Annotated in this window: 59 protein-coding genes (2 of these 59 running past the window's edge); 26 read left to right on the forward strand and 33 right to left on the reverse strand. The window is 67.2% G+C overall.

Annotated features, from left to right (window positions below; translation table 11 throughout):
• On the forward strand, nt 1–266 hold the final stretch of the coding sequence (locus J2Y54_RS11435; RefSeq protein ID WP_310039727.1) for a TonB-dependent receptor domain-containing protein. It extends 2,737 nt beyond the left edge of the window; the window shows 266 of its 3,003 coding nt (coding positions 2,738–3,003); its start codon lies beyond the left edge, outside the window; the stop codon is at nt 264–266.
• A gap of 103 nt (nt 267–369) precedes the next feature.
• Here J2Y54_RS11435 and J2Y54_RS11440 read toward each other — a convergent pair whose 3' ends face one another.
• Nucleotides 370–1,389 (reverse strand): hypothetical protein, encoded by a 1,020-nt coding sequence (locus J2Y54_RS11440; RefSeq protein WP_310039729.1) that lies wholly within the window; start codon nt 1,387–1,389, stop codon nt 370–372.
• A 129-nt stretch (nt 1,390–1,518) separates the two neighbouring features.
• Here J2Y54_RS11440 and J2Y54_RS11445 point away from each other — a divergent pair, with 129 nt between their 5' ends.
• On the forward strand, nt 1,519–2,676 hold the full coding sequence (locus J2Y54_RS11445; protein ID WP_310039730.1) for an aspartyl/asparaginyl beta-hydroxylase domain-containing protein: 1,158 nt from the start codon (nt 1,519–1,521) through the stop codon (nt 2,674–2,676).
• Nucleotides 2,677–2,744: 68 nt separating this feature from the next.
• Nucleotides 2,745–2,981, forward strand: a complete 237-nt coding sequence (locus tag J2Y54_RS11450; RefSeq protein ID WP_310039731.1) for a hypothetical protein — start codon at nt 2,745–2,747, stop codon at nt 2,979–2,981.
• 124 nt (nt 2,982–3,105) lie between these two features.
• Here the strand turns inward: J2Y54_RS11450 and clpB are convergent, their stop codons facing one another.
• Nucleotides 3,106–5,685 (reverse strand): ATP-dependent chaperone ClpB, encoded by a 2,580-nt coding sequence (gene clpB, locus J2Y54_RS11455; protein WP_310039733.1) that lies wholly within the window; start codon nt 5,683–5,685, stop codon nt 3,106–3,108.
• Nucleotides 5,686–5,885: 200 nt separating this feature from the next.
• Between clpB and J2Y54_RS11460 the strand changes: the two genes are divergently transcribed.
• From J2Y54_RS11460 to J2Y54_RS11470, 3 genes are all read left to right on the forward strand, one after another.
• The gene (locus J2Y54_RS11460; protein ID WP_310039735.1) at nt 5,886–8,723 is read left to right on the forward strand and encodes a pitrilysin family protein; all 2,838 of its coding nucleotides are present in this window, start codon (nt 5,886–5,888) and stop codon (nt 8,721–8,723) included.
• A 29-nt stretch (nt 8,724–8,752) separates the two neighbouring features.
• Complete coding sequence (locus J2Y54_RS11465; RefSeq protein WP_310039737.1) at nt 8,753–9,052, forward strand: hypothetical protein; 300 nt, start codon at nt 8,753–8,755, stop codon at nt 9,050–9,052.
• Nucleotides 9,053–9,170: 118 nt separating this feature from the next.
• Nucleotides 9,171–9,344 carry a DUF1328 domain-containing protein gene (locus J2Y54_RS11470; RefSeq protein WP_082737790.1) on the forward strand — a complete coding sequence of 58 codons (174 nt, stop codon included), beginning with the start codon at nt 9,171–9,173 and terminating at the stop codon, nt 9,342–9,344.
• Between the two features lie 6 nt (nt 9,345–9,350).
• Here the strand turns inward: J2Y54_RS11470 and J2Y54_RS11475 are convergent, their stop codons facing one another.
• Both J2Y54_RS11475 and purE read right to left on the reverse strand, forming a co-directional pair.
• Entirely contained in the window at nt 9,351–10,418 is a 1,068-nt protein-coding gene (locus tag J2Y54_RS11475) for a 5-(carboxyamino)imidazole ribonucleotide synthase (RefSeq protein ID WP_310039739.1), read from the reverse strand.
• Complete coding sequence (gene purE / locus J2Y54_RS11480) at nt 10,415–10,900, reverse strand: 5-(carboxyamino)imidazole ribonucleotide mutase (protein ID WP_310039741.1); 486 nt, start codon at nt 10,898–10,900, stop codon at nt 10,415–10,417. The genes J2Y54_RS11475 and purE overlap by 4 nt, the downstream gene beginning before the upstream one ends.
• Nucleotides 10,901–11,003: 103 nt before the next feature.
• Here purE and ada point away from each other — a divergent pair, with 103 nt between their 5' ends.
• Nucleotides 11,004–12,044 (forward strand): bifunctional DNA-binding transcriptional regulator/O6-methylguanine-DNA methyltransferase Ada, encoded by a 1,041-nt coding sequence (gene ada, locus J2Y54_RS11485; protein ID WP_310039744.1) that lies wholly within the window; start codon nt 11,004–11,006, stop codon nt 12,042–12,044.
• On the opposite strand, the gene J2Y54_RS11490 is transcribed toward ada, so the two are convergent.
• The 4 genes from J2Y54_RS11490 to J2Y54_RS11505 all read right to left on the reverse strand — a co-directional run bounded on the left by J2Y54_RS11490 (nt 12,041) and on the right by J2Y54_RS11505 (nt 17,003).
• Nucleotides 12,041–12,496 (reverse strand): GNAT family N-acetyltransferase, encoded by a 456-nt coding sequence (locus J2Y54_RS11490; RefSeq protein ID WP_310039746.1) that lies wholly within the window; start codon nt 12,494–12,496, stop codon nt 12,041–12,043. The genes ada and J2Y54_RS11490 overlap by 4 nt on opposite strands.
• A 16-nt stretch (nt 12,497–12,512) precedes the next feature.
• On the reverse strand, nt 12,513–14,045 hold the full coding sequence (locus J2Y54_RS11495) for a trypsin-like peptidase domain-containing protein (RefSeq protein ID WP_310039748.1): 1,533 nt from the start codon (nt 14,043–14,045) through the stop codon (nt 12,513–12,515).
• Between the two features lie 73 nt (nt 14,046–14,118).
• A complete protein-coding gene (locus tag J2Y54_RS11500) occupies nt 14,119–16,284 on the reverse strand; it encodes a primosomal protein N' (protein WP_310039750.1) in 2,166 nt (721 codons plus the stop codon).
• Between the two features lie 50 nt (nt 16,285–16,334).
• Complete coding sequence (locus J2Y54_RS11505) at nt 16,335–17,003, reverse strand: DUF2490 domain-containing protein (RefSeq protein ID WP_310039752.1); 669 nt, start codon at nt 17,001–17,003, stop codon at nt 16,335–16,337.
• A 120-nt stretch (nt 17,004–17,123) separates the two neighbouring features.
• Between J2Y54_RS11505 and fsa the strand changes: the two genes are divergently transcribed.
• The gene (fsa, locus tag J2Y54_RS11510; RefSeq protein ID WP_310039754.1) at nt 17,124–17,777 is read left to right on the forward strand and encodes a fructose-6-phosphate aldolase; all 654 of its coding nucleotides are present in this window, start codon (nt 17,124–17,126) and stop codon (nt 17,775–17,777) included.
• Between the two features lie 64 nt (nt 17,778–17,841).
• Here the strand turns inward: fsa and J2Y54_RS11515 are convergent, their stop codons facing one another.
• The 4 genes from J2Y54_RS11515 to murC all read right to left on the reverse strand — a co-directional run bounded on the left by J2Y54_RS11515 (nt 17,842) and on the right by murC (nt 20,830).
• Nucleotides 17,842–18,738 carry an alpha/beta hydrolase gene (locus tag J2Y54_RS11515; protein WP_310039756.1) on the reverse strand — a complete coding sequence of 299 codons (897 nt, stop codon included), beginning with the start codon at nt 18,736–18,738 and terminating at the stop codon, nt 17,842–17,844.
• Between the two features lie 3 nt (nt 18,739–18,741).
• On the reverse strand, nt 18,742–18,945 hold the full coding sequence (locus tag J2Y54_RS11520) for a helix-turn-helix transcriptional regulator (RefSeq protein ID WP_310039758.1): 204 nt from the start codon (nt 18,943–18,945) through the stop codon (nt 18,742–18,744).
• Nucleotides 18,942–19,352 (reverse strand): hypothetical protein, encoded by a 411-nt coding sequence (locus J2Y54_RS11525; RefSeq protein ID WP_310039760.1) that lies wholly within the window; start codon nt 19,350–19,352, stop codon nt 18,942–18,944. The genes J2Y54_RS11520 and J2Y54_RS11525 overlap by 4 nt, the downstream gene beginning before the upstream one ends.
• Before the next feature lie 83 nt (nt 19,353–19,435).
• Nucleotides 19,436–20,830 (reverse strand): glutamate ligase domain-containing protein, encoded by a 1,395-nt coding sequence (gene murC, locus J2Y54_RS11530; RefSeq protein ID WP_310039763.1) that lies wholly within the window; start codon nt 20,828–20,830, stop codon nt 19,436–19,438.
• A gap of 155 nt (nt 20,831–20,985) precedes the next feature.
• On the opposite strand from murC, the gene J2Y54_RS11535 reads away from it, so the two are divergent.
• Nucleotides 20,986–21,801 carry an LD-carboxypeptidase gene (locus J2Y54_RS11535; protein WP_310039765.1) on the forward strand — a complete coding sequence of 272 codons (816 nt, stop codon included), beginning with the start codon at nt 20,986–20,988 and terminating at the stop codon, nt 21,799–21,801.
• A gap of 209 nt (nt 21,802–22,010) precedes the next feature.
• A complete protein-coding gene (locus J2Y54_RS11540; protein ID WP_310039766.1) occupies nt 22,011–22,580 on the forward strand; it encodes a hypothetical protein in 570 nt (189 codons plus the stop codon).
• 4 nt (nt 22,581–22,584) lie between these two features.
• Here the strand turns inward: J2Y54_RS11540 and J2Y54_RS11545 are convergent, their stop codons facing one another.
• From J2Y54_RS11545 to J2Y54_RS11555, 3 genes are all read right to left on the reverse strand, one after another.
• Nucleotides 22,585–22,947, reverse strand: a complete 363-nt coding sequence (locus tag J2Y54_RS11545; RefSeq protein ID WP_310039767.1) for a hypothetical protein — start codon at nt 22,945–22,947, stop codon at nt 22,585–22,587.
• Between the two features lie 138 nt (nt 22,948–23,085).
• Nucleotides 23,086–23,607: a hypothetical protein gene (locus tag J2Y54_RS11550; RefSeq protein ID WP_310039768.1), complete on the reverse strand. Its 522-nt coding sequence runs from the start codon at nt 23,605–23,607 to the stop codon at nt 23,086–23,088.
• Entirely contained in the window at nt 23,604–23,954 is a 351-nt protein-coding gene (locus J2Y54_RS11555; RefSeq protein ID WP_310039770.1) for a VOC family protein, read from the reverse strand. The genes J2Y54_RS11550 and J2Y54_RS11555 overlap by 4 nt, the downstream gene beginning before the upstream one ends.
• Before the next feature lie 409 nt (nt 23,955–24,363).
• Here J2Y54_RS11555 and thrS point away from each other — a divergent pair, with 409 nt between their 5' ends.
• The 4 genes from thrS to J2Y54_RS11575 all read left to right on the forward strand — a co-directional run bounded on the left by thrS (nt 24,364) and on the right by J2Y54_RS11575 (nt 28,310).
• Nucleotides 24,364–26,364: a threonine--tRNA ligase gene (gene thrS / locus J2Y54_RS11560; protein ID WP_310039773.1), complete on the forward strand. Its 2,001-nt coding sequence runs from the start codon at nt 24,364–24,366 to the stop codon at nt 26,362–26,364.
• Between the two features lie 122 nt (nt 26,365–26,486).
• Nucleotides 26,487–27,020 carry a translation initiation factor IF-3 gene (gene infC, locus J2Y54_RS11565; RefSeq protein WP_310039775.1) on the forward strand — a complete coding sequence of 178 codons (534 nt, stop codon included), beginning with the start codon at nt 26,487–26,489 and terminating at the stop codon, nt 27,018–27,020.
• Entirely contained in the window at nt 27,017–27,868 is an 852-nt protein-coding gene (locus J2Y54_RS11570) for a glycoside hydrolase family 16 protein (protein ID WP_310039777.1), read from the forward strand. Before infC ends, J2Y54_RS11570 begins: the two co-directional genes overlap by 4 nt.
• 145 nt (nt 27,869–28,013) lie before the next feature.
• Nucleotides 28,014–28,310, forward strand: a complete 297-nt coding sequence (locus J2Y54_RS11575) for a hypothetical protein (protein WP_310039780.1) — start codon at nt 28,014–28,016, stop codon at nt 28,308–28,310.
• Between the two features lie 274 nt (nt 28,311–28,584).
• On the opposite strand, the gene J2Y54_RS11580 is transcribed toward J2Y54_RS11575, so the two are convergent.
• The 6 genes from J2Y54_RS11580 to J2Y54_RS11605 all read right to left on the reverse strand — a co-directional run bounded on the left by J2Y54_RS11580 (nt 28,585) and on the right by J2Y54_RS11605 (nt 34,525).
• Complete coding sequence (locus tag J2Y54_RS11580; protein WP_310039782.1) at nt 28,585–28,791, reverse strand: hypothetical protein; 207 nt, start codon at nt 28,789–28,791, stop codon at nt 28,585–28,587.
• On the reverse strand, nt 28,788–29,171 hold the full coding sequence (locus tag J2Y54_RS11585; RefSeq protein WP_310039785.1) for a VOC family protein: 384 nt from the start codon (nt 29,169–29,171) through the stop codon (nt 28,788–28,790). Before J2Y54_RS11585 ends, J2Y54_RS11580 begins: the two co-directional genes overlap by 4 nt.
• A 296-nt stretch (nt 29,172–29,467) precedes the next feature.
• On the reverse strand, nt 29,468–32,209 hold the full coding sequence (locus tag J2Y54_RS11590) for a [protein-PII] uridylyltransferase (protein ID WP_310039786.1): 2,742 nt from the start codon (nt 32,207–32,209) through the stop codon (nt 29,468–29,470).
• A 161-nt stretch (nt 32,210–32,370) separates the two neighbouring features.
• A complete protein-coding gene (gene grpE / locus J2Y54_RS11595; protein WP_310039787.1) occupies nt 32,371–32,919 on the reverse strand; it encodes a nucleotide exchange factor GrpE in 549 nt (182 codons plus the stop codon).
• 24 nt (nt 32,920–32,943) lie between these two features.
• A complete protein-coding gene (hrcA, locus tag J2Y54_RS11600) occupies nt 32,944–33,987 on the reverse strand; it encodes a heat-inducible transcriptional repressor HrcA (RefSeq protein WP_310039788.1) in 1,044 nt (347 codons plus the stop codon).
• A gap of 31 nt (nt 33,988–34,018) precedes the next feature.
• A complete protein-coding gene (locus J2Y54_RS11605; RefSeq protein ID WP_310039789.1) occupies nt 34,019–34,525 on the reverse strand; it encodes a DUF6438 domain-containing protein in 507 nt (168 codons plus the stop codon).
• 91 nt (nt 34,526–34,616) lie between these two features.
• On the opposite strand from J2Y54_RS11605, the gene rph reads away from it, so the two are divergent.
• Both rph and rdgB read left to right on the forward strand, forming a co-directional pair.
• A complete protein-coding gene (rph, locus tag J2Y54_RS11610) occupies nt 34,617–35,333 on the forward strand; it encodes a ribonuclease PH (protein WP_310039791.1) in 717 nt (238 codons plus the stop codon).
• A complete protein-coding gene (gene rdgB / locus J2Y54_RS11615; RefSeq protein ID WP_310039793.1) occupies nt 35,330–35,998 on the forward strand; it encodes an RdgB/HAM1 family non-canonical purine NTP pyrophosphatase in 669 nt (222 codons plus the stop codon). Before rph ends, rdgB begins: the two co-directional genes overlap by 4 nt.
• A gap of 47 nt (nt 35,999–36,045) precedes the next feature.
• On the opposite strand, the gene J2Y54_RS11620 is transcribed toward rdgB, so the two are convergent.
• Nucleotides 36,046–36,534, reverse strand: coding sequence for a DUF892 family protein (locus J2Y54_RS11620; RefSeq protein ID WP_310039794.1), 489 nt, complete (start codon nt 36,532–36,534; stop codon nt 36,046–36,048).
• Between the two features lie 88 nt (nt 36,535–36,622).
• On the opposite strand from J2Y54_RS11620, the gene J2Y54_RS11625 reads away from it, so the two are divergent.
• On the forward strand, nt 36,623–37,288 hold the full coding sequence (locus J2Y54_RS11625; protein WP_310039795.1) for a hypothetical protein: 666 nt from the start codon (nt 36,623–36,625) through the stop codon (nt 37,286–37,288).
• A gap of 95 nt (nt 37,289–37,383) precedes the next feature.
• Here the strand turns inward: J2Y54_RS11625 and J2Y54_RS11630 are convergent, their stop codons facing one another.
• Nucleotides 37,384–37,932, reverse strand: a complete 549-nt coding sequence (locus tag J2Y54_RS11630) for a CAP domain-containing protein (RefSeq protein WP_310039797.1) — start codon at nt 37,930–37,932, stop codon at nt 37,384–37,386.
• Nucleotides 37,933–37,971: 39 nt separating this feature from the next.
• Between J2Y54_RS11630 and hemW the strand changes: the two genes are divergently transcribed.
• Nucleotides 37,972–39,111, forward strand: a complete 1,140-nt coding sequence (gene hemW / locus J2Y54_RS11635; RefSeq protein ID WP_310039799.1) for a radical SAM family heme chaperone HemW — start codon at nt 37,972–37,974, stop codon at nt 39,109–39,111.
• Between the two features lie 36 nt (nt 39,112–39,147).
• Here the strand turns inward: hemW and J2Y54_RS11640 are convergent, their stop codons facing one another.
• On the reverse strand, nt 39,148–40,311 hold the full coding sequence (locus J2Y54_RS11640) for a penicillin-binding protein activator (protein WP_310039803.1): 1,164 nt from the start codon (nt 40,309–40,311) through the stop codon (nt 39,148–39,150).
• A gap of 45 nt (nt 40,312–40,356) precedes the next feature.
• On the opposite strand from J2Y54_RS11640, the gene rsmI reads away from it, so the two are divergent.
• From rsmI to J2Y54_RS11660, 4 genes are all read left to right on the forward strand, one after another.
• A complete protein-coding gene (rsmI, locus tag J2Y54_RS11645) occupies nt 40,357–41,190 on the forward strand; it encodes a 16S rRNA (cytidine(1402)-2'-O)-methyltransferase (RefSeq protein WP_310039805.1) in 834 nt (277 codons plus the stop codon).
• Nucleotides 41,187–41,540 (forward strand): YraN family protein, encoded by a 354-nt coding sequence (locus J2Y54_RS11650; protein WP_310039807.1) that lies wholly within the window; start codon nt 41,187–41,189, stop codon nt 41,538–41,540. Before rsmI ends, J2Y54_RS11650 begins: the two co-directional genes overlap by 4 nt.
• 107 nt (nt 41,541–41,647) lie before the next feature.
• On the forward strand, nt 41,648–42,604 hold the full coding sequence (gene gshB, locus J2Y54_RS11655) for a glutathione synthase (RefSeq protein WP_310039808.1): 957 nt from the start codon (nt 41,648–41,650) through the stop codon (nt 42,602–42,604).
• 33 nt (nt 42,605–42,637) lie between these two features.
• Nucleotides 42,638–43,240: a DedA family protein gene (locus J2Y54_RS11660; RefSeq protein ID WP_310039811.1), complete on the forward strand. Its 603-nt coding sequence runs from the start codon at nt 42,638–42,640 to the stop codon at nt 43,238–43,240.
• Here J2Y54_RS11660 and gloB read toward each other — a convergent pair.
• Genes gloB through J2Y54_RS11680 form a run of 4 tightly spaced genes read right to left on the reverse strand, consistent with a single transcriptional unit; the run spans nt 43,237 to nt 45,960 of the window.
• Entirely contained in the window at nt 43,237–43,968 is a 732-nt protein-coding gene (gene gloB / locus J2Y54_RS11665) for a hydroxyacylglutathione hydrolase (protein ID WP_310039814.1), read from the reverse strand. The genes J2Y54_RS11660 and gloB overlap by 4 nt on opposite strands.
• Entirely contained in the window at nt 43,968–44,432 is a 465-nt protein-coding gene (locus J2Y54_RS11670) for a VOC family protein (RefSeq protein ID WP_310039817.1), read from the reverse strand. The genes gloB and J2Y54_RS11670 overlap by 1 nt, the downstream gene beginning before the upstream one ends.
• A 53-nt stretch (nt 44,433–44,485) precedes the next feature.
• The gene (locus tag J2Y54_RS11675; RefSeq protein WP_310039819.1) at nt 44,486–45,241 is read right to left on the reverse strand and encodes a tetratricopeptide repeat protein; all 756 of its coding nucleotides are present in this window, start codon (nt 45,239–45,241) and stop codon (nt 44,486–44,488) included.
• On the reverse strand, nt 45,238–45,960 hold the full coding sequence (locus tag J2Y54_RS11680; RefSeq protein ID WP_310039821.1) for an alpha/beta hydrolase: 723 nt from the start codon (nt 45,958–45,960) through the stop codon (nt 45,238–45,240). Before J2Y54_RS11680 ends, J2Y54_RS11675 begins: the two co-directional genes overlap by 4 nt.
• Before the next feature lie 73 nt (nt 45,961–46,033).
• On the opposite strand from J2Y54_RS11680, the gene J2Y54_RS11685 reads away from it, so the two are divergent.
• Complete coding sequence (locus tag J2Y54_RS11685; protein WP_310039822.1) at nt 46,034–46,927, forward strand: tyrosine recombinase XerC; 894 nt, start codon at nt 46,034–46,036, stop codon at nt 46,925–46,927.
• Between the two features lie 61 nt (nt 46,928–46,988).
• Nucleotides 46,989–47,504: a superoxide dismutase family protein gene (locus J2Y54_RS11690; RefSeq protein ID WP_310039823.1), complete on the forward strand. Its 516-nt coding sequence runs from the start codon at nt 46,989–46,991 to the stop codon at nt 47,502–47,504.
• Nucleotides 47,505–47,510: 6 nt separating this feature from the next.
• On the opposite strand, the gene thpR is transcribed toward J2Y54_RS11690, so the two are convergent.
• Nucleotides 47,511–48,050 carry an RNA 2',3'-cyclic phosphodiesterase gene (gene thpR / locus J2Y54_RS11695; protein WP_310039825.1) on the reverse strand — a complete coding sequence of 180 codons (540 nt, stop codon included), beginning with the start codon at nt 48,048–48,050 and terminating at the stop codon, nt 47,511–47,513.
• Nucleotides 48,051–48,179: 129 nt separating this feature from the next.
• On the opposite strand from thpR, the gene J2Y54_RS11700 reads away from it, so the two are divergent.
• Both J2Y54_RS11700 and J2Y54_RS11705 read left to right on the forward strand, forming a co-directional pair.
• On the forward strand, nt 48,180–48,926 hold the full coding sequence (locus J2Y54_RS11700) for a Bax inhibitor-1/YccA family protein (protein WP_310039826.1): 747 nt from the start codon (nt 48,180–48,182) through the stop codon (nt 48,924–48,926).
• Between the two features lie 125 nt (nt 48,927–49,051).
• Complete coding sequence (locus J2Y54_RS11705; RefSeq protein ID WP_310039828.1) at nt 49,052–49,288, forward strand: hypothetical protein; 237 nt, start codon at nt 49,052–49,054, stop codon at nt 49,286–49,288.
• A 150-nt stretch (nt 49,289–49,438) separates the two neighbouring features.
• Here J2Y54_RS11705 and J2Y54_RS11710 read toward each other — a convergent pair whose 3' ends face one another.
• The 4 genes in view from J2Y54_RS11710 to J2Y54_RS11725 are tightly spaced (at most 46 nt apart) and all read right to left on the reverse strand, a layout consistent with a single transcriptional unit that may run on beyond the window.
• Nucleotides 49,439–50,752: an amidohydrolase gene (locus J2Y54_RS11710; protein ID WP_310039830.1), complete on the reverse strand. Its 1,314-nt coding sequence runs from the start codon at nt 50,750–50,752 to the stop codon at nt 49,439–49,441.
• Nucleotides 50,753–50,798: 46 nt separating this feature from the next.
• Nucleotides 50,799–51,422 carry a DUF4893 domain-containing protein gene (locus tag J2Y54_RS11715; RefSeq protein ID WP_310039832.1) on the reverse strand — a complete coding sequence of 208 codons (624 nt, stop codon included), beginning with the start codon at nt 51,420–51,422 and terminating at the stop codon, nt 50,799–50,801.
• The gene (locus J2Y54_RS11720; protein ID WP_310039834.1) at nt 51,419–52,204 is read right to left on the reverse strand and encodes a 3-hydroxybutyrate dehydrogenase; all 786 of its coding nucleotides are present in this window, start codon (nt 52,202–52,204) and stop codon (nt 51,419–51,421) included. Before J2Y54_RS11720 ends, J2Y54_RS11715 begins: the two co-directional genes overlap by 4 nt.
• A gap of 13 nt (nt 52,205–52,217) precedes the next feature.
• On the reverse strand, nt 52,218–52,949 hold the 3' portion of the coding sequence (locus tag J2Y54_RS11725; protein ID WP_310039836.1) for a patatin-like phospholipase family protein. It continues 417 nt past the right edge of the window; 732 of the gene's 1,149 nt are visible here — the last part of the coding sequence; the start codon falls outside the window, past its right edge — the gene reads right to left on this strand; the stop codon is at nt 52,218–52,220.

The raw sequence follows: 52,949 nt of genomic DNA on the forward strand, positions 1-52,949 counted from the left end.
CGCTGCCGGCAAGCGCCGGCACGCTGGCCGGGACCCAGGCGAACTTCAACCGCATCTCGGCGGCTGATTATTTCGACCTGACCACGCGGGTGAATGTGAGCGACAACCTGACCTTCACGGTCGGCGTCCAGAACCTGTTCGACAAGAAGCCGCCGCTGGTCGGTGGTGAAGCGGGTTCGACCTCGTTCAACAGCGGCAACACCTTCCCGTCGACCTATGACGCGGTTGGCCGTCGCTACGTCGCTGCGGCCAAAATCCGGTTCTGATCCGGACAGCACGTCAAAATTCGGGGGTGGGCAGCAATGCCCGCCCCCTTTTTTTGTACGCCGAAGTCAGTGCCGCACGGCCGGGCGAACCTTTGGCAAGTGGTCAGATGAGGGGGGCGGGGAGGTCGAAGGAGACGCCCACCCGCTCGGCGACCGCCCGGGCCCAGTCATGGACCTTTGCGATTTCGTCGCCATGCGCGGCATCGGCCCGGGCGCGCTCGCGTTCGCGCTCCTCTGGCGAAAAGGCGGTGCCGGACTTGCTGTGCCGGCCCAAGGCGCCATTCGCCGCGACTGCGTCGGCAAGTCCCGATGTCGCCGGTACGAAGCCGGCTTCTCCCAGTGCCTGCACCGTTCGCGCAGGATCGGCCATCAACCGTTCCGCCGAAAGGGTGAATAGCCGGCCGGGATGGCTGGCCGCGAGGGCTGCGAAGACGCGATGCTGTGCCAGCCACCCGACCGCCGCGACCTGCAGGTCGCTCATCCGGAAATAGTCCGCTGCATCGAAGCCCAGGTCGACCAGCCCGTCGCGCAGGAACCCTTCCAGCAGCTCGCGGACCCAGAGCCGGCACCACAGGCCCTTGCGCGCGACCGACGCCAGAAAATCCGGCAGCGGCGCATAAAGCAGCAGCGCCCGTGCCTCCGGCCTCAGCGCCAGCATTGGCGCCATTAACCCGGTGAGGATGTTGGACGGCTTGATCACGACCGTCTCGCCTGGTCCCCAGCGCCGCGCGAGCAGCAGCATGGCGTCGTCCAGCAACCGGGCGATTTCCGGCCCCGGCATTTCGCCGCGCCGCCGGATCCCGGTGACGTCGTTGAGCAGGACCGGCTCGGACAAGGCCATGGCGCGACCCGGCAGGTGCAGCGCGCGGGCGAGCATCGTGGACCCGCAAAAGGCCGAATGGAACAGGAAGTGGACGGGTGCGGCAACGGCACGCGCGCCAGCGACCGCGACCGCGCGGGGCACGATCTGTTGCGGTTGCGCGCCGACCAGTTCGTCGGTCAGGAATGGCCCGGCCGCGTGCAGGCTGCGCGGCACATGGCGGTACAGGATACGGTCGCTCGACCGGTCGTAGCGATGGGCTAGCCAAATGGGATCGGCTGGGTCGAACGAGGTGCTGGACATGATCGCCAGACTAGGGCCGAATCGTTCCCAGCGCGAGCTGTTGCCGATGCGAACGCCGGAAAATCGAATGCGTCAATTCGGGCAATCCCGTCGCTTTCAACGTTCGATCCTACCCATTACGGTTTCGCAATGGAATCGCCCTCTCAACAGGCCAATGCACAGGGACTGGCCGCGCTTCGCGCGGGCAATGCGGCGCTCGCCGCCACCCATTTCACCGCTGCGATCAACGCGGACCCCGGTGCGGGCAGCCTGCATCGCAACCTGGCACATGCCCATCGGTTGTGCGGTGACGATGCCGGGGAGCGTGCCGCGCTCGAAGGGGCGCTGACCTGTGATCAGCGCGACATGCAGGCGCTGATCCGACTTGCCCAGCTTCACGAGCGCCGGAACGAGCGACGCGATGCGCTGCATCGGTGGAGTGCGGTGGTGCAACTGGGTGCACAGATTGCCGCGCCGTCGCCCGATCTGGTCGCGTTGCTTGACCATGCCGCTGCCTATTGCGCGGCGCAGACCGAGGGCCTGGCGCGCCAGGTTGCGGCTGACATTCGGCCGGAGCTGGACAAGGTCGATCCGACCTCCCGCCGACGGGCCACCGCATTTCTGGACCATGCGCTGGGGCGTCGCGCGATCTATCGCAATGAATGTGCGGGCATCCATTATCCGTTCTTGCCGGCGGACGAGTTTTTCGACGCGCATCACTTCCCGTGGTTCGCGGCGCTTGCGGCGGAAACCGATGCGATCCGCGCCGAACTGCGCGCATTGCTTGCAGATCCCGGGGATGCGTTGCGCCCCTATGTCCGGATGGAGGATGGTACCCCGGAAAGCCGGTGGGACTCGCTCAATCACAATCTGGCATGGGGGGCGTGTTTTCTGTGGGAATATGGTGCGCCGAACCAACCGGTGCTGGACCGGTGCCCGCGTACTGCAGCCGCGTTGTCGGCGTTGCCGGGCGCGCGTATTCCCGGGCGGGCACCGAGCGCTTTCTTCTCGATCCTGCGACCACGGACGCGGATACCGCCGCATACCGGCGTCACCAACAGCCGGGCGATCATCCATCTTCCGTTGATCGTCCCGCCGGGATGCGGGTTCCGAGTCGGCGGCGAAACGCGCGCGTGGGTCGAGGGCGAGCCGTTCGCGTTTGACGACACGATCGAGCATGAGGCCTGGAACGACAGCGACGCACTGCGCGCGATCCTCATCTTCGATGTATGGAACCCACACCTGACCGATGCGGAGCGCGCAGTCATTGCGGACTATTGTGCGATCGCCGACCGCGCGATCGACTGATGCTGCACTGCACCCTTGCCAGTCATTTCGGGTATGCTAGCATCCTGCTGAATTGAAAGGGAGTTACCATGTCGATTGCTTTGTTGATTGCAGCAGCGTTCCAGGCAACGACGCCGGCGCCGTCGACCGCTGCACCGGATCCCAATGAAAAGCTGTGCAAGCGTATCGACGTGACCGGGTCGCTCGCGCGCAAGGAGCGGGTGTGCAAGACGCGCGCGGAATGGACCCGGCTTGCCGACGCCGGCAATTCGGTTGCCCGCGCGATCGTGGAGCATGGCACCGGGCGGCCCGCCGGCGGCCCGTAATTGCGCCGCGACTGGCCTGACACGCCGCGCTCTCGGCGCGCGGCGACCAGTGCAAGTCTTTGCGGTTGCTCAGACGTGAGGGCCGCCATGCCGGACGCGCCGACATGGCGGAACCCACGCTTGCTCAGGCCGCGCTCAGCACCAAGCCCCCATCGCCTTCACTCACCCGCACCGTGGCGCCGTCCTTGACCTCGCCGCGCAGGATTGCGTCGGCAAGCGGGTCCTGCAGGTAGCGCTGCACCGCGCGCTTGAGCGGGCGCGCACCATAGACCGGGTCATAGCCGACCCGCCCCAGCCAGTCGCGCGCTTCGGGCGTCAGGTCGAGCGTGATTTTGCGATCCTTGAGCAGCTTGCCGAGCCGCGCGACCTGAATGTCGACGATCGGCGCCATCTCGCTGCGGCCGAGCCGGTGGAACAGCACGATCTCGTCGAGCCGGTTGAGGAATTCCGGGCGGAAATGACCGCGGACGATCTCCATCACCTGTGGCTCGACGGCGGACACGTCCTGTCCGTCCTCGAGTTGCGTCAGGAACTGGCTGCCGAGGTTCGAGGTCAGCACGATGATCGTGTTGGTGAAGTCGACCGTGCGGCCCTGTCCGTCGGTCAGGCGACCATCGTCGAGCACTTGGAGCAGGATGTTGAACACGTCGCCGTGCGCCTTCTCCACCTCGTCGAACAGCACGACCTGGTACGGGCGGCGGCGGACGGCTTCGGTCAGCACGCCGCCTTCCTCATAGCCGACATAGCCGGGAGGGGCGCCGATCAGGCGCGCGACCGAGTGCTTCTCCATGAACTCGCTCATGTCGATGCGCACCATCGCGCTCGAATCGTCGAACAGGAACTCGGCGAGCGCCTTGGTCAGCTCGGTCTTGCCGACGCCGGTCGGGCCGAGGAACAGAAACGAGCCGAGCGGGCGGTTCGGGTCCTGCAGCCCGGCGCGGCTGCGGCGGACGGCGGTGGACACGGCCTTGACCGCCGCCGCCTGCCCGATCACGCGCTTGCCGAGCTGCTCCTCCATCGCGAGCAGCTTCTCGCGCTCGCCCTCCAGCATGCGGTCGATGGGGATGCCGGTCCAGCGGCTGACGACGCCGGCGATGTCGTCGGCGGTCACTTCCTCGCGCAGCATCGCGACGCCGGTGGTGGCCTGCGCCTCTTCCAGCTGCTTGGTCAGCGCGGGGATCGTGCCGTAGTTGAGCTCGGCCATCTTGGCGAGGTCGCCGGCGCGCTGGGCCTGTTCGAGTTCGAGCCGGGCGGCGTCGAGCTGCTCCTTGATCTTCGCCTCGCCCGCAATCTTGTCTTTCTCGGCCTGCCAGCGGCCGGTCAGCTCGGCTGATTGCTGTTCGAGATTGGCGAGTTCGTGGCGCAGATTGCCCAGCCGGTCCTGCGACGCGGCGTCGGTCTCCTTGGCCAGCGCCATTTCTTCGATCTTGAGCTGGACGATGCGGCGGTCGAGAGTCTCGATCTCTTCGGGCTTGCTCTCCACCTCCATGCGGATTCGGCTCGCGGCTTCGTCCATCAGGTCGATCGCCTTGTCGGGCAGGAAGCGGTCGGAGATGTAGCGGTTGCTCAGCGTCGCCGCCGCGACGATTGCCGCGTCGGTGATCCGCACGCCGTGGTGAAGCTCGTATTTCTCCTTGAGACCGCGCAGGATCGAGATCGTGTCCTCGACCGTCGGTTCACCGATGAAGACGGGCTGGAAGCGGCGCTGGAGCGCGGGGTCCTTCTCGACATATTTGCGATATTCGTCGAGTGTGGTCGCGCCGATGCAGTGCAGCTCGCCGCGCGCCAGCGCAGGCTTGAGCAGATTGCCAGCATCCATCGCGCCTTCGGATTTGCCCGCGCCGATCAGCGTGTGCATCTCGTCGATGAACAGGATGATGTCGCCCTCGGCGGCTTTCACCTCGTCAAGCACGCCCTTCAGCCGCTCCTCGAACTCGCCACGATATTTCGCGCCGGCGATCAGGCTGCCCATGTCGAGCGCCATGAGCTTGCGGTTCTTGAGCGTGTCGGGGACGTCGCCATTGGCGATGCGCAGCGCCATCCCTTCCGCGATCGCGGTCTTGCCGACGCCGGGATCGCCGATCAGTACGGGATTGTTCTTGGTGCGGCGGGCGAGGATCTGGATGGTGCGGCGAATTTCCTCGTCCCGTCCGATGACGGGGTCGAGCTTGCCGTCCTTTGCCGCCTGAGTCAGGTCGCGCGCGAATTTCTTGAGCGCGTCATAGCGATCCTCGGCCCCGGCGCTGTCGGCGGTGCGGCCGCCACGCAGCTGGTCGATCGCCGCGTTGAGCGCTTCGGGTTTGAGGCCTGCGGCGGCGAGTGCGCGCCCGGCATTAGTGGTCGAGGCGAGCGAGAGTGCGAGCAGCAACCGCTCAACCGTGACGAAGCTATCGCCAGCCTTGCCGGCAATCTGTTCGGCCTGATCGAGCACACGAACGGCGTCATTGTCGAGGCCAGGAGCCTGTTGCGCGCCGCTGCCGGTGACGGCCGGCACGCGCGCGAGCGCGGCATCGGTTTCGGCCACCGCGCGCTTCGCGTCGCCACCCGCCGCCTGGATCAGGCCGGCGGCCATGCCCTGCTCGTCCTCGAGTAGCGCCTTGAGCAGGTGCTCGGGGCTGATCCGCTGATGGTTCATGCGGATGGCAACGGTTTGCGCCGATTGGAGGAAACCCTTGGCGCGGTCGGTAAACTTTTCGAGGTTCATGATCGTCTGGTCCCTTTCGCTGCCCGAGATGGTGTTGCAGATTTGCAACACAAGTCCCGCGCAACACTATTTCGCGCATCGCGATGCTGGCGATCGCAGCGACGCCCGACAAGTGCGGAAAACAACGCAGGCTTGCGCGGATGCGGTGGGCCGGTATGTTGTTGCGGTTGTAACCTTTCAGTGCGGGAACCAATCTCACCATGAATTCAGCTATCGTCAGCCTGACTGCGATTGCAGTCGTGCTCAGCGCGCCTGCCTATGCCCAGCAGGCGCCGGCGCCTGCCGTTGCGGCGGTCCCCGTTGCCGATCTGGTGAAGCGGGTGGACATTCCGTACGAACAGTTCGTTCTGGCCAATGGCCTGCGCGTCATCGTGCATACCGACCGCAAGGCGCCGATCGTCGGCGTTGCCGTATGGTATAATGTCGGTTCGAAGCATGAGCCCAAGGGCAAGACCGGCTTTGCGCACCTGTTCGAACATCTGATGTTCAACGGGTCGGAAAACTCCCCCGGCGAGTTTTTCGAGCCGCTGAAGGAAGTCGGCGCGACCGATTATAACGGCACGACCAATGCAGACCGCACCAACTATTTCCAGACGGTGCCGCGCGCCGCGCTGGATCGCGCGCTGTTCCTTGAGAGCGACCGCATGGGCTATCTGCTCGGAGCCGTGACGCAGGGGAAGCTCGACGAGCAGCGCGGCGTGGTCCAGAATGAAAAGCGCCAGGGCGACAACCAGCCCTATGGCCTGCTGCGGTACAAGATCACCGAAGGGCTGTTTCCCGAGGGGCATCCCTACCGCCATTCGACGATCGGTTCGATGGCCGACCTCGACGCCGCCAGCCTTGACGATGTGAAGAACTGGTTCCGCCAATATTATGGCCCGAACAATGCCGTGCTCGTGCTGGCCGGCGATATCGACGCGAAAACGGCCAAGCCGCTGGTCGAAAAGTATTTCGGCAAGATCGCGCGCGGCCCGTCGGTTGCGGATCCGAAGGTGACGGTACCGACGCTCGACGCCGCGAAGAGCGAGGTGATGAAGGACCGCGTGGCGGTGACCCGCATCTATCGCATGTGGGCGGTTCCGGGCATGCGCGAAGCGGATTCGACGGTGCTCGATGCGTCGATCGGCGTGCTTGGCGGCCTCGCCAGCTCGCGGCTCGACAACATTCTCGTCAAGCAGGAGAAGCTGGCTGTCGGGGTTGGCGCGTTCAACCAGGCGCTGGCCCAGGCCGGCATGGTGCTGATCTCGGCCGACGTCCGTCCAGGCGTGGATGCAGCGAAGGTCGGCGAGCGGCTGGATGCGATCATCGCCGATTACCTGAAGAACGGTCCGACCGCCGAGGAGCTGGAGCGGTACAAGACCCGCACGGCATCGGCGCGCATTCGCGGCCTCGAGTCGGTGGGCGGCTTTGGCGGCAAGGCGGTGACGCTGGCGTCGGGCGCGCTCTACATGAACGACCCGGGCTATTATAAGACCCAGCTTGCACAGCTTGCTGGAGTGACGCCGGAACAGGCGCGCGCGGTGACCGCCAAGTGGCTGTCGCGCCCGGCCTATTCGCTGACGATCGAACCGGGCGCGCGCGAGGCCTATGCCGAGGCGGCGACCGCACCGAAGGCCAAGCCCGCAGCGGCCGCCGACGAAGTCGTGAAGGGCACCCGCGGCGCGCTTCCCGATGTCGCCGAGGTGAAGGACATCGACTTCCCGGCGATCAGCCGTGCCAAGCTGTCGAACGGGATCGAACTGGTTTACGCCCAGCGCGATGCCGTGCCGGTCACGCAGGCCGTGATCAGCTTTGACGCCGGCGTCTCCTCCGACGTCCCGACGGCGCTGGGGACCGAGCGAATGGCGCTCGCGCTGCTCGAAGAGGGGACCAAGACCCGCAATTCGATCCAGATCGCGGAGGCGCAGGAGCGTCTGGGTGCCGGTATCGGCGCCGACAGCAGCGCCGACCGTGCGAGCATTTCGATGTTCACGCCGAGCCCCAACCTTGCCGGTTCGCTGGAACTGATGGCGGATATCGCCCGCAATCCGGCCTTCCCGCAGGCTGAGATCGAGCGGGTGCGTAACCAGACGCTCGCCCAGATCGCGCAGATCCGGTCCAACCCGGCCGGTCTGGCGCAGATGGCGATGCCGACGCTGATCTACGGCAAGGATTCGCCTTACGCGAAGACTGCGGCGCTGGCCGGTGACCCCGCTGCCGTGCGCACGCTGACCCGCGACGATCTGGTCAATTACTACAAGGCGTGGATCCGCCCCGAAAAGGCGAAGATCTTTGTCGTTTCGGACCGTCCGCTGGCCGAAGTGCAGGCAGCGTTCGAAGCGAAGTTCGGCGACTGGAAGGGCGAGGGTGCGCCGGGGACGAAGGATTTCTCCGCCAAGCCGCAACAGGCTGCGCCGAAGATCCTGCTGATCGACCGGCCCGATTCGCCGCAGTCGCTGATCCTTGCCGGACAGATGACTCCGGTCGATCCGTTCGGCGATCCGATCGCGCTGGGTACCGCGACCGAAGTGCTCGGCGGCGACTTCCTCTCGCGCATCAACATGAACCTGCGCGAGGACAAGGCTTGGTCCTATGGCGCGCGGGGCGGCATCAGCCGGCTTGAGCATGCGGTGCCGTTCGTCGTCTCGGCCCCGGTCCAGGCGGACAAGACCGGCCCGGCAATCGCCGAGATCCAGAAGGAACTGCGCGCCTATCTGGGTGACAAGGGGATCACCAAGGTCGAGTTCGATCGCTCTGTCATCAGCGCGATTCGGCGCATGGCCGGCCAGTATGAAACCGCCGGCGCCGTGCTCGGTGCGATGCAGTCGAACGACTTCATGCGCCGCGGCGACGATTATCAGGAGCAGCTGGCGAAAAAATATCGTGCGCTCACGATTCCGCAGGTTGACGCTGCGGCGCGCGCGGCTCTCGACCCCAGCAAGCTGGTCTGGGTCGTCGTTGGCGACGCGGCGAAGGTGCGCGGACAGCTTGACAGCCTCGGCCTGCCTGTCGAGGTGGTGAAGCCCGAAGCCGTCGGCCCTGGTGCAGGCGGAAACTGAGGCGAAACCGGATTACAGGAGAGACGAACATGGCGAATGTCGATGGCACCTGGGATACCGTTACCCACTCGCCGATGGGCGATCAGAAGGCGACCCTGACCGTCACCAGCGCGGGTGACAGCTTCACCGGCACCTATGCCGGCGCGATGGGTTCGACCGAAATCACTGACGGCAAGGTCAATGGCGACACGCTGAGCTGGTCGCTCAACATCACCGTGCCGATGCCGATGACGCTGACCTGCGAAGCCACGGTCGACGGCGACGCGATCAAGGGCACGGTTACTGCCGGCGCCTTCGGTAGCTTCCCGATGGAAGGCACGCGCGCCTGATCGAATGATCGGCTGCGTTGAAATGGCCCGCTGCCCGTCAGGGTGGCGGGCTTTTTCATGGCCGCAGGACAACTCGCGCCGCTTCGGGCGTTCTCGTCGCGACAAAGGGAGACTTCGCATGCTGCGTGCCGCCTTCATCTTCGCGATCATCGCACTTGTGCTTGGCCTGCTGGGCTTTGGCGGGATCGCCGGGTTCGCCTGGGACATCGCCAAGATTCTGTTCTTCATCGCGCTGGCGGTCGCCGCGCTGTTCCTGATCCTGGGCGTGACGATCTACAAGAAGGTTACCTGACCGGGTTCAGCGCCGCACGCGGGTGACATGGCCCATCTTGCGGCCTGGCCGTGCTTCGTGCTTGCCATAGAGGTGCAGGTGCGCGCCGGGCTCGGCGAGCAGGTCGTGCCAAGCATCGGCGGCGTCGCCGATCAGGTTGCGCATTTCGACTGCGCTGCCGGTCAAACCGACCGGGCCGAGTGGCAGACCGAGGACCGCGCGAACATGGTTTTCGAACTGCGAGGTTTCCGCACCCTCGATGGTCCAGTGCCCGCTATTGTGGACGCGCGGGGCCATTTCGTTGAACACGGGGCCATCGGGCGTGGCGAAGAATTCGCAGGTCAGCACGCCGATATGGTCGAGCCGGTCGGCAAGCTGTGTCGCGAGCGCGATCGCGGCCGGAGCCTGCTGAAGAATTGCGGGCGGCGCGGGCGCGGTCGAGCGGTCGAGGATCCCGCCGACATGCTCGTTATGCGGCGTCGGATAGGCGATGCTGGCGCCGTCGGCGCCGCGTACCAGCAGCACTGAGAATTCATGGGTAAAGGCGACCAGCCCTTCAAGCACGCAGTCGCGTTCGCCCAGCGTCGCCCAGGCGGCCTCGGCATCTGCGGCAGACGCAAGCCGGACCTGGCCCTTGCCGTCATAGCCCTCGGTCGCGGTCTTGAGGATCGCGGGGGTGCCGATCGTGGCGAGTGCGGCGTCGAGATCGGCGCGCGACGCGACCGGATGCCACGGGGCGGGGCGGCCGCCGCATTCCTCGGCGAGGCGCTTCTCGTTCCAGCGGTGCGCCGCCGTTTCGAGTGAAGCGTAGCCGGGGCGGACCGGTGCGTGTGCCGAGATCGTCGCAACGGCAAGCGCGTCGACATTTTCGAACTCATAGGTGACGACGGCGCAGTCACGGGCAAAGGCGGTGAGCGCCTCAGCGTCGTCATAAGCCGCGCAGGTGAAGGCGGCGGCGACGTCGCATGCCGGGCCGCTTTCGGGCGCATAAATGTGGCAGCGGTAGCCGAGCTGCGCGGCCGCGACCGCGATCATCCGGCCGAGCTGGCCGCTGCCAAGAATGCCAAGAGTGCTGCCGGGCGGAACTGCGGTCATTCGGGATCCGTTGCCACGCTTTCGGTCTGGCGCGCGCGCCATGCCTTGAGCCGCTCCGCGAGATCGGCGTCGCTGGTAGCCAGGATCGCGGCGGCGAGCAGGGCCGCGTTGATCGCGCCGGCCTTGCCGATCGCCAGCGTGCCGACGGGGATGCCGCCGGGCATCTGAACGATCGAAAGCAGGCTATCCATGCCCTTCAGCGCCTTCGATTCGACCGGGACCCCAAGCACGGGGAGATGGGTCATCGATGCCGCCATGCCGGGCAGATGCGCCGCGCCGCCCGCACCTGCGATCACCACTTTCAACCCGCGGTCGGCGGCGCCGTTCGCATAGTCGTAGAGCCGCTGCGGGGTGCGATGGGCGGAGACGACCTTGGTCTCGTGCGGCACGCCGAGCGCGGCGAGCGTCTCGGCTGCGTGGCGCATCGTCTCCCAGTCGGAGGTGCTGCCCATGATGATGCCGACCAGTGGTGTGTCCGCCATTCGCCTGCCCTGAAAGCTGCGGGAAAGCGTCCCCCTAAAGGCGTCGCGCTTTGGACGCAATGCGCGGGAAGCACCGCGTGCAAGATCGGTTATATTGGGCGACATGACCGACGCGATGCTCTCCGACGATGAAGCCTGGGACGCCTTTCAGCGCCGCGACCGCGCCTATGACGGGCGGGTGATCGCCGGGGTGTTGACCACCGGCATCTATTGCAAGCCGAGCTGCCCGGCGCGGCATCCGTTGCGCACCAATGTGCGCTTCTTTCCCGATGCGGCGAGTGCGCGTGCAAGCGGGCTGCGCGCGTGTCTGCGCTGCAAGCCCGACGAGATCGGGCGCGAGCGGGTGGCGGTGGCAGCGGCTGTAGCGCTGCTGGAAGGCGCGGAAGAGGCGATCGGGCTTGAAGCACTGGCCGAGCAGGTCGGCTATGCGCCGCATCATTTCCAGCGCCTGTTCAAGCGCGCGACCGGGGTCACCCCGGCTGCCTATGCCCGGGGGGTGCGCGCGCGGCGCGCGGCTTCCGCACTCGATACGGAGGGAAGCGTGACCGCGGCGATCTATGAGGCAGGCTATTCGGCGCCCAGCCGCTTTTACGAAACCGCCGCCGACCGGTTGGGCATGACGCCGAGCGCGTGGCGCAATGGCGGGGCAGGCGTCACGATCCGCTGGACCGTCGCGGCGACGAGCCTTGGGCCCCTGCTGATCGCTGCGACCGACAAGGGGCTGTGCCGGGTCGCGTTCGACGAGGACAGCCTGGCACTCGCCGCCCGCTTCCCGTGCGCTGAGATTGTCGCGGGCGGCGCTGCGTTGGCCGATCTGGCAGCACGGGTGGTGGGCGAAGTCGAGCAGCCCGGGCGGCACACCGACCTGCCGCTCGACGTGCGCGGAACTGCGTTTCAGGAAGCGGTATGGCAGGCGCTGCGAGCGATCCCGCCTGGCGAGACGCGCAGCTACACCCAGCTGGCGATTGCCGCCGGGCGGCCCGGCGCGGTGCGGGCGGCAGGGACGGCGTGCGGAGCAAATAACATTGCCGTTGTCATTCCATGCCACCGGGCGCAGCGTAGCGACGGCAGCATGGGCGGCTATGCCTATGGGATCGCGCGCAAGCAGGTGCTGCGCGCGCGGGAGGGCGTGCAGGACACCTAGCCGACGGCGCGCCGCATCCGGAAGGTGCCGGGTCCGTAGCCGCCCGCCTCCACGATCGCGAAGCCCTGGCTCGCCCAGAACGCCTCGGCGCCATTGACCGCGACCAATGTGACATCGCTGAAGCCGGCCTGTCGCGCGCAGGCGATGACCAGCGCCGTCGCGGCGCTGCCCGCACCCTGCCCGCGTGTTTCGGGAAGGAGCGCGATGTCGTGGAGGTAAAAGCTGTCCGCGTCCGCCGGGATCGCGCCGAGCAGTGCGCCCAGCGCGGGCGACGTCGCGCGGTGCCATGGATGGGCGACGAGCAGGCCCGCAATCACATCGCCACGCTGCCAGACAAAGCATCCGGTCGGCCATAGCGCGAGGCGTTCGGCATAGACCGCGTGCGACTCGGCATAGCATCCATGAACCTTTGCCGAAATCTCGGCGACCGCCGGCAGATCGGCGACGGCCATCGCCCGCCAGCCCATCTCAGCCTGCCGATTTGCAGCTATAGACCAGACGTTCGTTGAAGATCTGGGGCAGGGCGGTGCGGATCGACTGTTGCCGTGCGGCAAGGTCGGCACGCGCCGCCGGATCGGACGAACAGGCCTTGACCTTCACATCGGCGCGACGTGCGCGCGCGGTCTCCATCTGTGCGGCAGAGAGCAGGTAGCGGGTCGTCGAGTAGGTTCGCGTCGTCGGGGCATATTCGAGCACCGAGACCGTCGCTTCCTCGTCCGGCACCAGAATGCGCTGCCAATTCTGTCCGGCCTCGGCATATTGGGTGCGGCCATTGACGCAGCCATCGGGATTGATGTCGATCGCGACGTCCTTGGTATCCGACACGGTCACGCGTGAGCGGGGTAGGTCGATGGTGCAGACCATCTTGCCCAGGCCGCCGGGCTCGGCCACCGGCGGGGGAACTGCGACGCGGGCGCCCCCGTCGATCGCTGCGGGATCGAAGGCAGGGCGCAGCACGAAGGTGGCGACCGACGCGATGATCAGGGCACCGCCGCCCAGCGCGGTCAGCACGGCCTCGCGCTTCTGCTCGCGGATCAACAGCAGCCCGCCGACGCCCAGGGCAAAGGCGCCCATGACGAGCAGCAGCGTAGCCCCGGCCATGTAGTTTTCACGGGTCACGATATTCGCGCTGCGCGCTGTCTGGATCGCATCCTCGCGGTCGGCGGCGGCCTTGGCGGCGGCCTCGCGGGCGCGCAGTTCGTCGGCCTCGCGCGCCTGCTCGGCGGCAGTGCGGTCCTGTGCCAGCCGCTCGGCGATGCTGGTACAGGCAACGCCATTGGCGGGCATCGGCTGCTGCGCCTCACGCAGAAAGGCGGCCACCTCCTCGTTGGCAATTGCAAAGCCGAAGCTGGCGTCCCCGTCGTCCGCGCGGGTCAGCGCGGCATTGACGCCGAGCACGCGCCCGCACGGGTCGAGCAGCGGCCCGCCGGAATTTCCCCGCGCGATCCCCGCAGTGTGGAGCAGGACCTTCACCCCCTGCAGGTCGCGGCGTCCTGAAAAAACGCCCTGCGAGCGGATCGGAGTGAGCGGAGTGATGAAGTCGGCGGCGGTACGCGCAGTGGCCAGGTCGACATTGCCGGGATAGCCAAGCGCGATCATCGAATCGCCTTCGCTGACCGGGCCCGAGTAAAAGGTCAGCGCGGGAAGGCGGATGCCGGTGAATTCGATCAGCGCTAGGTCGCGGTCGCTGTCGATTGCGATCAGCCGACCCTGGAATGACTTGTCGCCCTCTGACGGAACGACACCGATCAGGACATTGCCCGGGTAGCGTTCCGCCGCCTCGACGACATGCGCATTGGTCACGACCCGGTTGGGGGCGACGGCGAAGCCGCTGCCATGGCCGAAGCCGACGACCTCGCCCTCGACGGTCGCGATGGTGACGATTCGCACCACTCCGCGTCCCGCCGCGGAAATGTCGTCGGCGCGGGCGGGCGCGGCGCACAGGCCCACGGCCAGCGCAAGGGCCAGCAGCAGGCGGTGGAGCAAGGTCGGGCTGCGCATGGTTCGCTTTCCTGCGCGAAAGCGGGCGATGCGCGCAAGTCTGCTGTTTCGCGAGAACGGTCGGCCTTGGCCGTCAGAGGAAATTATACGGATCCACATCGACCACCACGCGGACCTTGGGCGACCAGTCGAGCGCGTTCAGCCAGTCGCGGATGACCGTCTGGACGTCGAGCGTCCGACGCGCGTGAACCAGCAGGCGGAACCGATGACGCCCCCGCAGCATCGCGAGCGGGGCGGGGGCTGGGCCAAACACCTGCATCGCCTCCACCTGTGGCGCGCTGCGGCCGATCGCGCGGGCGGTGTCGAGTGCGGCATCCTTGTCCTCGCTCGACACGATGATCGCGGCATAGCGGCCAAAGGGCGGGGCGCCGGCCTCGCGCCGCGCCTCGGTCTCGGCGGCGTAGAAGCCCTCGGCATCGCCGCTGACCAGCGCGCGCATGACCGGTGCCTTGGGACTGTGCGTCTGGATGAGGACGGTCCCGGGCTTTTCGCCGCGCCCGGCGCGCCCGGCGACCTGACAGATCTGCTGAAAGCTGCGCTCAGCCGCGCGCAGGTCGCCGCCTTCGAGGCCAAGATCCGCATCGACCACGCCGACGAGCGTCAGGTTGGGGAAGTGATAGCCCTTGGTCACCAACTGCGTCCCGACGACAATATCGATGTCCCCCGCTTCCATCCGCGCAACGAACTCCGCCGCCTTGGCCGGGGACCAGATCGTGTCTGAGGTGACGATGGCGGTCTTGGCATCGGGAAAAAGCGCCGCCACTTCGTCCGCGATGCGCTCGACTCCCGGGCCGCATGCGACCAGGCTGTCCTCGGCGTCGCATTCGGGGCAGGCGCGTGGGGTCGGGATGGTGTGCCCGCAATGGTGGCAGGCAAGACGGTTGATCAGCCGGTGCTCGACCATCCATGCCGTGCAATTCGGGCATTGGAAGCGGTGCCCGCAGGTGCGGCACAAGGTCAGCGGGGCATAACCGCGGCGATTGAGAAACAGCAGCACCTGTTCCTTGCGTTCCAGCGTCGCCTCGATCGCGCGCACCAGCTTCGGCGCGAGCCAGCGCCCGCGCATCGGCGGATCGGCGAGCAGGTCGATTGCAGCGATCGCGGGCATCTCCGCCACGCCATAGCGGCCGGGCAGCTTGAGTTCGGTGTAGCGGCCGAGCGCGACCTGGTGCCGCGTCTCGATCGCCGGGGTCGCGCTGGCGAGGATCACCGGGCAGGAATCGAAATGGGCGCGCATCACCGCGACGTCGCGGGCATGGTAATGGACGCCTTCTTCCTGCTTGAAGCTGGTTTCATGTGCCTCATCGACCACGATCAGCCCGAGATTGGGGTAGGGCAGGAACAGCGATGAGCGCGCGCCAACGGTGACCAGCGCCTCGCCCGTCGCGATGGCCCGCCAGGCGCGGCGGCGCTGCGACTGACGCAGGCCGGAATGCCAGGCGACCGGCTCGACGCCGAAACGGGCATGGAAGCGCTTGAGAAAGGGTTCGGTCAGCGCGATTTCGGGGAGCATCACCAACGTCTGGCGGCCCGCGCGGATTGCCTCGGCGACGGCCTCGAAATAGACTTCGGTCTTGCCCGATCCGGTCACTCCGTCGAGCAGGAAGGCATGGAAGCTGCGCGCGGCAACCGCCTCGCGCAGCGTGGTCGCTACCCGCGCCTGCGCGTCCGACAGTGCCGGTGCGCCAAACCCCGGGTCGGGCAGGGGGTAGGGGGTGTCGAGCGCCACCGTCACCCCTTCGATCGCGCCGCTCTTCACCAGTCCGCGGATCACGCCGTCGGAGACATCGGCAATCGTCGCCAGTTCGCGGATCAACCCCTGCCGGTCGCCGATCCGCTCCAGCGCCTGTTCGCGCTGCGCGGTCATGCGTGGGGGCACTTCGCCCGTCGCCCGATACTCGACAATGGTCTTGCCGCCCTCCAGCGCCGAGGTGGAGCTGAGCGCCATGCGCAGCACCGAGGCGAGCGGCGCGAGATAATAGTCGGCGGTCCATTCGATCAGACGGCGGAGCGGCGCAGGGATCGGCGGCGCGTCAGCAACGGCGAGCAGGTTGCGCAGGCGATTGTCGCCGATCTCCTCGGTCGGCAGCCGCTCCGCCTCCCACACCACGCCGATCAGCTGCCGGGGGCCAAGCGGTGCGACAACGATCGACCCCGGCGCGACCGCCATCCCATGCGGGACACGGTAATCGAGCGGGCCGAGCGCTGAGTTGAGGACGATGACGCGGGCGCGGGACATGAAGCGCCCATATCGGCGCTATCGACGGCGCTGGAAAGGCTTTGCGTCAATCAGAAGGTTGCAGTGAGACCAACCGTCAGGGCATGCTCCATCCGGTCCGGAGCGGTGCGGTTGAAGCGATACTGGTTGAGGTAACCGACTGCCGCGTCGATCTTGCCGGTCACCGGAAAACCGATCTCGACAAAATTGCGCATGCGCTCATGCCCCGTGCGCTGGCCGAAATCGGTGTTGTTGAGGTTGAAATAGCTTTCATGCCCCAGCTCCAGATCGACGGTGTCGCTTAATGGCAGCGTGTAGCTGATCTCGGGACGGACGCGGTGGCCGACATTGTCGCCATCGCTGCGAAACCGTTGTTCCAGCCGGATGCGGCCGCTGACGGCACCCGTTCCGATCGCAAGGTCGGGGAAGCCTAGTTCCTGGCGCGGGCGCCATTCGGTATTGTCGACGCTGCCATCTGCGACCGCGATGACGCGGTTGAGGCCGCCGGTGAGCGTGAAGCCACCGCCAATGTCGACGCCGATCGTGGCGACATACTGGCTCTCGTAAATGCCGCCCTCGGCATCTCCCAGGCGCTGATTGGTTTCAAGTTCAAGCGAGATCGACTCGGACAGGCTGGTCTGCGCCGACAGCTTCGCCCAAAGCTGTGCGTCCTCGCTCTGAGCATGCGCGGCGGCGGGGGCGACTGCTGCAAACAGGAGCGCACAGACGATCAATCGCACAGGTTCAATCTCCAGAGGGTGCCGCTTTCGCCGACGGCGCGTATAAGCGCCCCGATTCGAAGTGCCGGCGCTGTAACACAAGCGTCACCAAAACGTCACATCCGTGCAAAGGGATCCCTAATGAAGTTCTTCGCCGACACCGCTGACACCCAGGATATCCGCGATCTTGCCGATGCGGGCCTGCTGGACGGGGTCACCACCAATCCATCGCTGATTCACAAGTCGGGCCGCAATTTCCTTGAGGTTGTCGCCGAAATCTGTGGCATCGTCGATGGTCCGGTGTCGGCCGAAGTGGTCGCGCTGGACTATGACGGAATGATGCGCGAGGCCGAGGTGGTCCGGAAGATTGCGGACAATGTCGCGGTCAAGCTGCCGATGACGATCGACGGGCTCAAGGCCTGCAAGACGCTGACCAGCGACGGGACGATGGTCAATGTCACGCTCTGCTTCTCCGCGACGCAGGCGCTGTTGGCGGCAAAGGCCGGGGCAACCTTCATTTCGCCGTTCGTCGGGCGGCACGACGATCTCGGCTTTGACGGGATGCAGCTGATCAGCGACATCCGCCTGATCTATGACAACTACGCGTTCGAGACCGAGATCCTGGTCGCCAGTGTCCGCCATCCGGTCCATATTCTCGAAGCGGCGAAAATGGGGGCGGACGTGATGACCGCGCCGCCGGCGGTGATCCGTCAACTGGTCAAGCATCCGCTGACGGACAAGGGGATTGAGGGCTTCCTGTCCGACTGGGCGAAGACCGGGCAGACCATCGCCTGATTGGACATGGGCGAATTGCAGAAGGGCCGTCCCGGGATGCCGGGGCGGCCCTTCTTCGTCGGGGTCACTCGGCGAGGAATGCCTTGACCTCTGCCGCGAAGCGCTGCGGCTGATCGAGCATGATGAAATGATAGCTGTCGGGGACCGCGACTAGCCTGGCCGGGGTGCCGGCATAGGCGGGTTCCCACATCGCCTTCGCCCGGGCCTCGCCGACACCGGCGGCGTAGAGGATGGTAAAGGGCTTGGCGGTGACCTTGCCCAGTTCCGGGCCGATATCGGTGACGATATCCTCGTACAGCGCCTGGGCGACGGCCCGCTGATCAGCCTTGAGACCCCAATTGGCGACCTTGATCCGACCTTCGGGGGTGTTCGACCAGATGCCGCCGGGGTCGCTTGTGACAGTGGGCATCGCCCTCATGCGATCGGCCCCGGCAATGGTCATGGCACGAAGCTGTTCGGCGCGCGGCGCGATGCTGGCGGGGGTGGCGGCGGGGTCGAACAGCTTGCCGAAGAAGGGCAGGGTATCGACGACCAGCAAGCGGCCGACCCGGTCGGGGTGACGGGCAGCGAGCATCATGCCGATGAGGCCGCCATAGCTGTGGCCGATCATCGCGGGCCGCTTGGCACCGCGCTTGGCAGCATCGGCGAGGAGGTCGGCGATGATGCCGTCGGTCATGCCGGGCTTGCCATTCTCGCCCAGTGCGTCGCCGCCAAATCCGTTGACCTGGACCAGCAGGACCTGCTGGTCCTTGGCGAGATCGGGGGCGATGCCGTCCCAGACGTCACGGGGGCTGGACAGGCCGGGGATGAGGTAGACCGGCTCGCGGCCGGGCTTGGCTTCACCGAGGGCAACGATCGAGATGTGTGGCATCCGCTGTTCGGCGGTGGCGGTCTGGGCGTGACTTGCCGGAGGGGCGAGCGGTGTTGTGGCGAGGGCCAGTAGGGCGATCAGGCGGAACATGGCTCAGGCCTCCTTTGCGGGGTTGGTGAAAATGTCTTCGATCGTCAGGCCGAACAGATCGGCGATCTTGAAGGCCAGCGGCAGCGAGGGGTCGTAGCGGCCGGTTTCGATCGCATTGACGCTCTGCCGGGAGACCTCGAGCCGTTCGGCCAGGTCCTGCTGGCTCCATTCGCGCTCGGCGCGGAGAACGCGGAGGCGATTTTTCATGCCGCTTCCTCCGCCCGCTTGTCGCGCCAGCTGAGCCAGGACTGGGCGATGCCCCAGATGCCGCACCAGAGCGGGAAGGCGAGGAAAACGGGGACCTCACCGACCAGCTGCTCGAACTGCAGCATCCCGATGACGCTCGTTGCCGAGAGTAGAATTCCGATGGCGATCAGCATCGAGCGGATGATGCGATCGCGGAGGAATTCGTCGCTCTCCTCTTCGAGGTACAGGCCGAGGGTAGCGAGCATCCCGGCGATGGGCAGCGCGGATATCACCGCCATCGCGGCCGATATGGCGGCCGGCGGGGCGAAGAGATGGGTGAGCGCGGTGTTGGCGCCGATCAGCACGACATAGGCGGTCGAGACGAGGACCATGCGGCGCTGGTAGCGCTTGGCGGCGGCAGTGCGCATTGGAAAGCTCCCTTGTTCAAATGACAAGTGAGCTTTACGGCGAGTCGTCGGATTATGTCAACCTGACTTTACAAAAAGATTGCCTAGCTTTCCAAATCGTCGAGGATGCTTTGCGCGAGCTGGCTGAGCGTGTCGTCGCGCGCGCCCATGATCACGATGCGGTCGCCGGACTGGGCGATGGCGGCGAGGTGGGCGGCGGCGGCGGCGCGGTCGGGAATGTGGCGCGCGTCGCGGCCGGTGGCGGCGATGTCGGCGACGATGTCGGCGCTGGTCACTTCGCGCGCGACGGTGCCGCCCTGATAGACCGGGTCGGGGAGGATCAGCTGGTCGTCGGCGCTGAGCTTTTCGGCGAACATCGCGACGAGTTCGCGGCGCATCACCTTGAGCGGGCCATAGCCGTGCGGCTGGAACAGCGCAAGGATGCGGCCGGGGAAGGCGTGCAGCGTGTCGAGCGTCGCGCCGATCTTGTCGGGATTGTGCCCGAAATCATCGATCACCGCGACGCCATTGGCGGTACCGACCAGCTCGAAGCGGCGGCGCAGGCCGGTGAAGCCCTGAACCGCTTCGCACACGGCGTCGGGGTCGAGACCGGCGGCGATGCAGGCGCCGATTGCTGCGAGGGCATTGGCGACATTGTGCGCGCCGGGGACCGACAGGCGGATGCGGCGAGTGACTCCGTCCATCGCCAGATCGAAGCCAATGGCGAAGGGCTCGGGCGAAAGGTTGCGGGCGGACAGGTCGGCGTCGCGCTCGACCGCGAAGGTCCGCGTGCGGGTCGGATCGAGCGCTTTGGCCAGTTCCGCGCTTTCGGGGTCGCCGATGTTGACGATGGTCGTCCGCGCTTTCCCGGCGAAATCGCCGAACAGGCTGCGCAGCTCTTCGAGGCTCTTGTGATCGAGGCTGACATTATTGAGCACCGCGACGTGCGGATTGTAGAGCGCGATCGATCCGTCGCTTTCGTCGACTTCGCTGACATAGAGGTCGCCGCCGCCGACCAACGCGCTGGCAAAGGGCGCTTCGGGCCGGACGAAATTCTTCATCACCGCGCCGTTCATCACCGTCGGATCGCGGTCGAGGCGGTGCAGGATCCACGCGATCATGCCGGTGACGGTCGACTTGCCGCTGGTCCCGGCGACGCCGATCGACAGCGGGGCGGCGTTGAACAGTTTCGCGTTGAGTTCTGCGCGGGTCATGCGGGGGCAGCCGAGCGCCGCCGCCTGAACCATGTCGGGGACGCTGCCCTCGACCGCGGCGGAGGCGATTACGACCTGATCGGGGGAGGTGATGCCGCTGCCGTCCTGCGGGAACAGGTCGATGCCGAGGGCGCGCAGCGCGTCGAACTTGGCGGGGAGGCGGCCGGAATCGAGGCTGCGGTCCGAGCCGGCGACCTGTGCGCCTTGCCCGGCAAGGATCATCGCGAGCGGCATCATGCCGCTGCCGCCGATCCCGACGAAGAAATGGGGTTTGCCGTTGTGCATTGTCACAGGCTATCGCGGGTTCGGAGACAGGGGGCAAGCATGTCCCACTTCCGTTCGCCCTGAGATTGTCGAAGGGCCGTTCTTCTTCGCCGGGTCGCGCAGAAAGAACGGTGCTTCGACAAGCTCAGCATGAGCGGGACAAGCGAAGGGAAGCTATGCGGATCGGGGTCGTCGCACCGGCACGGACAGTCAGCGCGGAATCGGCGGCGCGGATGCAGGCGTTCATGGCGCTGTACTGGCCCGCGCACGAGATCGTGTTCCACCCGCAATGCTTCATGACCGAGGGGCATTTCGCCGGACCCGACGAGGTTCGCGCGGCGGCGTTTCTGGAATTCGCCAATGACGCAGGCTTCGACGCGATCTGGTTCGCGCGCGGCGGCTATGGCTCCAACCGCATCCTTGATGTCGCGATGCCGCAGCTCGGGGCGGCGGCGCGGAACAAGACCTATGTCGGCTATTCCGACATGGGGTTCATGCTGGGTGCGCTCTATGCGCGGCGGATCGGGCGGCAGGCGCATGGGTCGATGGCGAGTGCCATGGGCGTCAATGACAAGGGCACCGATGCCGGATGGGTGCTGAGCTGGCTGATCGACGGCAAGCGTGACGGGCTGGAGCCGACTCTCGACGGTCGGCCGGCGGCGGCGTTCAACCTGTCGATCCTGGCGGCGATGATCGGCACGCCGTGGCTGCCCGACCTGACCGACCATGTCCTGCATATCGAGGAGGTCGGCGAGCCGATGTACCGGATCGACCGGATGCTGTTCCAGATGGCGCATGCCACCCAGCTGCAGGGCATTGCCGGGGTGCGGCTGGGCGCGGTGACCGACATGGTCGACAATGACGTGCCGTTCGGCGAATCGCTGGAACAGGTCATCATCCGTTGGTGCCGCGAGATGGGCGTGCCGTATCTCGGCCGATCGGGGATCGGGCATATCGCGCTCAACCGGGTGGTACCGTTCGGGGTGATGTGAGGTCGGGGCTGACGGCTGCCGGACGAAACTGACAAAAACACGCGTGTACGGGGCGGGGGCGACCGGAACCGGTTGCGCGCGTGCGACGCGTGTCTGGCAGAGCGAGTCGGACGGAGGGCGCATCGATCAGCCTATGCGCTTTTCGGGGAGATGTAGGAAAGCCGGTTTTCAGGGGTGGTGCGGCACGGTTTCGGTGTTACGCAAAGCGGATGAACGCTGATCTTCGCCAGCAGCTCCAACCGCACCTCCTTCCCCATGAACGGATTCTGTGGTCGGGCCAGCCGCAACAGGGCCTGACACTGAGCGGGATGGATGCGCTGCTTATCCCGTTCAGCCTGATGTGGGGCGGGTTTGCGATCTTCTGGAACGCGATGGTGTGGTTCGGACCGTTCGGCGGTGTGGATGATGGCGGGGCGGACTGGTTCTTCAAGCTGTGGGGGCTGCCGTTTCTCGTCATCGGTCTGTACCTGATCGCGGGCCGGTTCGTTCACGATGCCTGGCTGCGCAGACGCATCTTCTACGCCGTCACCGACCAGCGCGTCATCGTGCTGCGGGGAGGGTCGGTCAGTTCGCTCGACATCCGCCGCCTGCCCCGGCTGGACCTTGCGCAGCATCGCGACGGCACCGGAACGCTGGCGTTCGAGCCGGGGACTAGCGGCTGGATGGCCGCGAACGGGCTGAATTGGTGGCTTCCGGCACTGGCCAGCCCGACGCGGTTTTTTCGCATTCAGGACCCGCGCAGGGTGTATGAACTGATCCACCGGAACGCCCACCCCTGATCCGTCACCTTGCCGCAAGCGAACCCCGTCCCGCGAAGCGGAACAGCATGGCGCTTGCGAGCCAGAACAGCATGAACACGGCGTGGAAGGCGAAGGCCTTAGGGGCGCCGCTGTCCAGCGTTGCGGTGATCGGGGCGGTGGCGGTGAGCAGGCCGAGGATGAGCTGCATCGTCGCGACGCCGGCCATCGCGCGAGCGAGGCCGGCGGCATCGAAGCGGACGGCATAGCCGCCGACAACCGCGGCGAGGATGATCATGAAATTGCCAGCTCCGCTGCCGTCGTCGCGGACGATAGTCGTCCAGACGATCAGGAACGCGGTAAGGCCGAAAAGCGCGAGGCCGCTGCGATAGGCGGTGGTGGAGGACATGGGTGGCTCCTGCTGGTTGCAGGGCAAGGAAATGGCTCGATTTGGGTGCGGGGTAATGAGGCGGGAGTGAGGAATCTGTGAGGTGTTGGCAGAAGAAGACCCTCCCCAACCCCTCCCGCAAGCGGGAGGGGCTAGAGATTAGTCGCAGAGTATGTCCGTTGGCTCGCCCAGCGCTGCGACCAGCGCCTTCAATTGCCGGTAGTCCGCGTTGAGGGTTGCACTGTCCGGTGGTTCGAGCGCCTTCGATCCAGACGCCTCGACGCCATCGCAGCAGAAGCAGACCGAAACCGTGCCGATCTCTTGGCCGCGCGCATCATAATAGCGGAAGAAATGGTGCGGGATGAAGCACATCATATCGTATTCCGGCGCGGCGGTGATCTTCAGGCTATCCTCGAACGCCTTGCGTTGCGCCGCGTTGAGCCGAACGCCGTTGCGCTTGCTGAGGATCGGCTTGTCGTCCTTGGTGTAGCTGACCTCGACGAACAGACGGACTTCGGTTGCGCCGGGGAACGGGTTGGTGACGCGGCGATCCTTGAACGGTTGAACGATCGACGCGGTCGTATTTGCCTGTTCCGGTTGGGCAAGCGTGTCGACCTTGTGCTCGCAGCCGGTGACGATGATCGCGACGGCTGCGATTGCCACGCGGCGCGACACTTTCATGCCTCCCGCCCCACGCGCACCAGGACGCCGTCGGGGTCGCTGACGGCGAACTCATACATGCCCCATGGCTTGAGATGCGGTGCGCCGGGTTCGATGATCGCGTCGCGGACGCGGGCAGCGATGGCGTCCACGTCTTCGGCGTAGAGGTAGAGGCCGAAGGGGTTGTCGGGGGCCTGGGGCGTGGTGGGTTCGTGGCGCAGGTGGAGGTGCCAGCCATTGCCGTCGCTGAGGATGCAGTAATCGCCCCAGTCGCTGTCGAGGGTGAGGCCGAGGCGCTGGTAGAATGCGGTGCTGGCCTGCAGGTCGCGGCAGGGGAGGATGGCGGCGATGCGGTGGTCGGCGGGCATGGCCGGAGGGTAGCTTTAGGCAGGGTGAAGAAGAAGCTTTGATTCACGCGAGGGCGCGAAGACGGGCGGCCGTTCCCTCCCTCGTCGCCCCGGACCTGACCCGGGGCCTGGCTCCTTCTTACGTCGCCGAAGAAAAGCCCTGTCCCGGCTCAAGGCCGGGACGACGAGGGGGTGGACGGGGGCGCTGGCGTTGACGGGCGGGTGTAGCTATACCCTGCGCATGGCCGTTCGCTTTGCCAGCACTACCACCACACCTCCCGCCGCGGCGGGAGGGTTTGGCGTGCGCGGCTGAAGCCCGGCGCTGGCCCTCTTGCCCGGGATCGGGTGAGATGGCGCTGCTCCTCCCGATCCTGCCTCTTTTCCTACGGCGCTGCCCCGTGCATAGGCACGTCAAACATGCAGGATTGATATGGCCGACCTTCTTTCGATCACGCTTCCAGATGGCTCTGTGCGACAGGTCGCGCCGGGGACCACGCCGGGCGACATTGCGGCCGCGATCGGGCCCGGCCTCGCCAAGGCGGCGATTGCCGCGCGGGTCGATGGCGAATTGCGCGACATCAACCGGCCGCTGGAGAAGGACTCCGCGCTGGCGCTGGTGACGGCGCGCGACGAGGCGGATGCGCTGGAGCTGGCGCGGCACGATTTTGCGCATATCCTGGCCGAGGCGGTGCAGGCGCTGTTTCCCGGCACGCAGATCACCTTTGGCCCGGCGACCGATGACGGCTTTTACTATGATGTGATGGCCCCGGCTTCGCGTGCGCCCTTCTCGATGGAGGATCTGCCCGCGATCGAGGAGAAGATGCGCGAGATCATCCGCGCCGACAAGCCGCTGCGCCGCGAGGTGTGGAGCCGGCAGGCGCTGATCGACCGCTGGACCGCCGAGGGCGAGAGCTTCAAGGCCGAATGGGCCAAGGAACTGCCCGAGGGCGAGGAGCTGACGGTATACTGGTCGGGCGACGACTGGCTCGACATGTGCCGCGGGCCGCATCTGGCCTCCACGGGCAAGCTCGATCCGCAGGCGTTCAAGCTGATGCGGGTCGCGGGGGCCTATTGGCGCGGCGACCAGAAGAATGCCCAGCTGACGCGCATCTACGGCACCGGTTGGCTGAACAAGAAGCAGCTCGACGCGCATCTCCACAAGCTCGAGGAAGCGGCGAAGCGCGACCATCGCAAGCTGGGCGCGGAGATGGACCTGTTCCACCTGCAGCAGGAAGCGCATGGCAGCGTGTTCTGGCACCCCAAGGGCTATATGGTGTGGCGCCAGCTCGAGGCGTATATGCGCCGCGCGATCGACGGTGCGGGCTATCGCGAGGTCAAGACGCCGCAGGTGATGGACGCGCGCCAGTGGGAGCAGTCGGGCCATTGGGGCAAGTATCGCGAGAACATGTTCGTGATCCCCGACGAGGTGCCGAACACCGAGGATGAAGGCCCAGTGATCAGCGGCGAGGCCGACTGGATGGCGCTGAAGCCGATGAACTGCCCGGCGCATGTGCTGATCTTTCGCCAGGGGCTGAAGAGCTATCGCGAGCTGCCGCTGCGGCTCTACGAAAATGGCTGCTGCCACCGCAACGAGCCGCATGGCGCGCTGCACGGGTTGATGCGCGTGCGCCAGTTCACGCAGGACGACGCGCATATCTTTTGCCGCGAGGATCAGATCGTCGCCGAGGTGCAGGCGTTCTGCGAGCTGGCGGATCGGGTGTATCGCGATTTCGGCTTTAGCTATTCGATCAAGCTGGCGCTGCGGCCCGAGAAGCGCTTTGGCTCCGACGCCGACTGGGACAAGGCGGAGAATGAGCTGCGCGACGCGGTGGTGCGCGCGGGGCTGGCGACCGAAGAATATGGCTGGGAAGAGCTGCCGGGTGAGGGGGCATTCTATGCGCCCAAGCTGGAATGGCACCTGACCGACGCGATCGGGCGGACGTGGCAGGTCGGCACGATCCAGTCGGACCGCGTGCTGCCCGAGCGGCTGGATGCGAGCTATGTCGGCGAGGATGGCGAGCGGCACCGGCCGGTGATGCTGCACCGTGCGATCTTTGGGTCGTATGAGCGGTTCATCGGCATCCTGATCGAGCATTTCGCGGGCCGCCTGCCGGTGTGGCTGGCGCCGGTGCAGGCAGTGGTGGCGACGATCGTGTCGGACGCCGACGATTATGCGAAGGACGCGGTTGCGAAGCTGAAGGCGGCGGGGATCCGGGTCGAGAGCGACCTGCGCAACGAGAAGATCAACTACAAGGTGCGCGAGCATAGCCTTGCCAAGGTTCCGCATCTGCTGGTGGTCGGCAAGCGCGAGGCCGAGGAGGGGACGGTCGCCGTCCGTACGCTGGGCAGCGAGGGGCAGAAGGTCATGTCGCTCGACGACGCCATCGCGATGCTTGCAGATGCGGCGACGCCACCCGATATGAAGGCGTAACCCGCGCGCCACAGCGTGTGGCTTTTTCGTCAGGGCCGCGCGGCGGGGCTACCCGTTCGCGCGTTTCTGCGTTATCGTAAGTCGTCGAAATTATAACAGGAGCTGTTCCTATACGTCCTCCCATGTCCCGGCGCGGTTTCGCGCCCCCGGTGCCCACCGGCCCGCGCTATAACGAATTCATCCAGTCGCCCAAGGTTCGCGTGATCGACCATGAAGGCGAGAATCTGGGCGTGATGTACACGCGCGAAGCGATGGAGCAGGCGCAGGAGCTGGGCCTCGACCTGGTCGAAGTGTCGCCCAATGCCGATCCGCCCGTCGCCAAGTTCCTGGACGTCGGCAAGTACAAGTACGAGGCCCAGAAAAAGGCCAATGCCGCCCGCAAGACCCAGAAGACGCAGGAGATCAAGGAGATCAAGATGCGTCCGAACATCGACGATCATGATTATGATACGAAGATGAAGGCGGTGCTGAAGTTCATCGGCGAGGGCGACAAGGTCAAGATCACGCTGCGTTTCCGCGGACGCGAGCTGAGCCATGGGCAGCTGGGCATGAACCTGCTCAAGCGCGTGCAGGAGGACAGCGCCGAAGTGGCGAAGGTCGAGAGCTATCCGCGCATGGAAGGCCGCCAGATGCTGATGGTGCTGTCGCCCAAATGAGGGCGGTGGTGCTTGCGCTGGCCGCGCCGCTTCCTGCGGCCGCGCAGCTGGTGCACAGCCCAGCGATCACCGCCGGGACGGACGAGCCGCTCGTCCGTCCGGCGGATGCCAGGCTGGTCTGGTCGGACGAGTTCGATGTCGACGGCCTGCCCGATCCCAAGCGCTGGGCCTATGATACCCACCGCAACAAGCTCGGCTGGCACAACGAAGAAAAGCAATATTATGCCGCCGCGCGCCCGCAGAATGTGCGCGTCGAAGGTGGCCGGCTGATCATCACGGCGACGCAGGAGCGGTTGTCCGACAAGCCCGATCATGGCGGGCAGGATTATGCGTCGGGCAAGATCTTCACCAAGGGGATCGCCGACTGGCGCTACGGCTTTTTCGAGATTCGCGCCAAGCTGCCGTGCGGGCGCGGCATCTGGCCGGCGATCTGGATGCTGGCATCGGACGACAGCAAGGGCTGGCCCGCAATGGGCGAGATCGACATCATGGAGCATGTCGGCTGGGACAATGGCCGCGTCCATGGCACGGTGCACACCGGCGCGTACAACCATGTCGCGCAGACGCAAAAGGGCGCGCATGTCGTGCAGCGCGACGTGTGCGAGACGTTCCACACCTATCAGCTCGACTGGAACGAAGACCGCATCCTGATCGGGATGAACGGGCGCGCCTATATGCGGTTCGAGAATGACAAGAAGGGTGATCCGCAGACCTGGCCGTTCGGGACGCCCGAATATCTGATCCTCAACGTCGCGGTCGGCGGCTGGGGCGGGCAGAAGGGGATCGACCCCAAGGCCTTCCCGGCAGCGATGGAAGTCGATTATGTGCGGGTGTACCAGCGGGATTGAGAGGGGCTGTTTGAGGCTGACCGCAATCCACGCCAACCGTCATCTCTTTGAGGGACAGCCGAGCGGCACGCCGATCCGGCTATTGCTGCGCTTCGCAGACAGCCGCTCGCTCCGGATCGGGGTTGCCGGAGACGGGTTCCGGGCGATGGTCGATCGGCTGCCGCTCGATCGGCCGTTCGACGTGGCGGAATATGGGCAAGTCGATGTTGCCGATGTCACCGATATGATCGCGGCGCATTTGCGAGGCGCCGGGGTGACGTTGCTTCACGCGTTGACCCGTGATGGCCACGATGTCGGCGTTCGGTTGGGGTTCGATGCCAACATGACACTGAATATCTGGGTCGATGGCGATGAATTGCATTGGGGCGATGCTGAGGCGTTTGCTGCACATGACTGGCTTGGTGCTGAATTGCCTGTCGCGGGGTCGCCGATCGGGTTGTAGTTCCCCGTCGCCCCGGGCTTGACCCGGAGCTGGGCTTTTCTTGCAGCGTTGGATGAAGAAGCCTTGGCCCGGCTCAGGGCCGGGCTGACGATGGGGGCATATTCCTCCACCAGCTTGCTGGGGGAGGGGGACCGCCCGCGTAGCGGGTGGTGGAGGGGCGCTGCGCGTAGACGCAGCGGGTCGCTTGCGGCACGCTTTCCGCGCCTTTGGCGCGGCCCCTCCACCATGCTGCGCATGGTCCCCCTCCCCTGAGCAAGCTCAGGGGAGGAACGGGTCAGTCTCCGCCGCCGCCGCCGTCTCCGCCGCTATCCCCGCCCGAGTCGCTGTCGGTGCGGTCGCGGTCGCCGGTGTCGCTGGCGTAGCTGGTGCCGCCGTCGCCGCCATCCTTTCGGCGCTTTGCCGTCTTCGCCGCGTTGAGCGAGATGGCAACGGTGACCAGCGAAATGGCCACTGCGCCGAGTGCGATCCAGACGGCGGTCATGCGGGTGGCTCCCATAATTCGATGGCGTTGCCCTCGGGATCGTGGATGCGGGCGAATTTGCCAACCTCCGGCGAATCCCATTCATCCTTGGTGATGATGTCGATTCCCGCCGCGTTGAGCTGTTCGAGCATGCCTTCAAGGTCGCGGACGCGCAGGTTGATCATGAACTGCTTGTCGGCGGGGAAATAGTCGGTGGTCGCCTTGAACGGGGCGAACACCATCGGGCCGCCCTGGGTGTGCCAGGTCCATTCATTGACCTCGCCCCCGCTATCCTCGGCGACGCAGCCCGCGCCGATGCCGAGATGCTCGCGATACCATGTGTTGAGCGCGTCCGGGTCCTTGGCCCGGAAGAATAGTCCGCCCATGCCGAGTACACCCATTGTTCGGTCCTCCCGTGGTGATGGGGGAGAGTAGGGAAACAGGCGGGCAAATCCATCCTTATCATCGCCCCCGGCTCGACCCGGGGCCGGGCTGTCTTTGGCCGGTGCTGAAGAAGAGGCCCGGGCCCGGCTCAAGGCCGGGCCGACGATGGAGCTTTAATCCTCCCCCGCCAGGGGGAGGTGTCAGCGCAGCTGACGGAGGGGGAGGAAGCGCGACGGCAAGAGGCTCTAGCGCACAGCCGTCCTCCCCCTCCGTCACCTTCGGCGCCACCTCCCCCTGGCGGGGGAGGATAAGGTCAGGCTGCCGACGCGAATTCGCCCAGCCCGGTCGCGGCATCCAGCAATCGGCGTTCGAGCGACTTCAGGCGCAGCACGGCGGTGATCTTGTCGCCGGTCAGGTCGGTTACGTAGAAGGTGTCGACCGCGCGCTCGCCATAGGTGGCGACATGCGCGCTATGGATCGTCACCTTGGATTGGAACAGCGCATAGGCAAGGTGATGGAGCAGCGCCGGGCGGTCGCGCGCCTGCACCTCGATCACGGTGAAGCGGTTCGACGCCTTGTTGTCGATCAGCACATTGGGTTCGATGTCGAACGCGTCGGCGCGCAGGCGCGGCAAGGGCTTGGCGGCGAGCTTTTCGGTGAGCTTGGCGCGGTTGGCGAGCGCCTCGGCGATCGCCGTCTCGATCCGCGCGAGCTGGCCAGGATCGTCGAACAGGCGGCCGAGCGGATCCTGAACCAGGAAATTGTCGAGCGCCATGCCGTCGCGCGTCGTGTGGATGCGCGCGTCGATGATGTTGCCGCCGGCAGCATGGATCGCGCCGGCGATGCGATAGAACAGGCCGGCATGATCGGCGGCATAGACGGTGACGAGCGTCGCGCCGCGATCGGGATAGACCGTCGCCTCGACCGACAGCTGCGCCCCGCCGACCCGGCCGACAAAACGCGCATTGCGTTCGATCACGTCCTCGGGCTCGGCGATCCAATAGGCGTCGGGCAGACGGCGGACAAAGTCGCCGACATCGGCGCCGACCGCAGCGGCCAGCACCGCCTGTTTCGCGGCGATCCGCTCGCCGCGCCCCTTTTGCTTGTGGCCGAGGCGCAGCACTTCCTCGGCACTGTCGAACAAATTGGTGAGCAGCTGGCGCTTCCACCCGTTCCACACGCCGGGACCGACCGCGCGGATATCGACCACGGTCAGGATCAGCAGCATCATCAGCCGCTGGGGCGATTGCACCACGGCGGTGAAGTCGAGGATCGTCTTGAAGTCGCTGAGGTCGCGCTTGAACGCGGTGGCGGACATCAGCAGGTGATAGCGGACCAGCCACGACACCGTCTCGGTCTCTGCCGCAGTCAGGCCGAAGCGCGGGCCGAGCTTGAGCGCGATCTCCGCCCCGATCACGCTGTGGTCGCCGCCGCGGCCCTTGGCGATATCGTGCAGCAGCACCGCGACATAGAGCGCGCGGCGCGAGGCGATCTGGCCGAAAATGCCGCTGGCGAGCGGGTGATCGTCCCTGAGCTCGCCGCGCTCGATCCGGTTGAGCAGCCCGACCGCGCGGATCGTGTGCTCGTCCACCGTGAAATGGTGGTACATGTCGAACTGCATCTGCGCGACGACGCGGCCAAAGTCCGGCACGAAGGCGCCGAATACCCCGGCTTCATTCATCCAGCGCAGCACGGTTTCCGGGTCGCGCGGGCTGGTCAGCACGTCCATGAACAGCGCGTTGGCGCGGCGGTCGTCGCGCCAGTCGGCGATCAGCTTAGCATCGCGATTGGCGGCGCGCATCGCCAGCGGATGGACTTCAAGGCCATGCAGGTCGGCGAGCTGGAACAGTTCGAGCAGCCGGACCGGGTCCTCGCGGAAGAAATCGTCGCGCGGCAAGGCAAGCCGGCCGCGGTCGAGGACGAAACCCTTGAGCTTGCGCGGGGAGCGGCGGATGCGGGGCAGGCCGAAGCGGCTGCCACGCGCGGCGAATTTCTCGTCCAGATGCGCGAGGAAGACGCCGGTCAGGTCGCCGACCATCTTCGCCTGAAGGAAGTAGAAGTGCATGAAGCGCTCGACCTTCGACTTGCCCGGCCGGTCGGCGTAGCGCATCCGCTCGGCGATCTCGCGCTGATAGTCGAAGGTCAGCCGGTCCTCGCCGCGCCGGGCGAGCGTGTGGAGGTGGCAGCGCACCGCCCACAGGAAATTCTCGGCGCGGCGGAACTGGCGATATTCGAGTTTGGTGAGCAGCCCGACTTCGACCAGGTCGGCGGGTTCACGCACGCCATGCGCGAACTTGCCGATCCAGAACAACGTGTGGAGGTCGCGCAGGCCGCCCTTGCCCTCCTTTACATTGGGTTCGACGACATAGCGGCTGTCGCCCATCTTGCGGTGGCGCTCGTCGCGCTCGGCGAGCTTCTGCGCGATGAAACCGCGCGCCCCGCCGCCCTGGATCTCGGCCTTGAAGCGCGCCGCCGCCTCGTCATAGAGCGCGGTATCGCCCCACACATAGCGTGCCTCGACCAGCGCGGTGCAGACGGTGACGTCGGCCTTTGCCTCGCGCACCATTTCGTCGAGCGAGCGCGAGCTGTGGCCGACCTTCAGCCCCATGTCCCATAGCGAGTAGAGGATCGATTCGATCACCTGCTCGCTCCACCCGGTCTGCTTCCACGGGGTGATGAAGCCGATATCGACATCGCTGTGCGGCGCCATCTCGCCGCGCCCATAGCCGCCGACCGCGATCAGCGTCATGCGTTCGGCCGCGGTCGGGTTGCTGTTGGGATAAAGGCGCGTGAGGGTGAAGTCCCACAGCGTGCGCAGCAGCTGATCCATCAGGAACGCGCCGCTCGCCGCGCTTTCATGCCCCTTGGCCGGGTGGTCGATCAGGCGGCGGGCGATCTCGGCGCGGCCATCCTCCAAGGCTCGCTTGAGGCGAAGTGCGGCGGCCTGGCGCAGCCGCATCGTGTCGGGCGCGTCAAGCGCGGCGAGGTCGTCCGCCAGCGCCCGCCGGTCGACGATCGCGCGGCGGTGAGGGATGGAGTCAAAGCGGCCGGACATGAGGGGGAGATAGGGGAGGTCGCGCGATCGCGCTACCCGCCTCTTAGCCCCTCCCCTTCAGGGGAGGGGTTGGGGTGGGGGCTATCCTCTTGGCAACCGGTCTCGGTGAGACTTCGCGGCCCTACCCCCATCCCCTCCCCTGAAGGGGAGGGGCGAAAGATTTAGTCCGGCGTCTTCGCCACACCCACCAGCGCCGGGCGGAGCAGGCGGTCGCGGATCATGTAGCCGGACTGGATTTCCTGCACGATCGTGCCGGGTTCGGCGTCGGCGCTGGGCATTTCCATCATCGCCTGGTGGCGATTGGGGTCGAGCGCCTCGCCGAGCGCGGTGATCTTCGAGATGCCGTGGCGGGCGAAGACGCTGTCGAGTTCGCGCCCGGTCGCTTCGAGGCCGGTGATCAGCCCCTTCATCTTGTCGTCCTCGCGCAATTCCTCGGGGATCGCGGCGAGTGCGCGGCCGAGATTGTCGGCGACCGACAGGATGTCGCGGGCAAAGCCGGTCGCGGCGTAATTGCGCGCGTCCTCGGCTTCCTTCTGCGCGCGGCGCAGCAGGTTCTGCGCCTCGGCGCGGGCGTAAAGCGTTGCGGACTTGGCTTCGGCGAGTTCCGCCTCAAGCGCGGCGACGCGGTCCTGTTCGGCCACTTCGGGGGCCCCCTCTGCGGTTTCCTGACGGAGGTCGTCGGTCGCTTCGGTCTTGGGTTCTTCGGTCATGGTTCCTGCGTGTTTTCTTATGGTTCAGGCCAGCAATCTGGCCAGGGTCGATGCCGTGAAGTCCACCATGGGCACGACGCGCGCATAGTTCAACCGGGTCGGGCCGATAACACCCACCACGCCGACCACGCGGCCGTCCATCGCGCGCACCGGCTTGGCGATGACGGAGGAGCCGGACAAGGCGAACAGCTTGTTCTCTGACCCGATGAAGATGCGCGCGGCGTCGGCCTCGCGCGCGCTGTCGAGCAGGCGGGCGATTTCCTCCTTGCCCTCCAGCTCGTCGAGCAGGCGGGTGACGCGGTCGAGATCCTCGGCCAGCGCGGATTCGAGCAACCGGCCCTGACCGCGCACGATCAGCACCGGGCGATCGTCGCCATCCTGCGACCAGACGGCGAGGCCGCGCTCGACCAGGGTGCGGGCGGCATCGTCGAGCGCGGCGCGTTCGCTCGCGATCTGGGTCGCGATGCGGGCACGCGCTTGCGACAGCGTAAGGCCGCCGAGCGTGGCGGTGAGGTAATTGGCGGCCTGCTCCAGCGTCGCCGGGGGCAGGCCGGGGGGCAGTTCGACCACGCGGTTCTCGACCGAGCCGTCTTCGCCCACCAGCACGGCCAGCGCACGGTCATTGCCCAAGGGCACGAAGCCGAACTGGCGCAACACGCGCTCTGCCTTGGGCACCAGCACCATGCCGGCGCAGGCGGAGAGGCCCGAGAGCGCGGCGGTGGTGGCGGCGAGCGCCTCCTCGACCGGGCCGCGCGCGTCGGCGCGTGCCTCGATCGCGGCGCGCTCCTCAGCCGAGGGTTCGTTGGCCTGCATCATGCCATCGACGAATAGGCGCAGGCCAAGCTCGGTCGGCATCCGCCCCGCGCTGGTATGCGGCGCGGCGAGCAGGCCGAGCTCCTCCAGATCCTGCATGACGTTGCGGATCGAGGCGGGGGAGAGGTTGAGGCCGGGCGCGCGCGAGATGGTGCGCGAGCCGACCGGCTGACCCGCGTCGAGATATGATTCGACCACGACGCGAAAGATGTCGCGGGCGCGGTCGGTCAGCTCGGTGATCGGCGGGGTGGTCACGAATGCGAATGTAGCGTGTTGGCGGCTGCTCTCAAGGCCGCTCGCCGATCAGCGGGGTTAGTGCGGGGATCAGGTCGGGGGCGTTGCCGATGGCGTCGGCCATGGCGCGGTTGGCGTCCATGTCGCAGCCGAAATAGTAGGAGAGGCTGCTCTTGCCCGCGGGGCCGGTCCAGCTGATTTCGGCGCTGGGCATGTCGGTCGCGGCGCGTTCGCAGCCTTTTTCGCCATGCGCGTAGCGTCGGCTGGTGCCGGGCTTGGGGCGGTAGGGGGCGAGTGCGGCGGCGAAACTGTCGAACTGGGCGCGCGTGAGCTTGAAGGACTTGGTGCCGCCGGTCTGGGTGAAACGCTTGCCTTCGAAGCTGCCGTTGCCATTGGCCTGAACCGTGAAAGCATAGACCGGGCAGGCGCCGAAACAGGGGCCGGTGCTGTAGCTGATCTGGGTCACGGCGGCGGCGGGGGGCGGGACCTCTGGCGCGGGCGTGCGCGCGCAGCCTGCGATCGCCAGTCCCAGCACCACGATCAACCCAAGCCGTTTCATGCCATTTCTCCGACGGAGCGAAGCGCAAGACTGGCGCGTTCGTTCCCGTGCGTCTAGGTCCGCAGCGAAACGAACCTTGGAGAATATTTTTATGCGCCCCAGCGGCCGCGCCCCCGATCAGATGCGTGCGATCAGCATCGAACCGAACTTCACCATCCATGCCGAAGGATCGGTGCTGGTGAGTTTCGGCAATACCAAGGTGCTGGTGACCGCGAGTGTCGAGGAGCGGGTGCCGCCGTTCCTGCGCGGCAAGGGCGAGGGCTGGGTCACGGCCGAGTACGGTATGCTCCCGCGCGCGACGCATACCCGTGGCAGCCGCGAGGCGGCGAAGGGCAAGCAGTCGGGGCGGACGCAGGAGATCCAGCGGCTGATCGGGCGCAGCTTGCGCGCGGTCACCGACCTCAAGGCGCTGGGCGAGCGCCAGATCACGCTGGATTGCGACGTGATTCAGGCCGATGGCGGCACGCGCACGGCGGCGATCAGCGGCGCGTGGGTCGCGTTGCGTCTGGCAGTCGACAAGCTGATGGCCGAGGGCAAGCTGACCGGCGATCCGATCATGCAGCAGGTCGCGGCGGTGTCGTGCGGCATCTATCAGGGTACGCCGGTGCTCGACCTCGATTATGACGAGGACAGCGCGGCGGATGCGGATGCGAACTTCGTGCTGCTGGCCGATGGCAAGATCGCCGAGGCGCAGGCGACCGCCGAGGGCGCGACCTATGACGAGGAAGGGCTGCTGCGGCTGCTCCGCCTCGCGCGGATCGGGTGCGGCGAGATTTTCGCGGCGCAGCTGAAGGCAGCGGGACGGTGAGCGGCGAGGGCGACGCCCCGCAGGCGATCCGCAAGCTCCAGCCGGGCAAGCTGGTCATCGCCAGCCATAATGAGGGCAAGGTGCGCGAGATTCGCGACCTGCTCGCCCCCTATGGTATCGAGCCGATCAGCGCGGCGTCGCTCGACCTGCCCGAACCGGAAGAGACCGGCACGACCTTCGTCGCCAATGCCGAGTTGAAGGCGATGCAGGCGGCGGACCTGTCGGGGCTGCCCGCACTGGCCGATGACAGCGGGCTGTGCGTCGACGCGCTGGGCGGCGATCCGGGGATCTTCTCCGCGCGTTGGGGCCTGGCCGATCCAGGGATTGCCGGGCTGGAGCCGGTGACCGGCGAAGGGCGCGATTTCGACCTGGCGATGCGGCGGGTGAACTACAAGCTGGAGGCGCTGCCCGAGGGCACGTCGCGCGCGGCGCATTTCGTGTGCGCGCTGGCGCTGGCGTGGCCCGACGGGCATGTCGAATGGTTCGAGGGGCGCGTCGACGGGACGCTGGTCTGGCCGCCGCGCGGGGACAAGGGCTTCGGCTATGACCCGATGTTCGTGCCCGAGGGGCATGCGCGCAGCTTTGGCGAAATGAACCCAGCCGCGAAGCACGCGATGAGCCATCGCGCCGACGCGTTCGCCCAGCTTGTTGCGGCGGTGTTCTAGGGTCTTTCTGTGTGGCCGGGGCCGGTTCCGCTTTGCTGGACCCGACCCTACACCACCAGGTCGCGCAGGATCGCGTCGAGCAGGATGACGAGCGCGGCATCGGTACGCGCTTCCTCATCGCGCGAGATGGTCAGCGTGCGCACCAGCGCGTCGCGGTTCATGCGCCGCGCAAGGCCGATCGCGGTCTCGTAGCTGACCCGTTCGGCCTGTTTGCCCTTGCGAAATGCGCCGACCAGCGCGGTGTCGCGCAGCGGCCCGGGCGCGATGGTATCGGCGTCGCGTGCGGCATCGTCGAGAATGGCGCGCAGCCAGATATTGCGCGGCCCCTGGACGTCACCGTCCAGCGCCGCGATCGCCGACTTCAGCCGCTCCGCCTGTGCCTGCGCGGCGCGTGCCTCTTCGGCGAGATAGGTTCCGGTCCGGTAGGACGCGTTGCGTTGCAGATCAGCCGAGCGCTCGATCCACGCCAGTTCGGCATCGTGCAAATCCTGAAGTGCGACAATCAGCAGAGCGTGGGGGGTAAGGGTGTCGGCCATCGACGCAGAACGCGTGGCTCTGCGCTACGCTCCCTGACAAAATCGGTCCTGTGGTGGTCGGAGCGATCTGCGCGCGATAGGGGGGGGCATGGCAACATTCGTCCACCTGACCAGCCACCGCAACCTGCCCGGGATCCGGCGCGGCGGGATCGGCTTTGTCAAAAAGGACGGATGGCGGCCCGACCGTATCTATGCCCTGCCGGTAACGCGCGAGTTCAACATCGCGCATCAATGGCTGCGCGAGTTGCGGCGGACCGGGAGCGGGACGATCGCGGGGGTCTATTTCCGTATTCCCGATGACGAGATCGTCGCGGTGTCGCACTATAACGGCGCGCCGGTCGAGATGCGCGCGGCCGAGGCGGTGGCGCTGATGCTGGCAGCCGAGCAGCGCGATCCGGCGACAGCGCGCGTGGCGGACAAGGCGTCGAATGCGGTGCAGCGGGGGCGGGCGCTGCCATCCTCGCCCGAGGGATTTCAGGTAGCGATCGCGCGGCCGATCGCGAAGTCGGAGATTCTGCGCTTCAAGATGCTGCCGCAAGTGACCGGGTGGCGCTATATGCCCGGCGCGAATGGCAATGCGCCGTGCGGCTGCATCTGCTGCGAGAAGGGCAATTGGGGCATCCGCAAGCTGGAGCGCCGGCTGGAGGCCGATGAGGCGGCGGGGCGGACGCCGAAATTCCAGCTGTTCGGGCGGAATGAGGCGTCGTTCGCGCGGGTGGAGCGGATGAAGGGGCGGCTGGCAAAACAGCCGTGAACAGCTCGGCAAAATTCCGCCCTCTGCGGGGGCGGCCCCTCCGTCAGCGCTGCGCGCTGCCACCTCCCCTGAGCAAGCTCAGGGGAGGAATGAGCTCAGGGCAACGCTACCTGACCCATGACGTTGCCGGCCGGGGAGTAGCGGCAGACCAGCACGTCCTCGCGCGCGTTGCTTGCCAGCGCGCAGCCGACGCGGGTGGTGCGCGACCAGACGATCTGGGCGTAATGGCCGGCATCGACGAAACGTCCGGTGCGGCTGATGTTGGGGATCGGGCGGTTCAGATAGTCGCGGCGTTCGGCGACCCAATGGCCCGCCATTTCTTCGTAGCGATAGGCGCTGCGCGTACCCTTCCACAGATTTTCGCCTTGCGCTGCCGGACCGCGCGGCTGGCGTGAATGTTCGAACGCGCCGCGTCGGGCAAGGTCGCGGGCATAGGCGGCGGCGTCGCGGGCAAGGGCATCGTCCCAGGTCAGCGGCGCTACGTTGACGGCGGCGCGGGCGGCATTGTGCGCGGCGAGCATCGCGCTGCGCAGGCGTTCGGCACCGCCCGGGGCAGGAGCCATCGACTCGCGGCGCTCGACGAACTCCTTGGGCGCTTCGTTCTGGGGCGAGCAGGCGGCAAGGAACAGGAACGGCAGCAGCATCTTTCGGAAACTCCCGATCCGGCGCATAGCGCGCGCAACATGAATGGTTCCGAACCGACCGCTGCGGCCCCGCTGGCGCTTTACGTCCACTGGCCGTTCTGCGTGTCCAAATGCCCCTATTGCGATTTCAACAGCCATGTCCGCGAGGTGGTGGATCAGGATGCGTGGCGCAAGGCGCTGCTCGCCGACCTGGCGCATGAGGCAGCGCTGCTGCCCGGGCGGCGGCTGGGGTCGATCTTTTTCGGGGGCGGCACCCCGTCGCTGATGCCGCCCGAGACGGTGGCGGCGGTGATCGATGCGGCGGTAGCGGCATGGGCGCCGCAGGGCGATCTGGAAGTAACGCTGGAGGCCAATCCGTCATCGGTCGAGGCGGCGCGGTTCGCCGATCTCGCCGCCGCCGGGGTCAATCGCGTGTCGCTGGGGCTGCAGGCGCTGGACGATGATGCGCTGGCGTTTCTGGGGCGGGCGCATGGCGTGGCCGAAGGGCTGGGCGCGCTGGAAACGGCGCAGCGGCATTTCGGGCGGGTGAGTTTCGATCTGATCTATGCGCGACCGGGGCAGTCGGTGGCGGACTGGGAGGCGGAGCTGGCGCGGGCGCTGAGTTTCGGGACCGAGCATCTGTCGCTGTACCAGCTGACGATCGAGCCGGGGACGCGCTTTGCAACGCTGGCGGCGAAGGGCGATCTGGTGATCCCGGATGCCGATGCGGCGGCGGACCTGTGGGATGTGACGCAGGCGCTGACCGGGGCGGCGGGCCTGCCGCTGTACGAAGTGTCGAACCATGCGCGGCCGGGGGCGAAGAGCCGGCATAACCTCAGCTACTGGCGCTACACCGATTATGCCGGGGTCGGGCCGGGTGCGCATGGGCGGCGGACCGGGCACGCGACGACGCGGCACAAGAAGCCGGAAAACTGGCTGAATGCCGTCGCGCGCAACGGGCATGGGCTGCAGGAGGAGATCGCGCTGTCGCCGGGCGAGCGCGCGACCGAGGCGCTGGTGATGGGGCTGAGACTGGCCGAGGGCGTCGATCTGGCGCGGATCGGGGCGGATTATGTCGACCTGGCGGCGGTGGAACGGCTGGCGGCGCACGGGTTGATCGTGCGCGCAGGCGATCGGCTGCGGGTGACCGGTGCGGGGATGCCGGTGCTCGAAGGAATATTGCGGGAGGTGGTTCGTTAGGGTCCTCCCCCGGCAAGCCGGGGGAGGATTGATCGGCTACCGCCCGAAGCCCTGCGGCGCGGGAGAGACGGTGACCGTGGTGCCGCCGCGCAGCTCCTGCACCTCGAGCGCGCGTTCGGCGACGCCGTCGCGACCGAAGCGGAACGCGCCGTCGATCCCGCCAAAGCCGTCGCGATCGACCAGCCGGTCGGCGGGGAAACGGTCGCCGGGGCGCCAGTCGCGGGCGATGCGCACGGTGAGCAGCACAGCGTCATAGCCAAGCGTCGAGAGGCGATAGGGCGCAGCGCCGAAGCGCGCGCGATACTTGTTGGCATAGGTGCGGTAGAGCGTGTCCGAGACGCTGGCGAACCAGCTGCCGTTGAGCGCGGTCATCCCGCCAACGGCTGAATCGCTGTTCCACAATTCGGTGCCGAGGATGCGCGCAGTGGCGCTGGCGCGGCGGATGCCGGGGACCGCAGTGACGGCGCCGGTGGCGCTGTCGGCGATCAGCACCGCCTGAAACGGCGAGCGGGTGAGGCGGGCGATCGCGGCATTCATCGCGGGGGCGCCGCGATTATAGGTCTCGAGCGCGGTGACCTTGCCGCCGGCACCCTCGACCGCGCGGAGAAAGGCGGTGCTGGCGCGTTCGCCATAGAGGCCGCTGGGGATCAGCCCGGCAAACTCGGTGATACCGCTGCGCCGGGCGTAATCGACCACCCGCTCGATAGACTGGGCGGGGGTGAAGCCGAGCACATAGGTGCCGTTTCCGGCGACCCCGACATCGTTCGAGAAGCTGAGCACCGGAACCCCGGCGCGACGCGCCAGCGGCGCCACCGCGCGGACATCCTCCGACAGCAGCGGGCCGAGGATGAGGGTATTGCCATCGGCCAGCGCGCGGGTCGCTGCGGCAGCGGCGCCCGGGGCGGTGTCATAGGTGGTGATGCGGACATTGTCCGCCTTGGTGTCGAGAATCGCGAGCTGGGTCGCATTGGCGATGCTGCGCCCGATCCCGGCATTGGGGCCGGAGGTGGGGACGAGCAGCGCGACGCGGTGGCGGGCCACATCCTCTTCGGGCAGGCCGGGGCGGACCGGGCCGGGGGCGGGGCGGACCGGCTGAACCGGTTCGGGGCGTACCGGCTCCGGCGGCGGGGCGGAGGGGCGGACGCAGGCGGACAGCGCCAGCGCGGCGCCGATGACCAGTCCCCGCAAGAGTGTTGCCATGCCCGGTTGGCGTTTCGCTGCTACCTCTGTCATGACGACTCCCCGATGACCTCTGTTCTTGCGCCCGGCCTCTACATCGTCGCGACCCCGATCGGCAATCTCGGCGATCTATCTCCACGCGCGGCTGAAATACTCCTGAACGCCGATGTGGTTGCGGTGGAGGACTCGCGGGTGACAGCGGGACTGTTCCGGCATCTGGGGGCCAAGCGCCCGATGACGCCCTATCACGACCATAATGCCGAGGCGGTACGGCCCGGGCTGGTGGCGCGGATGGCAAGCCAGGCGGTAGCGCTGGTGTCGGACGCGGGCACGCCGCTGATCTCCGATCCCGGATACAAGCTGGTGCGCGATGCGCGGGCGGCGGGGCATGCGGTGACGACGATCCCCGGCCCGTGCGCGGGGATTGCAGCGCTCACGCTGGCCGGGCTGCCGACCGACCGGTTCCTGTTCATGGGGTTCCTGCCGAGCAAGCAGCAGGCGCGTGCCGAGGCGATTGCCGAAGTCGCCGGGGTGCGCGCCACATTGGTGTTTTACGAGAGCGGGCCACGGCTGTCGGCGGCGCTCGCGGCGCTGGCGCAGGGGCTGGGGGACCGCGAGGCGGCGGTGGCGCGCGAGATCACCAAGAAATTCGAGGAATGCGTGACGGGCACGCTGACCGAACTCTCGGCGCGCTATGCCGAGGGCGGGCCGAAGGGCGAGATCGTCGTGGTGGTCGCCCCGCCGGGTGAGGCGGCGCCGGCAAGCGCGGAGGACGCCGATGCGGCGCTGGCCGAAGCGCTGACGCGGCTGCCGGCGTCCAAGGCGGCGGGCGAGGTGGCCAAACGACTGGGGCTGGATCGCAAGGCGCTGTACGCGCGGGCGATGGAGCTGAAGGGGTGAGAGACCGCCGCGCTGCCGAGCAATCGGGCCGCGACGGGGAGACGCGGGCGGCGTGGTATTTGCGGTTGCGCGGGTGGCGGATTCTCGACCGGCGCGTGCGGACCCCGGCGGGAGAGGTCGATCTGGTCGCCAGGCGGGGCAGACTGGTCGCGTTTGTCGAGGTCAAGGCGCGCAAGACTGCGGCCGAGCTGGACTTTGCGATCGATGAGCGGCGGCTGGCGCGGGTGGCGGCGGCGGCGGAATATCTGATGCCGCGTTTTGCCGCGAATGGCGAGGATATCCGGGTCGACGTGCTGCTGCTCGCGCCCGGAGTGCGGCCGCGGCATATCGAGAATGCGTGGATCGGGTGACAATCGGCTTCCGGCACCCTACTTCGCCGTCACCCGGCGAAAGCTGGGCTCTCAAGCCGCATGAGACCCCAGCTTTCGCTGGGGTGACGGACTTGGAAGGAGTCTCGATGCCCCTCACCGTCGTTGTCCAGATGGATCCGCTCGATTCGATCAATGTCGCGGGGGACTCGACCTTTGCGCTGATGCTGTCGGCGCAAGCGCGCGGGCATCGGCTGTTTCACTACGTGCCCGAGGCGCTGAACTATGCCGATGGGCGGGTATGGGCGAAGGCGCATCCGGTGACGGTGCAGCGCGTGGCGGGCAATCATTTCGAGTTCGGCGATCCCGTCAGTCTCGATCTGGGCGAGGACGCCGATGTCGTGCTGATGCGGCAGGATCCGCCGTTCGACCTGGGCTATATCACCGCGACGCATCTGCTCGAGCGGATCGCCGACCGGACGCTGGTGGTCAATGATCCCGCCAGCGTGCGCAATGCGCCGGAGAAGCTGTGGGTGCTCGACTTTGCGCGCTTCATGCCGCCGACGCTGATCACGCGCGACTATGACGAGGCGAAGGCGTTCCTCGCCAAGCATGGTGCGATCGTGGTCAAGCCGCTGCACGGCAATGGCGGCAAGGCGATCTTCAAGATCGACCGCGACGGCGCGAACCTGTCGTCGCTGATCGAGGTGTTCAACACCGCCTATCGCGAGCCGCATATGGTGCAGGCGTTCCTTCCCAATGTGGCCAAGGGCGACAAGCGCATCGTGCTGGTCGATGGCGAGGTGGCGGGGGCGGTCAACCGCGTGCCGGGCGCGGGCGAGATCCGGTCGAACCTGGCGGTCGGGGGCACGGCGGCGAAGACCGAGCTGACCGCGAAGGAGGCCGAGATTTGCGCCGCGCTGGCGCCCGAGCTCAAGCGGCGCGGGCTGATCTTTGTCGGGATCGACGTGATCGGCGGCGAGTGGCTGACCGAAATCAACGTGACGTCGCCGACGGGGATCGTCGCGATCGACAAGTTCAACGGAACGGACACCGCCGCGATGATCTGGGATGCGATCGAGGCACGGGTGGCCGCGCGCGCCTGATCCAATCGGCCACTGCTGCGTTACGCGTCACCCATGACCGAATTTATCCTCAACCTGATCGCCTGGGGCGGCTATATCGGGATTTTCATCCTGATGACGCTCGAGAATGTGTTCCCGCCGATCCCGTCGGAGGTGATCATGGGGCTGGGCGGGATGGCGGTCGCGCGCGGCGACATGGACATGACCCCGCTGCTGATCGTCGCGACGCTGGGCACCACGTTCGGCAACATGTTCTGGTACGGCGTCGGGCGCTGGATCGGGATTGCGCGGCTCAAACCGTTCGTTGAGCGCCATGGCCGCTGGCTGACGCTGACATGGGATGATGTCGAGAAGCTCAACGCCTTCTTCCACCGGCACGGCGGGTGGGTGGTGTTCTTCTTCCGCTTCCTGCCGACCTTCCGGACGATGATCTCGCTTCCCGCCGGCATGGCCAAGATGGGGCTGCCGCGCTTCCTGCTCGCGACGTTCGTCGGCAGCGCGATCTGGAACGCGGTGCTGGCCTATGCCGGACTGTTGCTGGGGTCGCGGTTTCAGGAGCTGCAGGTCTATGTCGGGCCGGTCGCGGTCGTCACCACGGCGGCGGTTGTCCTGGTGTGGGGCTATCGCGTGGTGACGTGGAAGCGGCGGGAGCGTTAGCCCCGGAAGCTGTCCTTGGCTGCGCGGCGTTCGGCCAGTTGCTCGGCCGAGGCGGCGCGCATGAACGGGTTGGTGGCGCGCTCGAGCGCGATGGTGGTCGGCACGGTCGGCAGGCCCTGCGCGCGCATCGCATCGACTTCGGCCATGCGTTCGCTGAGCGCCCGATTGTCCGGCTCGGCGACCAGCGCGTAACGGCCGTTCGACTGGGTATATTCGTGCGCGCAATAGACGGTCGTATCGCCGGGCAGCGCGGCAAGCCGTTGCATGTTCGCGAACATCTGCGCCGCCGTCCCTTCGAACAGGCGGCCGCAGCCCATCGCGAACAGCGTGTCGCCGACGAAGACGAGTCTCCCCTCGGGCAGATGATAGGCGATATGGCCGGCGGTGTGGGCGGGGACGTCGATCACCGCCGCCTGAAACGCGCCGAGCGTCACCGTGTCACCCTCCGCCACCAGCCGGTCGGCGGTGGGGATCTTGGCGGCTTCGGCGGCCGGCGCAATCACGGTACAGCCGGTCGCAGCCTTGATCGCGGCATTGCCCCCGGTGTGATCGGGGTGCCAATGGGTGTTCCAGATGGCCGAGATCGTCCAGCCGCGCGCTGTGGCAGCTTCCAGCACCGGCTCCGCCACGGCAGGGTCGACGACGATCGTCTCCCCCGACGCGGCATCATGCGCGAGCCAGATATAATTGTCGCTGAGCGCGGGGATGCGGACGACCTCGATCCCCATCACCAGACCCCGGTATTGGGCATCGAGGCCCAGGGTTCGGCGGGGTCGAGATGCCCGTCCTGCAGCAGCTCGACCGAGATTCCGTCCGGGCTGCGCACGAACGCCATATGGCCGTCGCGCGGCGGGCGGTTGATCGTCACGCCGGCGTCCATCAACCGCTGGCAGGTTTCGTAGATATTCTCCACACGATAGGCGAGGTGCCCGAAATTGCGGCCGCCGGTGTAGGTTTCCGCCGGGCTGCCATCCTCGGGCGGCCAGTTATAGGTGAGTTCCACCTCGGCGCGCGGGCGTCCGTCACGCTCGGAGGTCTCTGCGGCAATGTCGCCCGGGGCAGCGAGGAAGATCAGCGTGAAGCGGCCCTTCTCGCTCTCCATCCGCCGGGTTTCCTTGAGGCCGAGCAGTTCGAAGAAGCGGATCGAGGCGTCCGGGTCGGTCACCCGGATCATGGTGTGGAGATAGTGCATCGGGAGTCCCTGTCGCTGGTTCGGGCCAGAGATAGGGAAAAATGCCCCGGTTGCTATTCCTCGGTTGCAAATTGTTGGAGCGCCGCCCGCGCCGAGGCGCCGATCGGGCCGTCGGGCGAGAGCTGCGCGGCGCGGGTCCAGGCGGCCTTGGCCCCGGCTTCGTCGCGGGCGACGGCGGCGATATTGCCCGCCTCAAGCTGGACCGAGGCGTCGTCGCCGGCCATCTCCACCGCCCTGCCGATATGTTCGCGTGCGAGGGGCACATTGCCGGTACGGCGCGCGAGATTGGCGGAGAGCAGCCACGCCATCGGGTCTTTCGCGGCGTGGACCAGCGCCTTGTCGAGGTCGCTGCGCGCGCCGGCAAGGTCGCCCGATGCGACCAGCGCGCGGGCGCGGTCCAAATGCGCTTCGCCCAGCTCCAAGCCCTCCAGCGTGCCGGTGGCGAGCGCAGCGTCGAGCGCGGCGCGCGCCTTGGCCGCCTCACCGGCGGCGAGCCAGGCATTGCCGGCCTGCGCCCAGTATTTTGACGCACGACGGTCGCGCGCCACTTCGGCCTCGCGCGCGGCGGTTTCGAACGCGCCGCCCGCGCTGACCCAGCGCTGTTGCCGGGCATAGGCCATGCCGCGGCATTGTTCGGCGAGGAAACGCCCACCCGCCATGCGCCAGCGATTGGCTTCGGCGATTCCCGCCGCGGGTTCGTCGACCGCGAGTTCGACGCAGCGTTCCCAGCGCTGTTCCTCGGGTGAGGGCGGGCCGACGGGCGCGGGCGGCGTGACACTCTGGGCGGCGGCGAGGAGCAGGAACATCATGGCGTCGGGACGAGATCCTCAAGGGTGCGCAGGATCAGGGCGATGTCCTGCGGGCGCGACAGGCGGTGATCGCCGTCCTTGACGAGGAGTGTCTGCACATCGTCTGAACGAAGCAGGCCGGCAAGGGTGACGCTGCGTTCCCATGGCACATCGGGGTCGCGCTGGCCGTGGATCAGCCGGGTGGGGATGTCGAGGTCGATGGGGCCGTGCATCAGCCGGTTCGCCTCGCCCGAGGACCAGAAGGCGCGGGTGGTGAGAGTGGGCTCGGGCGAATATTCCGAAGGCTGTTCGAGGCGGCCTTCGTTGAGCAGGGTCAGTTTCTGCGCCTGTGTGAACCCCCAGTCGGTGAAGTCGGGAGCAGCGGCAATGCCGACCAAGGCGACGACACGCTCGGGTCGCGCTTTCGCCACCAGCAGCATGATCCAGCCACCCATCGACGATCCGACGAGGATGACGGGCCCTTCGATAACGCGGTCGATCAGCAGAAGGACATCGTCGCGCCAGCTGGCGAGCGTCTGATCCGCGAACGCGCCTTCGCTTTCGCCGCAGCCGGCATAGTCTAAGCGCAGAACGGCACGGCCGGTGGATTGCGCCCAGGCCTCGATCGCGACCGCCTTGCTCCCGCTCATGTCGGAGGCGTAGCCGGGGAGGAAGACGATGGTCGGCCCGGTGCCGGGCGTGTGGCGATAGGCGAGGCGGTGGCCGTTGGCGTTGATCATGGGACGGGTCTTAGGCGGAAAGTTGTGTCGATTGAACCATGACGCGCACGTCGCGCGTGACTAGGGTGACGCCATGGACGACCGCCCGCTTCCCCTGTTGTTCGGTGCCCACCTGGCACGGGATCGGCGGCGCTCGGCGCATACGGTGCGCGCTTATGAAGCGACGGCGGCTCGGTTGATCGCGTTTTTGTCGGGGCATTGGGGCGGGGCGGTGGATCGCGCGGCGCTGGGCAAGGTCAGCGCGGCGGATCTGCGCGCCTATCTGGCGCAGCGGCGCAGCGACGGGATCGGCAATGCCAGCGCGGCGCGCGAATTGTCGGCGGTGCGGGCGTTCCTCGCCTTTGCGGGCGGAGCGGACGCCGAGCTGCCCCGGCTGCGAGGCCCACGTGTGTGCAAGGGCGTGCCGCGCCCGGTGTCGCCCGATGAAGCGGTGGCGCTGGCGGAAGAGGTGGCGGACGATGCGCGCGAGCCGTGGATCGCCGCGCGTGACCTGGCAGTGCTGTTGCTGCTTTATGGCGCGGGGCTGCGCATCGGCGAGGCGATGGCGCTGACCGGCGCGGCGCTGCCGCTCGGCGAGACGCTGCGGGTGACCGGCAAGCGCGACAAGACGCGGATCGTGCCGCTGTTGCCGCAGGTACGCGCGGCGGTGGAGGAATATGTGCGCCTCTGTCCCTATGGCACGGCGCCGGGCGCGCCGCTGTTTCGCGGGGCGCGCGGCGGGCCGCTCGATCCGGCGCTGGTGCGGCGGGCGGTGCGGGCGGCGCGGGTGCGGCTGGGCCTGCCCGAGCGGACGACGCCGCATGCGCTGCGCCACAGCTTTGCCACGCATTTGCTGGGGCGCGGGGCGGATCTGCGTGCCTTGCAGGAACTGCTCGGCCATGCCAGCCTGAGCTCGACGCAAATCTATACCGCGGTGGACGCTGCGCATCTGCTCGACGTCTATCGCAACGCGCATCCGCGGGCGTGAGCGCGGAACCCTTTCCCCGCTGACCCATTGGGGTGGCGGGTTTCCAGAACAGGAGAAGAAGATGATCCGGACCGGTTGCGCAATCGCCGCGCTTGCCCTCACCGCCGCGTGCAGCGGTGGCGCCACCAGCAGCGACCCCGCGCGCGCCACGGCGCAGCTCAAGCGCGCCGATGGCAGCGCGGCGGGCAGCGCGGTGGCGACCGTGACCAATGGCGGGCTGTCGGTGAACGTGTCGGTGACCGGCATCTCGCCCGGGCCGCATGGCGTGCATGTACACATGACCGGCAAGTGCGATGCGCCGGGCTTTACCACTGCCGGCGGGCACTGGAATCCGGGCGCGACACAGCATGGGCTGGAGAATCCGCAGGGCGCGCATGCCGGCGACATGCCCAATTTGATCGTGCAGCCCGATGGCACCGGCACGCTGACCTACAAGCTGGGGTCGGGGACGATGGACGGGCTGCTCGACGCCGATGGCGCGGCGTTCGTGGTCCATGCCGGGCCGGACGACCAGAAGACCGATCCGTCGGGCAACAGCGGCGACCGCATCGCGTGCGGCGTGTTCGCGGCCGGGTAATCGTGTTTACGGGCCGGTCAGCGGATAGCGCGTGATCGGCTCGTAACTGGCGCCGCCAGTGCCGAGGCGGCTTTCGTACAATGTCATGTGCGTGACGCTGAACGCCGGGCTGGTCAGCGCGGCGTGGCGGGCGAGAAAGGCATCGACCGGCCCCGCCGAGCGCGCGAGCCGCGCCAGCGTGATGTGCGGCAGATAGGCGCGGTGCTCCGGCTCAAGCCCGATGCGGACCATCGCCCGGTCGATCTTGCGGTGAAGTGCGGCGAGCGGCTCGCGCGGCGCGACCCCGGCCCAGACCGCATTGGGGCGCCCCTTGCTGTCGAACATGCCGCACCCGTCGAGGCGCAGCGGCGGCAGGTCGGCACGGATGGTCGACAGCGCGACGGCGACGTCCTCCGCCATGCGCGAATCGACGTCGCCGATGAAGCGCAGCGTGAGGTGAAGCTGATCGTCATCCTGCCAGCGGGCGTCTTCAATCCCGTCCATGCGATCGATGAGCAGCTCGCGGATCGGCGGCGGCGGGCGCAATGCGACGAACAGGCGGTGCATTGCCGGGGATTAACCCATTTCGTCAGAGACGGCGATTCCGGTTTTCCTTGAATCTCGCCCGGCAAAGCATGATATTCGATCACATCCGGGCGGCCGATATCCAGAGACCGCCGGGCAAAGGAGTTTGAGATGGCTAACTGGTCTGACCCCCACACGACCGCCGCGCCGTACGCGACGGCCGCAGGTACGCGGGATAGCGCCGCGTATGATGCGGGGCTGCGGTCCTACATGCTTTCGGTTTACAACTACATGGCTTCGGGCGTGCTGCTGAGCGGCATCGTCGCGCTGATGTTCGCCTGGGGCGGCACCGAATCGATCGCCTATTCGGTCTTCGCCAATGGCGGGCCGCTGGTGTGGCTGATCATCCTGTCGCCGCTGGCGATCGTGTTCGCGATGAGCTTTGGCCAGAACAAGTTTTCGACCCCTGCGCTGCAGGGCATGTTCTGGGCGTTCACGGTGCTGATGGGCCTGTCGCTGTCGACGCTGCTGCTGCGCTACACCGGTACGTCGGTCGCGCAGGCGTTCTTCGCCGCGGCAGCCGGTTTCGCCGGCCTCAGCCTCTATGGCTACACGACCAAGAAGGACCTGTCGGGGTTCGGCAGCTTCCTGATCGTCGGCCTGATCGGCATCATCGTCGCGTCGATCATCAACATCTTCACCCAGTCGAGCACGCTGTCGCTGATCATCAGCGTCGCCGGCGTGCTGATCTTCGCGGGTCTGACGGCGTATGACACGCAGCGGATCAAGAGCGTCTATCAGTATGTCGCCGGCACCGACATGGTCGGCAAGGCAGTGATCATGGGTGCGCTGACGCTGTATCTGGACTTCATCAACATGTTCCAGTTCATCCTCAGCCTGATCGGCAACCGCGAATAATCCGCGACGCCGTGACGAAATCGGGAGGGCCCGGCCAGCGATGGCCGGGCCCTTCTGCGTTTCGGGGGCGGAACGCGGGACGCGTGGCGCGCGTTTTGATCGTCCACCCAGATGGGAGAGAGACGATGGACGACGATAACAAGCGCGGCGACGCCGGGACTGACGAAAGCATCGCCGAGCGGCTGGAAAAGAACCCCGAGAGCAAGCAGGCGCGGCTCGACCGCGCGCTGGACGAATCGATGGATGCGTCCGACCCGCCCTCGGGGACGCAGCCGGTGCATTCGAACCAGGCGCCAGCCGCGACCGGCTATGATGCCGAGAAGGAGGCCGAGCTGGCGAAGAAAAGGGCTGAGACGGAGTAAATATCAATCCTCCCCCGCAAGGGGGAGGAGTCAGCGCAGCTGACGGAGGGGGCGGAAGCACCTCGGCGAGAGACGAGAGGGCGCAGCTGTCCTCCCCCTCCGTCGCCTCCGGCGCCACCTCCCCCTGGCGGGGGAGGATTAACTCGCAACCTAACGCTTCATCACGTCGAGCGCCGCCGCGGTCATCGCTTCCGCGGCGGTGCCGATCACCTTTTCTGCATCGGGCGCCCATTTCGGGCTGTGCAGCGAGGGCAGGCCCACGCCGCCATTGGCCTGCGCCTTCTCCCATGCGTCTTGCGGGACGCCGCCCACCCAATAGATCACGCTTTTCACCGACGGATCCGCGATCGGGTAGCGGCCGAAATCCTCGCCCGCCATGGTCGGGGCGATGTCTTGCACCCGACCCTCGCCGAAGCGGGCGGTGAACAGCGTCTTCAGCTGGCCTGCGAACGCGGGGTCGCTGACGGCGGGCGGCGTGAAGGGTTCGCGCACGGTGACGATCGGCATGCGATCCTCCGGCACGCCGGCCGCGATCGCCTCACCTTTCGCAATCCGCGCGATTCCGTCGATCAGCTGCTTGCGCACCTCTGGCGTATAGGCGCGGACGGTGAGCAGCAGCAGTGCCTGATCCGGGATGATGTTGTGGCGCGTGCCGCCCTGGAAGCTGCCGACCGTGACCACGGCGGAATCGAGCGGGTCGATCTCCCGCGCCACCAATGTCTGCAGCGCCGAGACGATGCGCGCGCCAAGCACGATCGGGTCCTTGGTCGTTGCGGGATAGGCGCCGTGACCGCCGACACCCTTCACCACGATGTCGACCGAATCGACGCTGGCGAAGGTCGGGCCGCTGCGGATGCCGATCGTTCCGGCGGGCAGCGCGGCGCTGTTGTGGAAGGCGATGGCGTGAGTCGGCTTTGGGAAGCGGGTGTAGAGCCCGTCCTTGAGCATCGCGAGCGCGCCGGCGCTGTTCTCCTCCGCCGGTTGTGCGACCATCACGAGCGTGCCGCGCCACTGATCCTTCATCGCCGCGAGGTTGCGCAGCGTGCCGACCCAGGCGGTCATGTGCGTGTCGTGCGCACAGGCGTGCATTACGCCGCTCTCGACCCCTTCGGGTGTGCGGGTGCGCACCTTGGACGCGAAGGGCAGACCGGTTTCCTCGGTCACCGGAAGGCCGTCCATATCGGCGCGGATCATCACCACCGGGCCGTCGCCATTCTTCAGCACCGCGACCACGCCGGTTCCGCCGACCTGTTCGGTGACCGCGTAGCCGGCCTTGCGCGCTTCGGCGGCGAGCTTGGCGGCGGTCCGGACCTCGGCTTCGCTGACCTCGGGATTGGCGTGCAGGTCGCGATAGAGCGCCATCAGCGACGGCAGTTCGCGCGTCGTGGCGTCGCGGACGCCATCGGCGGCGGCTGGGGTGACGAGCGCGAGCGTCGCGGCGGCGGTGGCGAGGAGCGTCTTCATCGCGCCAGCCTAGCCGCCTGCCGCCGCGACGCAACGGCGAAGCGCGCTATTGCGCCGGGACGATCTCGATCACGTCGATCAGCGAGTCGAAGCTGGGTGCGGGCAGCACCAGTCGCCAGCGATCGATCCCGACGCGTTCGACATAGCCGGCAAGGTTGCGGCGCGTGTCGAGGCCATAGGCCAGCGCCTGGCGTTCATCGCCGAGCGCAAGCGTGCCGAGAAATACGGACCGGCTTTCGCTGTCGGCGTAGAACAGTCCCGCAGGACGCTGGGCGCCGTCCTCGACCCGGAAGCGGGTCAGCGCGCGATCGGCGTCGATGCGGCAGGCGGCGGGCGGCAGCGTAGCGAAGGCGGGGCGGTCGGGGGTGCGCGCGCCGAGCCGGTGGATGTGGCAACGATATGCGCCGGCGGGGGGCAGCGGGGTGGCGAGCGCGCGATCCGGGTCGAACAGCGCGCCCCCCGCCGCAATGGCCGTGGCATCGGCAGTCCGTGCGGCCGGAAGCGCGGCGACCCAGGCGCTGCGCCAGCCGCGCAGGCGGGTCCGGTCCTCGTCCGTCGCCACCGCGCGCCAGCGCGTTTCCTGTGCCGTATCGACCAGCCCGCGCCCGTCGCGGGTACAGCCTGCGAGCAGCGCGGTGGCGAGCAGGGTAAGGGTGAGCGCGCGCTTCATGCCGCGGTCCACCCGCCGTCCATGCTGTAATTCGCGCCGGTGATCGCGCGGGCTTCATCGCGGCACAGGAACAGCGCCAGCGCCGCGACCTGTTCGGGCAGGACGAATTCCTTGGTCGGCTGGGCGGCGAGCAGGACGTCGTTCATCACCTGCTCGCGCGTCATGCCGCGCGCCTTCATCGTGTCGGGAATCTGGTTTTCGACCAAAGGCGTCCAGACATAGCCGGGCGAGATGCAGTTGACGGTGATGCCGTCGGTCGCGGTTTCGAGCGCGATCGTCTTGGTCAGCCCGGCCACGCCATGCTTGGCGGCGACGTAGGCGGACTTGTTGGGGCTGGCGACCAGGCTGTGCGCCGAGGCGGTGTTGAGAATACGCCCCCATTTCGCGGCCTTCATATGCGGGACTGCCGCGCGCATCATGTGCCAGGCCGAGGACAGGTTGATCGCGATGATCGCGTCCCATTTCTCGGTCGGGAACTCTTCGATCTTGGCGACATGCTGGATGCCGGCATTGTTGACGATGATGTCCGGGCCGCCGAGTTCGGCATGGCAGCGGTCGACCATCGCATAGATTGCGTCGGGCTTGCTCATGTCGGCGCCGTCATAGAGTGCCTTGGCGCCGCTGATCCCCTCAAGCCCCGCGCGCTCGGCTTCGATCGCATCCGCGTCGCCAAAGCCGTTGATCATCACGCTCGCGCCTTCGGCTGCCAGCGCCTTGGCGATGGCGAGGCCGATGCCCGAAGTGGAGCCGGTGACGATGGCGGACTTGCCCTTGAGGAACATGGGATACTCCCGGTTAGCGTTTGGTGAGGTCGAAGGCGGCGGTGCGGCCGTCGGCGATGTTGCTGGCGATCAGGCGCGCATTGGCCATGGTGCGCGCGACATCGTCGCGGCCCGCCTGCCAATGTTCGCGCATCGACCGCGCCGAAAACTCGAAATCGCGGCTGCCGCCCTCCCACGCATTGGCGCGGTAGATCAGGTGGACGAGGCTGACCGGCTTTTCATCGGCTGCGGCGCGCAGGGCCGCGACATCGGGATCGTCGGCGAGGCTGTCGGGCAGCTTGGCGAGCACCTTGCGGATCAGTTCGCGCTCCTTGCGCAGCTTCAGCCGCTCGTCGCTGACCTGCCGGGTGCGGCTGGAGAAGCGGATTTCCTTCTCGCGCGCCATCACGTCGGTGATCGTGTGCGGCATCGCGGCAGCGGCGGAGAAGAGGTCGACCTGAAATACCAGCATTGCGTCGCGCTGATGATCGAGGACGTGGATCAGCGGGGTGTTGGAGACGAGGCCGCCGTCCCAATAATAGTTGCCGTCGATCTCGACCGGGGGCAGGCCGGGGGGCAGCGCGCCCGACGCCATGATGTGGCGCGCATCGATGCGGTCGGTGGTCGTGTCGAAGTATCGGAAATTGCCGCTCTCGATCTCGACCGCGCCGACCGAGAGGCGGACCGGGCCGGTGTTGAGCAGGTCCCAGTCGATCAACGCGTCGAGCGTCTCTGCCAGCGCGGCAGTGTCGTAATAGCTGAGCGC

Origin of the sequence: Sphingomonas sp. BE123 (assembly GCF_031456015.1) — a bacterium.
GTDB lineage: Bacteria > Pseudomonadota > Alphaproteobacteria > Sphingomonadales > Sphingomonadaceae > Sphingomonas.

What these genes read in the sequence shown, in the direction of transcription:
- J2Y54_RS11440 (WP_310039729.1), bottom strand. Translation starts at nt 1,389, where the DNA reads ATGTCCAGCACCTCGTTCGACCCAGCCGATCCCATTTGGCTAGCCCAT.
- J2Y54_RS11445 (WP_310039730.1), top strand. Translation starts at nt 1,519, where the DNA reads ATGGAATCGCCCTCTCAACAGGCCAATGCACAGGGACTGGCCGCGCTT.
- J2Y54_RS11450 (WP_310039731.1), top strand. Translation starts at nt 2,745, where the DNA reads ATGTCGATTGCTTTGTTGATTGCAGCAGCGTTCCAGGCAACGACGCCG.
- clpB (WP_310039733.1), bottom strand. Translation starts at nt 5,685, where the DNA reads ATGAACCTCGAAAAGTTTACCGACCGCGCCAAGGGTTTCCTCCAATCG.
- J2Y54_RS11460 (WP_310039735.1), top strand. Translation starts at nt 5,886, where the DNA reads ATGAATTCAGCTATCGTCAGCCTGACTGCGATTGCAGTCGTGCTCAGC.
- J2Y54_RS11465 (WP_310039737.1), top strand. Translation starts at nt 8,753, where the DNA reads ATGGCGAATGTCGATGGCACCTGGGATACCGTTACCCACTCGCCGATG.
- J2Y54_RS11470 (WP_082737790.1), top strand. Translation starts at nt 9,171, where the DNA reads ATGCTGCGTGCCGCCTTCATCTTCGCGATCATCGCACTTGTGCTTGGC.
- J2Y54_RS11475 (WP_310039739.1), bottom strand. Translation starts at nt 10,418, where the DNA reads ATGACCGCAGTTCCGCCCGGCAGCACTCTTGGCATTCTTGGCAGCGGC.
- purE (WP_310039741.1), bottom strand. Translation starts at nt 10,900, where the DNA reads ATGGCGGACACACCACTGGTCGGCATCATCATGGGCAGCACCTCCGAC.
- ada (WP_310039744.1), top strand. Translation starts at nt 11,004, where the DNA reads ATGACCGACGCGATGCTCTCCGACGATGAAGCCTGGGACGCCTTTCAG.
- J2Y54_RS11490 (WP_310039746.1), bottom strand. Translation starts at nt 12,496, where the DNA reads ATGGCCGTCGCCGATCTGCCGGCGGTCGCCGAGATTTCGGCAAAGGTT.
- J2Y54_RS11495 (WP_310039748.1), bottom strand. Translation starts at nt 14,045, where the DNA reads ATGCGCAGCCCGACCTTGCTCCACCGCCTGCTGCTGGCCCTTGCGCTG.
- J2Y54_RS11500 (WP_310039750.1), bottom strand. Translation starts at nt 16,284, where the DNA reads ATGTCCCGCGCCCGCGTCATCGTCCTCAACTCAGCGCTCGGCCCGCTC.
- fsa (WP_310039754.1), top strand. Translation starts at nt 17,124, where the DNA reads ATGAAGTTCTTCGCCGACACCGCTGACACCCAGGATATCCGCGATCTT.
- J2Y54_RS11515 (WP_310039756.1), bottom strand. Translation starts at nt 18,738, where the DNA reads ATGTTCCGCCTGATCGCCCTACTGGCCCTCGCCACAACACCGCTCGCC.
- J2Y54_RS11520 (WP_310039758.1), bottom strand. Translation starts at nt 18,945, where the DNA reads ATGAAAAATCGCCTCCGCGTTCTCCGCGCCGAGCGCGAATGGAGCCAG.
- J2Y54_RS11525 (WP_310039760.1), bottom strand. Translation starts at nt 19,352, where the DNA reads ATGCGCACTGCCGCCGCCAAGCGCTACCAGCGCCGCATGGTCCTCGTC.
- murC (WP_310039763.1), bottom strand. Translation starts at nt 20,830, where the DNA reads ATGCACAACGGCAAACCCCATTTCTTCGTCGGGATCGGCGGCAGCGGC.
- J2Y54_RS11535 (WP_310039765.1), top strand. Translation starts at nt 20,986, where the DNA reads ATGCGGATCGGGGTCGTCGCACCGGCACGGACAGTCAGCGCGGAATCG.
- J2Y54_RS11540 (WP_310039766.1), top strand. Translation starts at nt 22,011, where the DNA reads ATGAACGCTGATCTTCGCCAGCAGCTCCAACCGCACCTCCTTCCCCAT.
- J2Y54_RS11545 (WP_310039767.1), bottom strand. Translation starts at nt 22,947, where the DNA reads ATGTCCTCCACCACCGCCTATCGCAGCGGCCTCGCGCTTTTCGGCCTT.
- J2Y54_RS11550 (WP_310039768.1), bottom strand. Translation starts at nt 23,607, where the DNA reads ATGAAAGTGTCGCGCCGCGTGGCAATCGCAGCCGTCGCGATCATCGTC.
- J2Y54_RS11555 (WP_310039770.1), bottom strand. Translation starts at nt 23,954, where the DNA reads ATGCCCGCCGACCACCGCATCGCCGCCATCCTCCCCTGCCGCGACCTG.
- thrS (WP_310039773.1), top strand. Translation starts at nt 24,364, where the DNA reads ATGGCCGACCTTCTTTCGATCACGCTTCCAGATGGCTCTGTGCGACAG.
- infC (WP_310039775.1), top strand. Translation starts at nt 26,487, where the DNA reads ATGTCCCGGCGCGGTTTCGCGCCCCCGGTGCCCACCGGCCCGCGCTAT.
- J2Y54_RS11570 (WP_310039777.1), top strand. Translation starts at nt 27,017, where the DNA reads ATGAGGGCGGTGGTGCTTGCGCTGGCCGCGCCGCTTCCTGCGGCCGCG.
- J2Y54_RS11575 (WP_310039780.1), top strand. Translation starts at nt 28,014, where the DNA reads ATGGTCGATCGGCTGCCGCTCGATCGGCCGTTCGACGTGGCGGAATAT.
- J2Y54_RS11580 (WP_310039782.1), bottom strand. Translation starts at nt 28,791, where the DNA reads ATGACCGCCGTCTGGATCGCACTCGGCGCAGTGGCCATTTCGCTGGTC.
- J2Y54_RS11585 (WP_310039785.1), bottom strand. Translation starts at nt 29,171, where the DNA reads ATGGGTGTACTCGGCATGGGCGGACTATTCTTCCGGGCCAAGGACCCG.
- J2Y54_RS11590 (WP_310039786.1), bottom strand. Translation starts at nt 32,209, where the DNA reads ATGTCCGGCCGCTTTGACTCCATCCCTCACCGCCGCGCGATCGTCGAC.
- grpE (WP_310039787.1), bottom strand. Translation starts at nt 32,919, where the DNA reads ATGACCGAAGAACCCAAGACCGAAGCGACCGACGACCTCCGTCAGGAA.
- J2Y54_RS11605 (WP_310039789.1), bottom strand. Translation starts at nt 34,525, where the DNA reads ATGAAACGGCTTGGGTTGATCGTGGTGCTGGGACTGGCGATCGCAGGC.
- rph (WP_310039791.1), top strand. Translation starts at nt 34,617, where the DNA reads ATGCGCCCCAGCGGCCGCGCCCCCGATCAGATGCGTGCGATCAGCATC.
- J2Y54_RS11620 (WP_310039794.1), bottom strand. Translation starts at nt 36,534, where the DNA reads ATGGCCGACACCCTTACCCCCCACGCTCTGCTGATTGTCGCACTTCAG.
- J2Y54_RS11625 (WP_310039795.1), top strand. Translation starts at nt 36,623, where the DNA reads ATGGCAACATTCGTCCACCTGACCAGCCACCGCAACCTGCCCGGGATC.
- J2Y54_RS11630 (WP_310039797.1), bottom strand. Translation starts at nt 37,932, where the DNA reads ATGCTGCTGCCGTTCCTGTTCCTTGCCGCCTGCTCGCCCCAGAACGAA.
- hemW (WP_310039799.1), top strand. Translation starts at nt 37,972, where the DNA reads ATGAATGGTTCCGAACCGACCGCTGCGGCCCCGCTGGCGCTTTACGTC.
- J2Y54_RS11640 (WP_310039803.1), bottom strand. Translation starts at nt 40,311, where the DNA reads ATGGCAACACTCTTGCGGGGACTGGTCATCGGCGCCGCGCTGGCGCTG.
- rsmI (WP_310039805.1), top strand. Translation starts at nt 40,357, where the DNA reads ATGACCTCTGTTCTTGCGCCCGGCCTCTACATCGTCGCGACCCCGATC.
- gshB (WP_310039808.1), top strand. Translation starts at nt 41,648, where the DNA reads ATGCCCCTCACCGTCGTTGTCCAGATGGATCCGCTCGATTCGATCAAT.
- J2Y54_RS11660 (WP_310039811.1), top strand. Translation starts at nt 42,638, where the DNA reads ATGACCGAATTTATCCTCAACCTGATCGCCTGGGGCGGCTATATCGGG.
- gloB (WP_310039814.1), bottom strand. Translation starts at nt 43,968, where the DNA reads ATGGGGATCGAGGTCGTCCGCATCCCCGCGCTCAGCGACAATTATATC.
- J2Y54_RS11670 (WP_310039817.1), bottom strand. Translation starts at nt 44,432, where the DNA reads ATGCACTATCTCCACACCATGATCCGGGTGACCGACCCGGACGCCTCG.
- J2Y54_RS11675 (WP_310039819.1), bottom strand. Translation starts at nt 45,241, where the DNA reads ATGATGTTCCTGCTCCTCGCCGCCGCCCAGAGTGTCACGCCGCCCGCG.
- J2Y54_RS11680 (WP_310039821.1), bottom strand. Translation starts at nt 45,960, where the DNA reads ATGATCAACGCCAACGGCCACCGCCTCGCCTATCGCCACACGCCCGGC.
- J2Y54_RS11685 (WP_310039822.1), top strand. Translation starts at nt 46,034, where the DNA reads ATGGACGACCGCCCGCTTCCCCTGTTGTTCGGTGCCCACCTGGCACGG.
- J2Y54_RS11690 (WP_310039823.1), top strand. Translation starts at nt 46,989, where the DNA reads ATGATCCGGACCGGTTGCGCAATCGCCGCGCTTGCCCTCACCGCCGCG.
- thpR (WP_310039825.1), bottom strand. Translation starts at nt 48,050, where the DNA reads ATGCACCGCCTGTTCGTCGCATTGCGCCCGCCGCCGCCGATCCGCGAG.
- J2Y54_RS11700 (WP_310039826.1), top strand. Translation starts at nt 48,180, where the DNA reads ATGGCTAACTGGTCTGACCCCCACACGACCGCCGCGCCGTACGCGACG.
- J2Y54_RS11705 (WP_310039828.1), top strand. Translation starts at nt 49,052, where the DNA reads ATGGACGACGATAACAAGCGCGGCGACGCCGGGACTGACGAAAGCATC.
- J2Y54_RS11710 (WP_310039830.1), bottom strand. Translation starts at nt 50,752, where the DNA reads ATGAAGACGCTCCTCGCCACCGCCGCCGCGACGCTCGCGCTCGTCACC.
- J2Y54_RS11715 (WP_310039832.1), bottom strand. Translation starts at nt 51,422, where the DNA reads ATGAAGCGCGCGCTCACCCTTACCCTGCTCGCCACCGCGCTGCTCGCA.
- J2Y54_RS11720 (WP_310039834.1), bottom strand. Translation starts at nt 52,204, where the DNA reads ATGTTCCTCAAGGGCAAGTCCGCCATCGTCACCGGCTCCACTTCGGGC.